The 57671-nt window shown below is 68.5% G+C and carries 44 protein-coding genes (1 of these 44 running past the window's edge); 28 read left to right on the top strand and 16 right to left on the bottom strand.

What is annotated here, in order from left to right; genetic code table 11:
- Nucleotides 1–188, bottom strand: partial view of a hypothetical protein gene (locus tag R5W23_RS20695; protein ID WP_261187233.1) — the beginning only. The gene continues 313 nt to the left of window position 1, outside the view; only the first 188 of its 501 coding nucleotides appear in the window; it begins with the start codon at nucleotides 186–188; its stop codon lies beyond the left edge, outside the window.
- 135 nt (nucleotides 189–323) lie between these two features.
- Nucleotides 324–800: a hypothetical protein gene (locus R5W23_RS20690; RefSeq protein ID WP_320687927.1), complete on the bottom strand. Its 477-nt coding sequence runs from the start codon at nucleotides 798–800 to the stop codon at nucleotides 324–326.
- Nucleotides 801–1494: 694 nt separating this feature from the next.
- On the opposite strand from R5W23_RS20690, the gene R5W23_RS20685 reads away from it, so the two are divergent.
- Nucleotides 1495–2568, top strand: a complete 1074-nt coding sequence (locus R5W23_RS20685) for an AI-2E family transporter (protein WP_320687926.1) — start codon at nucleotides 1495–1497, stop codon at nucleotides 2566–2568.
- Nucleotides 2569–2658: 90 nt separating this feature from the next.
- Nucleotides 2659–3234 carry a hypothetical protein gene (locus R5W23_RS20680; protein WP_261187236.1) on the top strand — a complete coding sequence of 192 codons (576 nt, stop codon included), beginning with the start codon at nucleotides 2659–2661 and terminating at the stop codon, nucleotides 3232–3234.
- Nucleotides 3235–3336: 102 nt separating this feature from the next.
- Here R5W23_RS20680 and R5W23_RS20675 read toward each other — a convergent pair whose 3' ends face one another.
- A complete protein-coding gene (locus tag R5W23_RS20675; RefSeq protein WP_320687925.1) occupies nucleotides 3337–4068 on the bottom strand; it encodes an alpha/beta hydrolase family esterase in 732 nt (243 codons plus the stop codon).
- Nucleotides 4069–4434: 366 nt separating this feature from the next.
- Between R5W23_RS20675 and R5W23_RS20670 the strand changes: the two genes are divergently transcribed.
- From R5W23_RS20670 to R5W23_RS20625, 10 genes are all read left to right on the top strand, one after another.
- Nucleotides 4435–4884 (top strand): hypothetical protein, encoded by a 450-nt coding sequence (locus R5W23_RS20670; RefSeq protein WP_261187238.1) that lies wholly within the window; start codon nucleotides 4435–4437, stop codon nucleotides 4882–4884.
- Between the two features lie 165 nt (nucleotides 4885–5049).
- Complete coding sequence (locus R5W23_RS20665; RefSeq protein WP_261187239.1) at nucleotides 5050–5394, top strand: hypothetical protein; 345 nt, start codon at nucleotides 5050–5052, stop codon at nucleotides 5392–5394.
- A 639-nt stretch (nucleotides 5395–6033) separates the two neighbouring features.
- Entirely contained in the window at nucleotides 6034–6243 is a 210-nt protein-coding gene (locus R5W23_RS20660) for a carbon storage regulator (RefSeq protein ID WP_010044691.1), read from the top strand.
- 321 nt (nucleotides 6244–6564) lie between these two features.
- A complete protein-coding gene (locus R5W23_RS20655; RefSeq protein WP_261187240.1) occupies nucleotides 6565–7731 on the top strand; it encodes an ROK family transcriptional regulator in 1167 nt (388 codons plus the stop codon).
- A 208-nt stretch (nucleotides 7732–7939) separates the two neighbouring features.
- The gene (locus R5W23_RS20650; protein ID WP_320687924.1) at nucleotides 7940–12280 is read left to right on the top strand and encodes a PVC-type heme-binding CxxCH protein; all 4341 of its coding nucleotides are present in this window, start codon (nucleotides 7940–7942) and stop codon (nucleotides 12278–12280) included.
- 191 nt (nucleotides 12281–12471) lie between these two features.
- A complete protein-coding gene (locus R5W23_RS20645; RefSeq protein WP_320687923.1) occupies nucleotides 12472–15021 on the top strand; it encodes a PSD1 and planctomycete cytochrome C domain-containing protein in 2550 nt (849 codons plus the stop codon).
- A gap of 36 nt (nucleotides 15022–15057) precedes the next feature.
- Nucleotides 15058–15339 (top strand): hypothetical protein, encoded by a 282-nt coding sequence (locus R5W23_RS20640; protein WP_320687922.1) that lies wholly within the window; start codon nucleotides 15058–15060, stop codon nucleotides 15337–15339.
- An 89-nt stretch (nucleotides 15340–15428) separates the two neighbouring features.
- Nucleotides 15429–17399, top strand: coding sequence for a TIGR02996 domain-containing protein (locus tag R5W23_RS20635; RefSeq protein WP_320687921.1), 1971 nt, complete (start codon nucleotides 15429–15431; stop codon nucleotides 17397–17399).
- Nucleotides 17400–17442: 43 nt separating this feature from the next.
- Complete coding sequence (locus R5W23_RS20630) at nucleotides 17443–18903, top strand: DUF1501 domain-containing protein (protein ID WP_320687920.1); 1461 nt, start codon at nucleotides 17443–17445, stop codon at nucleotides 18901–18903.
- A gap of 70 nt (nucleotides 18904–18973) precedes the next feature.
- Nucleotides 18974–20080, top strand: coding sequence for a DUF6268 family outer membrane beta-barrel protein (locus tag R5W23_RS20625; protein WP_320687919.1), 1107 nt, complete (start codon nucleotides 18974–18976; stop codon nucleotides 20078–20080).
- Nucleotides 20081–20742: 662 nt separating this feature from the next.
- On the opposite strand, the gene R5W23_RS20620 is transcribed toward R5W23_RS20625, so the two are convergent.
- The gene (locus R5W23_RS20620; protein ID WP_320687918.1) at nucleotides 20743–21552 is read right to left on the bottom strand and encodes an RNA methyltransferase; all 810 of its coding nucleotides are present in this window, start codon (nucleotides 21550–21552) and stop codon (nucleotides 20743–20745) included.
- Nucleotides 21549–22400 carry a hypothetical protein gene (locus R5W23_RS20615; protein WP_320687917.1) on the bottom strand — a complete coding sequence of 284 codons (852 nt, stop codon included), beginning with the start codon at nucleotides 22398–22400 and terminating at the stop codon, nucleotides 21549–21551. The genes R5W23_RS20620 and R5W23_RS20615 overlap by 4 nt, the downstream gene beginning before the upstream one ends.
- 239 nt (nucleotides 22401–22639) lie before the next feature.
- Between R5W23_RS20615 and R5W23_RS20610 the strand changes: the two genes are divergently transcribed.
- The gene (locus tag R5W23_RS20610) at nucleotides 22640–23581 is read left to right on the top strand and encodes a HEAT repeat domain-containing protein (protein ID WP_261187249.1); all 942 of its coding nucleotides are present in this window, start codon (nucleotides 22640–22642) and stop codon (nucleotides 23579–23581) included.
- Between the two features lie 359 nt (nucleotides 23582–23940).
- Nucleotides 23941–28737, top strand: coding sequence for a hypothetical protein (locus R5W23_RS20605; RefSeq protein ID WP_320687916.1), 4797 nt, complete (start codon nucleotides 23941–23943; stop codon nucleotides 28735–28737).
- A gap of 481 nt (nucleotides 28738–29218) precedes the next feature.
- On the opposite strand, the gene gnd is transcribed toward R5W23_RS20605, so the two are convergent.
- A complete protein-coding gene (gnd, locus tag R5W23_RS20600; protein ID WP_010044592.1) occupies nucleotides 29219–30691 on the bottom strand; it encodes a decarboxylating NADP(+)-dependent phosphogluconate dehydrogenase in 1473 nt (490 codons plus the stop codon).
- Nucleotides 30692–30893: 202 nt separating this feature from the next.
- Here gnd and miaB point away from each other — a divergent pair, with 202 nt between their 5' ends.
- From miaB to R5W23_RS20570, 6 genes are all read left to right on the top strand, one after another.
- Nucleotides 30894–32372, top strand: a complete 1479-nt coding sequence (miaB, locus tag R5W23_RS20595; protein WP_320687915.1) for a tRNA (N6-isopentenyl adenosine(37)-C2)-methylthiotransferase MiaB — start codon at nucleotides 30894–30896, stop codon at nucleotides 32370–32372.
- Nucleotides 32373–32423: 51 nt separating this feature from the next.
- Entirely contained in the window at nucleotides 32424–32798 is a 375-nt protein-coding gene (locus R5W23_RS20590; RefSeq protein WP_320687914.1) for a Tse2 family ADP-ribosyltransferase toxin, read from the top strand.
- A gap of 11 nt (nucleotides 32799–32809) precedes the next feature.
- Nucleotides 32810–33862, top strand: a complete 1053-nt coding sequence (locus R5W23_RS20585) for a hypothetical protein (RefSeq protein WP_320687913.1) — start codon at nucleotides 32810–32812, stop codon at nucleotides 33860–33862.
- A gap of 2 nt (nucleotides 33863–33864) precedes the next feature.
- The gene (locus R5W23_RS20580) at nucleotides 33865–34257 is read left to right on the top strand and encodes a hypothetical protein (RefSeq protein WP_320687912.1); all 393 of its coding nucleotides are present in this window, start codon (nucleotides 33865–33867) and stop codon (nucleotides 34255–34257) included.
- Nucleotides 34258–34552: 295 nt separating this feature from the next.
- Nucleotides 34553–37771: a bifunctional [glutamate--ammonia ligase]-adenylyl-L-tyrosine phosphorylase/[glutamate--ammonia-ligase] adenylyltransferase gene (glnE, locus tag R5W23_RS20575; protein WP_320687911.1), complete on the top strand. Its 3219-nt coding sequence runs from the start codon at nucleotides 34553–34555 to the stop codon at nucleotides 37769–37771.
- 159 nt (nucleotides 37772–37930) lie between these two features.
- Nucleotides 37931–38905: a hypothetical protein gene (locus R5W23_RS20570; RefSeq protein ID WP_320687910.1), complete on the top strand. Its 975-nt coding sequence runs from the start codon at nucleotides 37931–37933 to the stop codon at nucleotides 38903–38905.
- 58 nt (nucleotides 38906–38963) lie between these two features.
- Here R5W23_RS20570 and xerD read toward each other — a convergent pair whose 3' ends face one another.
- From xerD to R5W23_RS20530, 8 genes are all read right to left on the bottom strand, one after another.
- The gene (xerD, locus tag R5W23_RS20565; protein WP_320687909.1) at nucleotides 38964–39929 is read right to left on the bottom strand and encodes a site-specific tyrosine recombinase XerD; all 966 of its coding nucleotides are present in this window, start codon (nucleotides 39927–39929) and stop codon (nucleotides 38964–38966) included.
- A 3-nt stretch (nucleotides 39930–39932) separates the two neighbouring features.
- Nucleotides 39933–40700 (bottom strand): hypothetical protein, encoded by a 768-nt coding sequence (locus R5W23_RS20560; RefSeq protein ID WP_320687908.1) that lies wholly within the window; start codon nucleotides 40698–40700, stop codon nucleotides 39933–39935.
- Nucleotides 40701–40727: 27 nt separating this feature from the next.
- The gene (locus R5W23_RS20555) at nucleotides 40728–41465 is read right to left on the bottom strand and encodes a YceH family protein (RefSeq protein ID WP_261187259.1); all 738 of its coding nucleotides are present in this window, start codon (nucleotides 41463–41465) and stop codon (nucleotides 40728–40730) included.
- A 112-nt stretch (nucleotides 41466–41577) separates the two neighbouring features.
- On the bottom strand, nucleotides 41578–43101 hold the full coding sequence (locus R5W23_RS20550) for a cytochrome-c peroxidase (protein ID WP_320687907.1): 1524 nt from the start codon (nucleotides 43099–43101) through the stop codon (nucleotides 41578–41580).
- An 80-nt stretch (nucleotides 43102–43181) separates the two neighbouring features.
- On the bottom strand, nucleotides 43182–43784 hold the full coding sequence (locus R5W23_RS20545; RefSeq protein ID WP_320687906.1) for a SelL-related redox protein: 603 nt from the start codon (nucleotides 43782–43784) through the stop codon (nucleotides 43182–43184).
- Between the two features lie 394 nt (nucleotides 43785–44178).
- Nucleotides 44179–45222, bottom strand: a complete 1044-nt coding sequence (locus R5W23_RS20540; RefSeq protein ID WP_320687905.1) for a DUF1559 family PulG-like putative transporter — start codon at nucleotides 45220–45222, stop codon at nucleotides 44179–44181.
- A gap of 146 nt (nucleotides 45223–45368) precedes the next feature.
- Nucleotides 45369–45800: a hypothetical protein gene (locus tag R5W23_RS20535; protein ID WP_320687904.1), complete on the bottom strand. Its 432-nt coding sequence runs from the start codon at nucleotides 45798–45800 to the stop codon at nucleotides 45369–45371.
- Nucleotides 45801–46050: 250 nt separating this feature from the next.
- Nucleotides 46051–47352 (bottom strand): FHA domain-containing protein, encoded by a 1302-nt coding sequence (locus R5W23_RS20530; protein WP_320687903.1) that lies wholly within the window; start codon nucleotides 47350–47352, stop codon nucleotides 46051–46053.
- Between the two features lie 231 nt (nucleotides 47353–47583).
- On the opposite strand from R5W23_RS20530, the gene R5W23_RS20525 reads away from it, so the two are divergent.
- The 8 genes from R5W23_RS20525 to R5W23_RS20490 are packed head-to-tail and all read left to right on the top strand — an operon-like array spanning nucleotide 47584 to nucleotide 56224.
- Complete coding sequence (locus R5W23_RS20525) at nucleotides 47584–48621, top strand: exosortase/archaeosortase family protein (protein ID WP_320687902.1); 1038 nt, start codon at nucleotides 47584–47586, stop codon at nucleotides 48619–48621.
- Entirely contained in the window at nucleotides 48618–49931 is a 1314-nt protein-coding gene (locus tag R5W23_RS20520) for a VanZ family protein (protein WP_320687901.1), read from the top strand. Before R5W23_RS20525 ends, R5W23_RS20520 begins: the two co-directional genes overlap by 4 nt.
- A 35-nt stretch (nucleotides 49932–49966) precedes the next feature.
- Nucleotides 49967–50869: an ABC transporter permease gene (locus R5W23_RS20515; RefSeq protein WP_320687900.1), complete on the top strand. Its 903-nt coding sequence runs from the start codon at nucleotides 49967–49969 to the stop codon at nucleotides 50867–50869.
- Nucleotides 50870–50876: 7 nt separating this feature from the next.
- A complete protein-coding gene (locus R5W23_RS20510) occupies nucleotides 50877–52121 on the top strand; it encodes an ABC transporter ATP-binding protein (protein WP_320687899.1) in 1245 nt (414 codons plus the stop codon).
- A 7-nt stretch (nucleotides 52122–52128) separates the two neighbouring features.
- Nucleotides 52129–53319: a glycosyltransferase family 4 protein gene (locus tag R5W23_RS20505; protein WP_320687898.1), complete on the top strand. Its 1191-nt coding sequence runs from the start codon at nucleotides 52129–52131 to the stop codon at nucleotides 53317–53319.
- A 12-nt stretch (nucleotides 53320–53331) separates the two neighbouring features.
- A complete protein-coding gene (locus tag R5W23_RS20500; RefSeq protein WP_320687897.1) occupies nucleotides 53332–54267 on the top strand; it encodes a hypothetical protein in 936 nt (311 codons plus the stop codon).
- Nucleotides 54264–55253 carry a glycosyltransferase family 2 protein gene (locus R5W23_RS20495; RefSeq protein WP_320687896.1) on the top strand — a complete coding sequence of 330 codons (990 nt, stop codon included), beginning with the start codon at nucleotides 54264–54266 and terminating at the stop codon, nucleotides 55251–55253. The genes R5W23_RS20500 and R5W23_RS20495 overlap by 4 nt, the downstream gene beginning before the upstream one ends.
- Nucleotides 55250–56224: a glycosyltransferase family 2 protein gene (locus R5W23_RS20490; protein ID WP_320687895.1), complete on the top strand. Its 975-nt coding sequence runs from the start codon at nucleotides 55250–55252 to the stop codon at nucleotides 56222–56224. The genes R5W23_RS20495 and R5W23_RS20490 overlap by 4 nt, the downstream gene beginning before the upstream one ends.
- Before the next feature lie 247 nt (nucleotides 56225–56471).
- On the opposite strand, the gene R5W23_RS20485 is transcribed toward R5W23_RS20490, so the two are convergent.
- Complete coding sequence (locus R5W23_RS20485; RefSeq protein ID WP_320687894.1) at nucleotides 56472–57125, bottom strand: IS630 family transposase; 654 nt, start codon at nucleotides 57123–57125, stop codon at nucleotides 56472–56474.
- Between the two features lie 11 nt (nucleotides 57126–57136).
- A complete protein-coding gene (locus tag R5W23_RS20480; protein ID WP_320687893.1) occupies nucleotides 57137–57541 on the bottom strand; it encodes a helix-turn-helix domain-containing protein in 405 nt (134 codons plus the stop codon).
- Nucleotides 57542–57671: the final 130 nt, after the last annotated feature.

Genomic DNA, 57671 nt, shown 5'->3' with positions numbered 1-57671 from the left:
TTGGCGTCCATGTCGGCGCGTTCGTCGGCGAGTGACTGCTTCTGCGCGTCGAGCGCGGCGTAGTTCCACACGTCCAGCCCGGCCGCGCGTGCCCACTCCGGGGCCAACAGGTGCGCCGCGCCCAGGCTGACGGTCAGTCCGACCAGGACGGCGGCCGAAGCAGCACCGGGACGACGAATCGTGGCCATCACAAGAACCTCCGTAAGGTAACCTCGGTCCGCTCCGCGGGCGCCTCCGGCCGACATCGGCCGGGCGCCGCGCGGAGCGCGGGGGCAGCGGAGAGGGAATGGCCGGGGCGCCGGCCGGGAGCGGGAGAAGCGGGATCAGCCGGCGGCGACCGCCTGCTGGAACTCGGCTTCGAGGCGCGCGGAGAGGGCCGCGCGGGCGGCGGGCGGGGTGCGCCCGAGGGCAAAGGAGATCACGTTGCGAGCCGTTTTCTCGCGGTCCGTGGTGCCCGGGAAGGCGAAGCGGATGGCGTCCATTGCTTGCGGGCGGGCGGCGTTCAGTTGCGTGAACCGGTCGGTCGCTTCGGTCAGGGTCGCGCGGCCCTCGATCAGTTCCCGGACGATCGACTCTTTCACCGCGATCCGGTTCAGAACCGTGTCGTCCTCGGCGCTGAGCCGCGCGCTCTCGTCGGTCGCGGCGCGGACCTGATCGCGGAGGTTCGAGACGTTCCACACGTCCGCGCCGAGCGACTGGGCCAGTGTCGGGTGGCTCACGAGAGCCACGAACGCCACGGCGAAGAGGGCGGCGGTCACGATGCGGGGGCGCGTCTGAAGGTTCGCGAACAACTTGGTCATCTCCGTAAGGTCAGGGGCGAAAACAACGGACCTCCCTACCACCCGCGGCGCGGTTCTACGCGACGGGTGGAGACACGAACTTTGGCCGACGGCGACGCACGGCCTTATGCCCTCCGGTCGGGGGGCGGGCGCGGCGGGTCGGGAGTCACACACTCGGACCGGGGAACAGGGGCGGGTCCAACGGACCCGATCCATCTCCGGCGGTCCACTCGCGGGCAGCTCGGGCCGGCGTGCTTGCGCACGTTACGGCGCGAATCCCCCGCGTCTGGTGAGGACCGTTCGCCTTCTCACGTCGGTGTTCCAAGCCGACGCGGACGCGAGCGGTAGGGGTGGGGAGTTCTGCTCTTCGTACTCGCTCTCAGGATAGTTCCGGCTATCCTGCGGGTAGCTTACATCACTTGGTAGTGCAACCGCTGAGCCGGGTTCCCTGTTCCGAAAGGCATTCTTGCAAGTCGTTAATGGGGAGCAATTTGCGGAGCAAGTTTTTCTTGTGTATTTTTTCACAAGGCTTCCACTGCCTCAAAATCGCGCGCCGGCTGCTACAGTTCACAACACTTATCCCTGGTGATTTTAACAATCGCCTCAATTTCAGTTGCCTGTTCGGGACTTCCGGAAATGGGGTCATGGTTCGGGCGAGAGACAAAAGGTAAGATGCCCGGACCTCGACCCGGCTCCGACCGCCCGAGACGAACTCATGTCCGCGCACGACCCGCACCACGACACCGCACAGTTCCCGCGCTGGCGCGCGCCCGACACGCTCCGCACGGTCGCGTTCGTGCTGATGGGGACTGCCGCGGGCTGGTACCTGATGCTCCAGCTCGCGTCGGTATTGCGGCCGCTGCTGGTGGCGGTGCTCCTCGCGTACGTGCTGATGCCGTACCACTCCCGGTTGCGGAAACAGGTCGGCACGCCGGCGTCGATCGCGATCCTCGCGGGCGGCACCGCCGGCGCGCTGGTCGGGCTGGCGTTCATCACCTCCGCGAGCGTGCTCGCCCTCCGCGACGACGTGCCCCAACTGACGCAGCGCGCCGACGACCTGCTCACCGCCCTCGAGCGCGGCGTGTCGGCCTACGCCCCGTGGGTGTCGCGCAACGACACCCGGCCGATGCGGGTGCAGGCCACCGAGCAGATCGGGCTGGTGGTGCGGCTGATCTTCGGCGTCGCCGCGACCGCGATGATCGAGGCGGGCGTGGTGGGGCTGTACCTGCTGTTCCTGCTGCTCGAGGGCACGCAGCTCCCGGCCCGGGTGCGGCGCGCGTACCCGAAGGAGCGGGCGGAGCAGATCCTCCAGGTCGCCGGGGAGGTCAACGCCGCGGTCATCAGCTATCTGAAGGCGAAGGTGAAGTCGAGCTTCTTTCTGGCGGCCCCGGTCGGCGCGGTGCTGTGGGCCACCGGGGTGAACTTCTCGCTCCTGTGGGCGGTGCTCACGTTCCTGTGCAACTTCATCCCGTACATCGGCACGGTGATCGCGTACGCGCTGCCGGTGGGGTTCGCGTTCCTGTGGTTCGGCCCGTCGTGGGAGCCGTTCGCGGCGGCGGCGCTGCTGCTCGTGTGGCACGGGGCGTCGGCGTCGGTGATCGAGCCGATGATCCTGGGCAACGCGGTCGGCATCAGCCCGCTGGTGATCCTCGGCTCGCTCGCGTTCTGGGGCCTGCTGTGGGGCGTCCCGGGCATGTTCCTGGCGGTCCCGCTGACGGCGGTTCTGACCATTGTGATGGAGCACTTCGAGCAGACGCGGGCGCTGGCGAAGCTCCTCAAAGGCGGGTGAGCGGTTTTCCTAAAGCTCTTGCACCGGCGGTGCGGCTATAATCCCCCCACCCGCGGGGCCGTTCGCTCCCGCACCTTCCTGAGGTATGTTATGCGCTTCCGCCTGCTCGCCGTGTTCGCCCTCGTGCTCGCCCCGCTCGCCGTTCGCGCGGCCGACGAAGAGAACCCGTACAAGAGCGCCAAGGTCGGCGACTTCGCCGAGTACAAGCTGACCACCAAGGTCGGCGACCTGTCGATCCCGGGCACCATGCGCCAGGTCGTGACCGAAAAGACCGACAAGGAGCTGACGCTCAAGATCGTCAGCGCCGTCGAGTTCGGCGGGCAGAAGAAAGAGAACGAGCAAACGCAGAAGATCGACCTGACCAAGCCGTTCGACCCGACCAAGGGCGGCGCCGTGCCGGGCGGCGGCAAGGTGGACATCGAGAAGCTGAAGGACGGCAAAGAGAAGGTCAAGATCGACGGCAAGGAGTACGACACGTCCTGGACCACCTACAAGGCCAAGATGAAGGTGTTCGGGCAGGACATCGAGTCCGAGATGAAGGTGTGGACCTCGAAGGACATGCCGCTGGGCATGTTGAAGATGACCATGACGGGCAAGTTCGCGGGCCAGGACATGGAGAGCGCGGTCGAGCTCACCAAGTTCGGCAACAAGAAAGAGAAAGAGTAATCCGGCAGGTACGTGTGCCGCGCGCCAGAGCCCGGTGTGCCTTCGCACTTTCAAGGTGCAAAGGCGCACCGGGCTCTGGCGCACGATACTGCGTTCGCTGTGCTATTTCTTCGCGTGCTGTTTGAAGAACGTGACGATCCGCGCCGCCCCGTCTGCCGGGAACGTGTGACCGCCCGGATACACCAGTTCCACGAACGGCGTTCCAGCTTTGGAAGCGTAAAGCACACCCGCCGGGGTCTTCTCTTTGTCCCACGGCGTCCCTTCGGATTCGCAGCCGTTCAACTTCCGCACGGCTTCCATCGTCTGTTTCTGCCACGCGAACTTGACCAGTTCGTCCTTCTCCCCTGCGATGTGTAAACACGGCTTCGGCTCGAACGACTTCGTTAAAGCCGTAGCGGTCGTACCCGACGGCGCGACTGCCGCGAATACGTCCCCGCGCTCGGCCCACAAGAGTTGCGTGAACCGGCCGCCGTTCGAGTGTCCGGTCACGTACACGCGCGTCTCGTCCACTTTGTAGTCCGCGCGGAGCGACTTCAGCATTGCGTCGAAGAACTTCAGGTCGCGGTCGTTCTGCTCGCCGGCGGTGATCTGCCACCCGCTCTTCTTGCCTTCGGGATCGGTGAGTTTGACGGGCGTGTTGAGCCCTTGCGGGTACACGCAGATGGCCTCCGGCCAGTGCGTGTGAACCCCGATCGATCGCGACGCGTGTCTCATCGTGCCGCCGTGGCCGTGAAAAACGAACACCAGCGGGCGGGCCGTTGTTGTCGCGTTCGCCGGGGCACAAACGAGCGCCTCACGCAGGCGCTCGCCGACCTTCCACTCGACCCGTTTCATCTCCGGCTCTGCGGCCGATGTCGTCGCACCCGTCACCGCTAAACACAGGCTCAGTAAACACAGGCGCTGCACGATTCGTCCTCCTCAAATTCGGCACCACCCGCACCCACCAGTTTCAACACCTCTATTCCAGGCCGGTTACAAACCAGAAATGTCACTTTTCGTGCAATTCACATGGTTAAAAATGTCTATCAAAATGACGAATCGTGTTCAGGCAAAAAGAAAATCGAAAAATCCGCGCGGGAGTCGGTTGACATGCGTAGTGTACAGGTGTATAAATCGTGTGTCGGATGCAACTGAGGAGTTGGAACTGCAACCGAACGGGTTGAACGCGACCAAGCGAACACGAGTGCGGAGGGCGGAACCATGGAAAGCTGGCGTCTGGTGTGGCGGGACGGGTTCGTGCCGGTGCTCTCGACGGCCGGGTTGGAATCGCTCCGCGACGCGCTCCGTGGCGACGACCCCCGACTGACCCAAGGCAGCACCACAACTCCCCCTCCGCTCATGTGCGTTCAGGACTGGCCGGTCGAAGCGGCCTGTGCCCTCGGGTTCTGCGGCTGGCAGGGCGACGAACTCGAGTCCGTGGGGCAGGTCGAGGAGTTCTTCGCCCGCGCCTGCTTCGAGGCCGACCAGCGTCTCGGCGAGCCCGCCGCGTGCCGCTGGTTCCTCAACTGGTTCGACGACACGCCCCGCGACGAGATGCGCCGCGAGTTGCTCGCCGAGGTCGAACTCGCGATCGCCCAGCGGCTCCCGATCGAGTCCCCGAACCCGGCGAACGAGCCGCTCACGATGCAGCCCGAAATCGCCGCCGCCTGAGCGGCCCTTCCAGACAACACGGCCGCACGCGCCACGCGAGGTCCGCAGTAGTCATCTGAACAGTAAATCGGTGCTGGTGGGAGTGAAAAATCGCTTCTTTCGGCACGGCCCGCATACGAGCCCCTGACCCGAACGCACGCACTTACCCAAACCTCGGATATCGCCATGAACCCGATCTGCCGTCACTGCACGAAGTCGAAGGTGAACCGTCCGCGCGGGCTGTGCTGGAGCTGCTACTACACCCCGGGCGTGAAGGAACTGTACCCCTCGACCTCGAAGTACGCCCGTCGCGGGGTCGGCAACTTCACCGGCAGCGCGCCGCTGCCCGGCGCCCCGACGACCGCCGCCCCCGGCACGCCGGAAAAGCTCGCGGTGCTGGAGCAGCGGGCGAAACTGAAGCAGGCGATTTTCCACCCGGCCGACGCCCGTTACGAAGGCGACCCGCGCCCGCTCGAGTTCCTCAAGAACAAGTCCCGCAGCGCCGTGCCCGAGATGTCGTGCGTGGCGTGACGGGACGCGGGTTGTGGTCGAGGCTGCCGTTCGCCCGCAGGTGCGCCCCACCCAAATGGTGTCTGTCGCCCACGGACCGCTCGTCCGTTCTCAGACACGCCTGACAAGCGCCCGACCTGAACGCGAACGGAACCGTGCCTCCCACAACCCGCCGCACTCCAAGTTGAGATCATGCGGCTGTTAGTGCCAATCGCTTCACATCAGCAGACCGTTTGGGCGGTCTGCTGCTTTTTTTGGTGGCCGTTTCTGCGCATTCTTGGCCGCTTACAGAACTAGGGACACGAGCCGGGTGACAGATTGGCGCCCGACCAAAATAGGTCTTCGGGTACGTGTCTTGTCGCTAGTGCGTCTGCTTGCGGCGTGGTTGGAAGAATTTTGCAGGTGGTACGATACCGTCCATGAGCCTGTAGCATTTTCGCCGACTCGACTGGGTGACGTGACGCGATTCGGCTCGCAATGTGGGTTGCGCCTAGTGTTCACGTGTATCGGTGAGTGCTGCGCCCATTATGACGGCGGTGCGCTCGGCGTCCCCAGGTGTCGAAACACCAATTCGTAGCGCGCCGCAACTCCCGACAGAATCATGACGTAGAATTGGGGAGCGTTTTACGGACGAGTGACGCACAACGGAGGGACGCGACCATGCTCGTTCTCAGTCGCAAACTGGGTGAAAAGATCTTCATCGGCGACAACATCTGCATCACGGTTGTTGACATCGACCGCGGCAAGATTCGGCTCGGAATCGAGGCCCCGCGGGACGTGCCCATCTACCGGCAGGAGCTGCTGCCCTTGGAACAGCAAAAGCAGCGCGCCGACGCGGCCGGACAGCCGAACGTGCCGACCGTCTCCTGACGGATTCGGTTCGCTCGTCCGAACGCTCCCTTGCGGCGGTCGCCCTTCTCCGGAAGGGCGACCGCCGCGGGCGTTTTAACCCTTCCGTTTTGAAGCAGCACAGCGGTCTCGACCAAGGAGCCGAAGTGTGAAGGCTCGCCCGCACCGCGACCCGCTGGCAAATCCTAATAAATAAGCGACTAAATACGATCTGTTTCGCTGCATTTGCAGCGTCCGCGGTCTCACAACTCATTTCTAAGCGTGGTTTACTAAAGCCCCTTTACAAACAGTAGCAGCTCGGGTATCCTGGCTGTCAACAAACACAGACGGGACGCGCGAAGGATGTCCGCGATCACCACGATTCGGCCGGCGCTGGTCGGAAAGCTGAACGAGCGCCAGGTGCTGCGCGTCATCCAGTTGCGGGGGGGGCTCTCGCGGGCGGAGGTGGCTCGCGAAAGCGGGCTCAGCGCGCCGACCGTGTCGAAGGCGGTCGCGTCCCTCATTAAGGCCGGGCTGCTCGAAGAGACCGTCGCGACGGAACTCGCCCGCGGCCGGCCGGCCCCGAAGCTGCGGCTCGCGACCACCTCCGCGCAGGTGCTCGGGGTGACGATCGATGTCGTTCACTGCGAGGTCGTGTCTGCGGGCCTCGACGGGGCGCTCCGCGACGACGCGATCACCGTCCCGACGCCCGCGACCTACCCGGAACTGCTCGACGCCCTTGAAGGTGCGGCGAAGACGCTCATGGCCCGGCCCGGGGTGGCCACGCTCGGGCTCGGCGTGAGCCTCCCGGGGCTGGTCGATTACCGGAAGGGGTGCGGGGTGCTGTCGCCCAACGTGGCGATCACCGACAACCACTGCCCCGCGGCGGACCTGACCGAGCGGCTCGGGATCGAGTGTACGGTGCTCCAGGAGTCGCACGCACTGTGCCTCGCCGAGCGGCACTACGGTCTCGCAAAAGGGCTCGACGATTTTGCACTTTTGGACGTTGGCGCCGGCGTCGGTTTAGGGATCATGAGCGGCGGGCGCCTTTTAAAGGGACGGTCGGGCCTGGCGGGCGAGATCGGGCACTTCACCGCGGTGCCGGTGGGCGGGCGGCGGTGCGGGTGCGGCAACACCGGGTGCCTCGAAACCGTCGCCAGCGACTCCGCGCTGGCGTGGCTCGCGTCGCAAAAGCTCGGCCGCGCGGTGAACGTGGACGAGGTGATCGACCTCGCGAAGTCCGGGGCCGTTGACCTCCGCGCGGAGCTGCGCGAGGTGGCGGGGTTCGTGGCCGTCGGCGTGGCGGCGGTGATCAACCTGTTCAACCCGGCAACGGTGTTCATCCACACGCCCCTCTTTGAAATCGACGAGGCCCTCTTCGACACGGTGGTCGGGCGGGCGCGCGAGCGGGCGCTGCCGCCGTCGTTCGCGGACTGCACCGTTGTGCGTGCGAAAGGGAGCAAGCGGCAGGGGGCCGTCGCGGGGATCATTCAGCACCTGACCGATTCGGTAGCACCGGAACTGGTGTAAAGACGGAAGATCGAGTGGCCACAAGGGCGCACAACGGACACAAAAAGAAACCAGGAACCAAGAGATTGCGGGGCCGACGCGACCGACGCGAGTCGGCCTGTTGTTCGAGCCCGTTAAATCCTGTTAATCTTGTCTGCTTCCGGTTCCCGGCTGTTGGACTCGTTGTGCTTGTTGGTGGCTCTTGCTTTCTCTCTCGCTTGGAGCAACCATGCGTGCCTTGCTCTCCCTGATCGCGCTCGCGCTCGCGGCGCCGGTCCTCACGGCGGCCGACCCGCCGAAGCTGAACGTCCTGTTCCTGGGCGACGCCGCCGGGCACCGGCCCGCGGACCGCTTCAAACAGCTCCAGCCCGTGTTCGCCAAGCGCGGCATCGAGCTGACCTACACCGACAAGCTCGACGACCTGAACGCGAAGACGCTCGGCGGGTACGACGCGCTCATGATCTACGCCAACCACACGAAGATCTCCGAGGAGCAGGAGAAGGCCCTGCTGGAGTACGTGGAGGGCGGCAAGGGGTTCGTGCCGGTCCACTGCGCGAGCTACTGCTTCCTGAACTCGCCGAAGTACGTCGCGCTGGTCGGGGCGCAGTTCCGCAGCCACGGCACCGGGACGTTCCGCACCGAGACCGTTAAGGCCGACCACCCGATCATGCAGGGGTTCAAGAGCTTCAGCAGTTGGGACGAGACCTACGTCCACACGAAGCACAACGAGCAGGGCCGCACGGTGCTGGAGGTGCGCGCCGAGGGCGACCTGAAGGAGCCGTGGACGTGGGTCCGCGAGCAGGGCCGGGGCCGCGTGTTCTACACCGCGTGGGGCCACGACGCCCGCACCTGGAGCCACGAGGGGTTCCACAACCTCCTCGAGCGCGGGTTGCGGTGGGCGGTGAAGCAGGACCCGGCGGCGGTGGGGGCCTACTTCGACGCCCCGGAGATGACGAAACTCCCGAAGGACGTGAAGCCGTTCGAGTACGTGGACGCGAAGGTGCCGTTCTACCCGGCCCGGGGCGAGCGCGGCGGCCCGCTCTCGAAGATGCAGAAGCCGCTCCCCGTCGAGGAGAGCCTGAAGCACATCAGCACCCCGGTGGACTTCCAGGTCAAGGTGTTCATCACCGAGAAGGAGCTGGGCGGGAAGCCGATCGCGACCACCTGGGACGAGCAGGGGCGGCTGTTCGTGTCGGTGACGGTGGACTACCCGAACGAGATGCAGCCCGCCGGGCAGGGCCGCGACAAGATCGTGGTGTGCGAGGACACCGACGGCGACGGCGTCGCGGACAAGGTGACCACGTTCGCGGACAAGCTGAGCATCGCGACCAGCCTGTTGCCCTACGCGGGCGGGCTGATCGTCCACCAGGCGCCGGTCACGCTGTTCCTGAAGGACACCGACGGCGACGGCAAAGCCGACGTGCGCCAGGAGCTGTTCCGCGGGTGGAGCACCGGCGACACCCACGCCGGCCCGAGCAACCTGCGCTACGGGTTCGACAACTGGGTGTACGGGGCGGTCGGGTACGCCGGCTTCAACGGCACGGTCGGCGGCGAGCGGCACAACTTCCGCCAGGGGTTCTACCGGTTCAAGGTGGAGCCCGCCGGCGCCGCGGACGGCCCGCTGAAGGTGACCAAGCTCGAGTTCCTCCGCAGCACGAACAACAACACCTGGGGCCTGTGCTTCGACGAGAGCGGCGAGCTGTTCGGCAGCACCGCGAACGGGTGCCCGCTGGTCCACATGCCGATCCCGAACCGCTACTACGAGAAGGTGAAGGGCCTCGCGCCCACCGTGCTGCAAAACATCGCGGCCGACAACCACATCGAACCGATCACCGAGAAGGTGCGGCAGGTGGACTGGCACGGCGGGTTCACCGCGGCGTCGAACATCGCGGTGTACACCGCCCGCACGTACCCGCGCGAGTACTGGAACCGGACCGCGTTCATCTCGGAACCGACCGGGCACCTGACGGCGACCATGACCCTTCAGCCGGCGGGGATGAGCTTCCGGGGCAAGTACGGCTGGAACCTGGTCGCGAGCGACGACGAGTGGTGCGCCCCGATCGACGCGCAGGTCGGTCCGGACGGGCACGTGTGGGTCGTGGACTGGTACGCGTTCATCGTGCAGCACAACCCGACCCCTGCGGGCTTCCGGAACGGCAAGGGGAACGCCTACGAGACCGAACTGCGCGACAAGGTCCACGGTCGCATCTACCGCGTCGTGTACACCAAGGCGAAGGACGAGAAGCCGTTCACGCTGAAGGGCGCGACGCCCGAAAAGCTGGTCGCGACGCTGAAGCACCCGAACATGACGTGGCGGCTGCACGCCCAGCGGCTCCTGGCGGCGAGCGCGGCGCCCGAAATCGTCGGGGCGCTCATCAAGGCGCTGGGCGACAAGTCCGTTGACGAGACCGGCAACAACCCGGGCGCGGTCCACGCGCTCCACACGCTGGCGGCGCTCGGCGCGCTCGACGGCAAGAACGAGGACGCGGCGAAGGCGGTCCTCGCGGCGCTGGCGCACCCGTCGGCGCCGGTCCGGACGGCCGCGTTCGCGGTGCTCCCGCGCGAGGACAAGTGGTTCGCGCAGATCCCCGCATCGGCCCTCGCCGACGCCGACGCGAAGGTGCGCCGGGCCGGGCTCCTGGCGCTGGCGGAGCTGCCGCAAGGTGGCACGGGTTCGGCGTTCGCGCTGCCCCGGCTGGTGGCGGCCACCGGGGACGCCGACGCCAACTCGCCGGCGCTGCTGGCCGCGGTCGCGCGGCACTCCCGGGCGCTCCTGGCCGGCGCGGCCGACCTGCCCGACCGCGCGGCGCTGCTGCCGCTGGTGGAGACCGCCGCCCGGGCGCTCGCCGACGCCGACGCCGACGGGTTGCCGGCCGTGCTAGCGGCCGCGGCCCGGGCGAAGCCGGCGGTGGCCGAGCGGATCGTGGCCGGGCTCGCCGCCGGGTGGCCCGCGGGCCGCGCCGCCGCGCTCACCGCGGCCGAAGAGGAGGCCGTCGGGAAGCTGCTCGGCACGCTCCCGGGGGCGTCGCGCGGGCGGCTGGTCAAGCTCGCCTCCACGTGGGGCGTGAAGGGCATCGAGGCCCAGCTCGCGGAACTCACGAAGGCCGCGTTCGCCACCCTGGCCGACGCCAGCGCGAAGGACGCCGACCGCGTCGCCGCGGCGCAGCAGGTGATCGAGTTCCGCCCGAACGACGACGAGGCCGCGGCCAAGCTGCTCGCGGCGGTGGCCGCGGACGCCTCCCCGGCGCTGGCCGGCGGAATCTTCGAGGCGCTCGGACAATCTAAAGCCAAGGGCGCGACGGTCGCGGTGGTCGCGAAGCTGAAAGACCTGCCGGTCGGGGTGCGGTCCGCGGCGCTGCAACTGGTGCTCGCGAAGACCGACTCCACGAAGGCGTTCCTCGACGCCGTCGAGAAGGGGCAACTGCGGTTCGACCTGCTGGCGCTCGACCAGCGGCAGGCGCTCGCGTCGCACCCCGACAAGGAGATCGGCGCGCGTGCCCGCAAGATCCTCGAACTGGGCGGCGGCCTCCCGAACGCCGACCGGCAGAAGGTGATCGAGGAGCTGAAGACGGCGCTGGTGCGGACCGGCAACGTCGAGAACGGCAAGAAGATGTTCGTCACGCACTGCGCGAAGTGCCACAAGCACGGCAGCGAGGGGACCGCCATCGGGCCGGAGCTGACCGGGTTCGGCGTCCACCCGCGCGAGGAGCTGATGATCGCGATCCTCGACCCGTCGCGCAGCGTGGAGGGCAACTTCAAGCTGTACCGCCTGACGACGGTCGACGACCGCACCGTGATCGGCATCCTGGGGGCACAAACCGGAACGTCGGTGGAGCTGATCGACGCCGAGGCCAAGCGGCACCAGTTCGCGAAGGCCGATATCGTGAGCATGCGGGAGACCGACAAGTCGCTCATGCCCGAGGGCTTCGAGAAGGTGATGAAGCCCGAGGAGCTGACCGACCTGCTGGAGTTCCTGGGGCAGAAGGGCAAGTACGTCCCGCTGCCGCTGGACAAGGCGGCGACGGTGGTCAGCACGAAGGACATGTTCTTCGATGCCGGCGGCGCCGCGGAGCGGCTCGTGTTCCCGGACTGGAAGCCCAAGACGTTCGACGGCGTGCCGTTCGTGCTGGTGGACCCGCAGGGCGACAAGGTGAAGAACGTCGTCCTGCTGAACGGGCCGAACGGCGTCGTGCCGCCGAAAATGCCCAAGAGCGTGTCGCTGCCGTTCAACGGCAAGGCGAAGGCGGTCCACCTGCTGAGCGGCGTGGGCGGGTGGGCGGCCCAGCAGCCGGCGCGGAACGGCCCGGTGAGCATGACCGTGCGGCTCACCTACGACGACGGCAAGACCGAAGACCACGCGCTCCGCGACGGGGTCCACTTTGCCGATTACATTGGCAAGTTCGACGTGCCGGGGTCGAAGCTCGCGTTCACCCTGCGGGGCGGGCAGCAGGTCCGCTACCTGAGCGTGACCCCGAACCGCCCGGACGCCGTGGTGAAGACGATCGAACTCGTGAAGGGCTCCGACCGCTCGGCGCCCATCGTGGTGGCGGTGACCGTCGAAACGCCGTGAGCCGATTGGGACCGCGGACCGCCCGAGCCCCGGGCTGTCCGTGGTGCCACCACCGAGCGCCCAAGAGCGCGCCGCCCGAATCGCCCTGTGCGGCCCGGGCGGCGCCCCCGAGAATAACCGGGAGAGTGCCCCTCCCCGGCGCGACTGGCCCACCGATTACGCAATCGCCCCCCGCCTGCCGGACCCACGCCATGACCTCACGCATCTCACGCACGCTCGCGCTCACCGGCTTCGCCGCGGCGCTGGTCGCGTTCGCCGGCGGGTTCCGCTCCCGCGCGGCCGACGACAAGGCGGCCGAGCCCGCGCCGAAGTTCACCGCCGCGCAGGTGAACTTCTACGAGAAGGAGGTGCTGCCGGTGCTCACGCAGCACTGCCTCAAGTGCCACGGCGCCGACCCGGCAAAGCTGAAGGGCGAGTTCAACCTCGCCACCCGCAAGGGCGTGCTCGCCGGCGGGGAGAGCGGCCCGGCGGTCGATCTCAAGGCGCCCGCGGACAGCCTGCTGCTCAAGACGATCCACTACAAGGACGACGCGGCCAAGATGCCCCCGAAGGGCAAGATGCCCGACAAGGACATCGCGATCATCGAGAGGTGGGTTAAAGAAGGGCTGCCGGTCCCGGCGGACCGGCTCGGCGGTGCCGAGAAGGCCGCGCACAAGGGCGTCGTCACCGAAGAGGCCAAGAAGTACTGGGCCTACCAGCCCGTCACGCGCCCGGCCGTGCCGGCGGTGAAGGACGCGGGGTGGGTGAAGACGCCGATCGACGCGTTCGTGCTGGCGAAGCTCGAAGCGAAGGGGCTGAAGCCGGTCGCGCCCGCGGAGAAGGCGGCGCTGATCCGCCGCGCCACATACGACCTCACCGGGCTGCCGCCGTCCCCGGAAGAGGTGGACGCGTTCGTCGCGGACCGGTCGCCCGACGCCTACGAGAAGCTGATCGACCGGCTGCTGGCCTCCCCGCACTACGGCGAGAAGTGGGGCCGGCACTGGCTCGACGTGGTGCGGTTCGCGGAGACCAACGGGTACGAGCGCGACGGCCCGAAGCCGTTCGCGTGGCGGTACCGCGATTACGTCATCAAGAGCTTCAACGACGACAAGCCATACGACCAGTTCGTGAAGGAGCAGCTCGCGGGTGACGAGGTGCCGGGCTACAACCCCGACGCGGTGATCGCGACCGGGTTCTACCGGCTCGGCATCTGGGACGACGAGCCGGCCGACCCGCTGCTGGCCGTGTTCGACGGGTACGACGACATTGTGTCCACGGTGGGCCAGGGGTTCCTGGGCACCACCTTCAACTGCGCCCGGTGCCACGACCACAAGGCGGACCCGATCCCGGCCGCGGACTACTACAAGCTGGTCGCGTTCTTCCGGGACATCAAGCCGTACTCCGAGAACCGGGACGTGCGGTCCGCGAACAGCCTTTCGGACATCACCCCGCCGGAGCAGCGCGCGAAGTACGAGGAGGACCTCAAGAAGCGCATGGCCCGGGCGGCCGAGATCAAGAAGCTGATGGAGGAGATCGAGGAGAACGTCATCAAGACGCTGCCCGCGGAGGACCAGCGCGCCTCCGAAGGACCCGACCGGCCGCAGGTGATCGAGCGGAAGGTGGTCCCGGCCCTCAAGGGTGCGGTGAAGGACGGGTACGCGGCGCTCAAGAGCGAGCGCGCGGAGCTGGAAAAGCGGACCCGCCCGGCGGGCCAGCAGCTCGCGCTGTCGGTCAACAACTGCGAACGGACCCCGCCCACCACGCACATCCTGGTGCGCGGCTCGCCGCAGGCGAAGGGCAAGGAAGTGAAGCCCGGGTTCCCGGAGGTGCTGGGGCTGCCGGAGCCCGAGATCGCGCCGCCCAAGCCGGGCCAGAAGTCGAGCGGCCGGCGCACCGTGCTGGCGAACTGGATCGCGTCGAAGGACAACCCGCTCACCGCCCGGGTGATGGCGAACCGGGTGTGGCAGTACCACTTCGGCCGCGGGATCGTGGACAGCGCCAACGACTTCGGCAAGCTCGGCTCGGCCCCCACGCACCCCGAGCTGCTCGACTGGCTCGCTCAGGAGCTGACGGGCGGCGAGTGGAAGCTGAAGCGGCTCCACAAGCTCATCATGATGTCGAGCGTGTACCAACTGTCGGCCCGGGCCGACGCCGGCAACCTGAAGGCGGACCCCGCGAACAACCTCCTGTGGCGGTTCAACATGCGGCGCCTGTCGGGCGAGGAGGTGCGCGACTCGATCCTGGCGGTGAGCGGCGCGCTGAACCTGAAGATGGGCGGCCCGAGCACCTACCCGAAGATCCCGAAGGAGGTGCTGGCGGGCCAGTCGGTGCCGGGCCAGGGCTGGCCTACATCGCCGCCGGACGAAGGGAACCGGCGCAGCGTGTACGCGCACGTCAAGCGGTCGCTGCGGGTGCCGATCCTGGTCGGGTTCGACCAGCCGGACCCAGACTCGAGCTGCCCGGTGCGGTACGTGACCACGGTGCCCACGCAGTCGCTCGGGCTGCTCAACGGCGAGTTCGCCAACGAACAGGCCGAGGCGTTCGCGAAGCGGCTCCAGAAGGAGGCGCCCGACAACGTGGCGGCCCAGATCGCCCGCGCGGTGCGCCTCACCACCGGGCGGGTGCCGTCGGCGGACGAGGTGAAGGCGGACGCCGCGTTCATCGCCCAGTTGAAGGAGAAGCACAAGCTGAGTGACGCCCAGGCGCTCACGCGGTACGCCCTGCTGTGCCTGAACGCCAACGAGTTCGTTTACCTGGACTGAGCCGCACCTGTTACGATGCGAACAGGAGGGCCGCGCATGACGTTCCCGATTTTTGTGACGCAGTCCAACGGCACGTTCACGGCGAGCGTGCTCGGGGCGCCGCAGGTGGCGGCCGAGGGCGCGACGAAGGATCAGGCGGTCGCGGCCGTCACCGCGCAACTTCAGACCCGCGTGACGGCGGGCGAGGTGGTGCTGGTGACGGTCCCGCCGCCCGCGCCGCCACGGTATACGGATGACGAAATCGCGCTGATGCGAGAGATGTGTGACGAGATCTACCGGGAGCGCGACGCCCAGAAGGCTGCGGAGTTTCCGGAATGACGGCGCTCGACACCGACCGTAATACGCGAGCCTGCGATTACGCCCAGGTGACCGGACTGACCCTCGACGTGTGGATTTGATCCGACGCCATGACCACCGACCGCGAATCGCTGCTGGCCGCCATCGTCGCCCATCCGGGCGAGGACACGCCGCGCCTTGCGCTTGGGGACTGGCTCGACGAGCACGGGAGTCCAGCCGATCGGGGGCGGGCCGAGTTTATCCGCCTCCAGTGCGCGTTGGCGGGCGCGCTGAAAGCCCCGCGGCACAAGAACAAGATGCCGTTCCAGTTCGACCGCGACGCCGAGGCTCTTGCGCTCGACGGGCGCGACGATCTGTTGCCCGTGTTGGCCCGGTGCCGCGATCTGTACCAAGAACATTTCGCTGCGTGGCACGAGGAACTGCTCCCGGGGGCTCCTCGTGCGCTCGAAGAAGTGGTATTCCACCGCGGGTTCCCCGTCGTTCTGCCGCTGACGGTGTCCAATTTCGTCGGTCATGGCGAGCGGTTGCTGCGCACGAACCCGGTCGAAACGGTTCACTTACAGGAGTTCTTCGACCCCGCGACTTTGCCCGCCGCACCGGACCGGCGCGATGGCTCGCTGTCCGAGCGGATGATCGCGATCCGTCAGTGGATTGACGACCGGCGGGCGGCGGAACAGAACGCCGACCGGACGCCCGCGGCGGCGGCGGTTGCCGGGTGCGCGCACCTCGCGAGCGTTCGCAGGCTCGATGTGTCGCTCAACGACCTGGGTTCCGCGCCTCTCGCCCTCTTGCTTGGGTCCGAACAACTCGGGAAGGTGGTCGAACTCGACGTCAGCAGCAACCGGGTCGGGCCGGCCGGCGCCGCGAGTGTTGCCGGCTGCGAAAAGTTGCGCGGGCTCGAGAGCCTGTCGTTCTGGTTTGGGGGCATCGGTACGCAAGGCGCTCTCGCGCTCGCGGAGTCCCCGCACCTCAGTTCGCTGCGCGAGCTCCAGCTCTATGCGAACGGCTTGAGCGACGCCGGGCTCATCGCTCTGGCCGGGGCACAATCGTTCGGGCGCCTGGAGGTATTAGGCGTCGGTTACAACCAGTTCGGGGTCCGCGGGCTGCACGCGCTGGCGCACTCGCCGTCCTTGCCGCGCTTGACCGACCTCGACCTGCGGGCCAACGAGTTCGGCGACGCGGGGTGTGAGGTGCTGGCGCGCTCGCCGCTCGCGCCGCGGTTGACGGAACTGCGGATCGCGACCAACCGGCTTACCGCGGCCGGGGTGCGGCACCTCGCGTCGGCGGCACTCGCGGGGCTGGAATCGCTCGACCTTCTGGGGCAAGACGCGCACCCCAATGACATCGGCGCGGGCGGCGCGGACGCGCTTGCGGTTTCGCCGCACACGACCAAGCTTCGCGACCTGGACCTGACCCAAACCGAACTTGGGGATGACGGGGCCGCTGCACTCGCGACCGGCCCGGGGTTGACCGGTCTCAACGTGCTCACTTTGGGCCGCAACCGCATCGGTCCGGCGGGCGCTCGTGCGCTGGTCGCCACCGGCAAGTTCGTCGGCCTTCGCAAGCTGGTGCTGGAAGAGAACCCGCTCGGCCCGACCGGCGCGGCGACGCTCGCGGCAGCTCGTTTCGCCCGGCTCAGGTACCTCGATGTCGAAAAGTGCGAACTCGGTGACGACGGGCTGCTCGCGCTGATTCGGGCGGACTGGTTCAACGGCCTCGTCTCGCTGCGTTTGAATCAGAACGGGATCACTGACCGGGCGGCGGTGGAGTTGGCACGCTCACCCGCGCTCGCGCGGCTGACGAGCTTCGACCTGTCCGGCGGGGTGGGCGACGACACCGCCGCGGTGCTGGCGGCGTCTCCGCACGCGGCCAACCTGCGGTGGCTGAGCATCGGCGAGAACCTGACTGACGACGGGTGTCGGGCGCTGGCCGCGTCGCCGCACCTGGACCGGGTAGAAACGCTGATCCTGACCGAGAACGAGCACACCACCCCGGCCGGGCGCCGGCCCCTCTGGGACCGGTTCGGCTCTCGGCTCGTGTTCGGCGGCGTGAGCCGCGAACGAGACCTTGCGGGCGCATAACGCTCTTGATTTCTGAACTCACCGACAACTGAGGACGAAATAAATGACCCCCAACGCCGACCAGTTCTGCCGCCGGACGCGCCGCGAACTCCTGTGGGAGACCGGGGCCGGGTTCGGCGCGCTCGGCCTCACCGGGCTGTTCCACAACGACCGGCTGCTGGCGAACGAGGCGCCGAAGTCCGCGGGCACCACGTTCACGAACCCGATGGCGCCCAAGGCCCCGATGTACCCGGCCAAGGCGAAGGCCGTCATCTTCCTGTTCATGTACGGCGGGCCGAGCCAGGTCGACACGTTCGACGAGAAGCCCGAACTGGCCCGGCTCGACGGGAAGACCATCCCGGTGAAGACGTTCGGCCGCGGCGGGCACAAGAACACCGGGCGCGTCGTCGGGCCGAAGTACGCGTTCAAGAACTACGGCAAGTGCGGCAAGCGGGTCAGCGACCTGTTCCCCAACGTGGGGCAGTGCGTGGACGACATCGCGTTCATCCACTCCATGTACGCCGAGTCGCCGATCCACGGGTCCGGCCTGCTCATGATGAACAGCGGGCGGCTCCTGTCCGGCAGCCCGTGCCTCGGGAGCTGGGTCACCTACGGCCTGGGGAGCGTGAACGAGAACCTGCCCGGGTTCGTGGTGATGCTCGACCACAGCGGCGGCCCGATCAACGGCCCGAAGAACTGGTCCAGCGGGTACATGCCGGCCGCGTACCAGGGCGTGCAGATCCGCGCCGACAAGACCCCGATCCACGACCTCGCCGTGGCCGAGGGGATGACCCGCGCGCAGCAGCGGGACCTGCTCGACCGGCTCAAGGAGAAGAACCAGGAGCACCTCGCGGCGCGCCAGGACAACAGCGAGCTGGTGGCCCGCATCGCGAGCTACGAGCTGGCGTACAAGATGCAGGAGCACGCCCCCGAGGCCGTGGACTTCGCCAAGGAGACCGAGGAGACGAAGAAGCTGTACGGGATGGACGACAAGAAGACGGAAGACTTCGGCCGGAAGTGCCTGCTGGCCCGGCGGCTGGTGGAGCGCGGCGTGCGGTTCATCCAGATCTACTCCGGCGGCAACCACAACGACCACAACTGGGACGCGCACGGCGACCTGGTGAAGAACCACTCGCTGCACGCCGGCGCAACGGACAAGCCGATCGCCGGGCTGCTCACCGACCTGAAGCGCCGCGGGCTGCTGGACAGCACCGTCGTGATCTGGAGCGGCGAGTTCGGCCGCCAGCCGACCGCGGAGTACGCCCAGGGCACCGGCCGCGACCACAACGCCTACGGGTTCACCTCGTGGCTGGCCGGCGGCGGGATCAAGGGCGGCGTGAGCGTGGGGACGACGGACGAGCTGGGCAACTTCGCGGTGGACGACCGGTTCCACGTCAAGAACCTGCACGCCACCGTGCTGCACCAGATGGGGCTCGACCCGAACAAGCTCACGTACTTCTACGGCGGGCTCGACCAGAAGCTGGTCGGCGTTGAAGGGGCCGAGCCGATCAAGCAGATCATCTGAGCCTTGCGGTTGCACGCCCGCCCCGCCGCCCGTATAGCCCCGCCCGGCGATCCGGTCGCGGGGCTTTTTCATGCGCGGTGCGTGGCTGCTGGTGGGTGTCGTCGCGTGCGGCGGGTTACGCGCGTCGGCTCAACCGCCGCCGGTCATTGGACTGCCGGTCGAGCCGGCCGCGCCAAGTGGTCCGCCGGTCGAGGTGCCGAGCGTCCTGCCGGCCGAGCAGCCCGCCCCGCGCCCCGAAGAGCCGCCCCGCCCGCGCCGCGACGACTTCGGCATCGGGGGATTCGGCGGGTTCGGCGCGGGCGGGGCGACCGGCGCGCCGGGGTACAACGCGGCGTACTACCCCACGCGCCCGACCGGCGGGGGCGGCACCGACCTCGGGCTCGTGCGCCAGAACCTGTCGTTCGGCGCGCCGGTCTGGCGCGACGGCGGCGACGCGCTGATCCTGACGGGCGCCGTGCGCAACACCGTGTTCTTTACCGACGCGGTGCTGCCGGCCAGCCGCCGGCCGTTCCCCGACACCCTCTGGAACGTGAACCTCGGCCTCGCCTACACGCACAAGTTCGAAAACGGGTGGACCGCGGGCGGAACGGTCGGGGTCGGCTCCGCGAGCGACAAGCCGTTCAACAGCATCAACGAGATGACCGCGAACGTGTCCGCGTTCCTGCGCGTCCCGGCCCGCAACGACCGCGACTCCTGGATGTTCGGGGTGTTCTACTCGCCGGTTGGGAACCTCAACTTTCCGGTCCCGATCGTCGCCTACCTGTGGAACCCGTCGGACCGGCTGCGGGTGAACATCGGGCTGCCGTTCTCGGTCACCTGGCGGCCGACCGACGATCTCACTCTCAGCTTCTCCTACGTGCCGGTGGTGAACGTGAACGCCCGGGTGACGTACCGGGTCGCCGAGCGGGTGTCGGTGTTCGGCGGGTTCGAGTGGCTGAACGAGGCGTACCTGCTCGCGAACCGGGCGGACGACCGCGACCGCTTCCTGGTTCTCGAGAAGCGGCTGCTGGGCGGGGTGCGGTGGGACGTGTGGGAGCGGGGGGCGGTGGAGTTCAACGCCGGGTACGCGTTCGACCGCGAGTTCGGCGTCGGGCGGAACGCGACGGGCAACCTGCGCGACCGCGTGGACGTGGACCCGGGCGCGTTTCTGGGTGTGAGTTTGCGGCTGCGGTTCTGACGCCCCGAACCGTCGTCGGCGCGGGGGGCCGTGTCATCTGCCGGGCACCGGCGCCGCGCGTGCCCGGCGGTGTGCTGCCGAACCCGCCGCATGTCGAGTGGCGATGTTACGACTCACGATCCGGTTGTCAGTTGTGCGTCACCCGCCTGCTGACGCGGTGAGGAGCAACCGCCGCCTTACCGAGCGGTCCGTCTTTAACCGGATCTGGTATGCGTGCGGCCCGCGGAGCGAACGGGCCGCATCGTTCAGACGGGGTTCGCTGTCGGCCCGCGCAAGGCCGTCACGCGGAGCCGTGCTCTGGGGGAACTGATTGGGCATCAACGGGACATTCGCTGGCGTCTGAGGGGCGTTTTGCTGGCAATTCGCTGGGTGGATCGCTACCCAGGATTCGCCACCCCCGGACCCCCAATGGGGTTTTCGGAATCAGCCGAGCGCGGCCCCTGTCGCCGCGCGACATTGGGTCGCAACATTTTTCCCGAATGTCACTTGCGGCTGAATCAGGCCGAACGAACGTCGTCACTTCCTTCCCATGAAACCGGGGCGTTGGCCCGCCTGCCATCAGCTCAATGAGGGGCGCCGCTGCGCCGCAGCGGAAAAGCGGGACGAGAAAACATCCCGCGTGCCGACCCGTTCAACGCATTGAACGTGAGCGTAGCATGACTTCACCCGTCGGACTTGTCGCGGCTATCCGCTTCGGGCGCGTCGCCCGCGCCGTCGCGTTTCATCTGGCGCGAGGCCCACAGCAGTTGCCGCGCGAGCCCGTGCAGGATCTTCACTTCCTGCGGGGTTGGCATCGCCCGGCCGACGAGCTGGCGGATGGCGTGCATCAGCGAATCGCCCTTCTCGCCGAACAGGTAGCCCACTTCGGTGAGCGCGTGCCGCAGGTGCTCGAACATCCGGTCCTGGTCGGCGAACGGGGCCACCGCGCGCGCGGGGATCTCGGGCTTGCCGCGGGCGTCGTTGAGCCGCTTCGACCACGCTTTCCGGAACTCGTAGCAGCAGATCGCGACCGCCTGCGCGAGGTTGAGCGAGCCGGACGCGGGGTCGGACGGGACGTTCACCAGCCCGTGGCAGCGGCCGATCTCCTCGTTGCTCAGCCCGTGCGGCTCCGGGCCGAACACGATCGCCACCGGGCCGGACTCGGCCGCCGCGAGCAACTCGGGCATCTGCTCGGCCGCGGTGCCGATCGTTCCGGAGCGGAACACGCCCGCGGTGAGCGAAGAGGTGGCGAGGGAGAACACGCAGTCGGAGAGCGCGGCGCCGAGGTCGGGCACCACGCGGGCGGCGTCGAGCACCGCGAGCCCGTGCGTCGCCATCCGGCGGGCGTCGAGGTCGCCGGTGGACGCGTAGGGCGCGACCAGCACGAGGTCGGACAGGCCGAAGTTGCGCATCACGCGCGCGGTGGCGCCGAGGTTGCCCGCGTAGTGCGGGCGCACCAGAACCACGCGGCACCGGGTCAGGAGGTCGGTCATGAAGCAATTTTAGTCCCGCCCGGAACGACCGGCGCGGAAGTGGCTGCGGGCGCGGGCGCCGGGGCCGGCTTGGGCGCGGCCCGGTTGAACCGGAACAGCAGCGGCATCAGCACCAGCATGGTGACGAGGGTGCCCACCGCGGTCAGCCCGAGCGCGTGCGCGAGCGAGTACCGCAGCACCGGCCACGTCACCACCATCCACAGCACCAGCAGCAGGAAGTTCAGGAGGAGGGCCAGAACCACGGTCTTGTTGCTCGGCACGAACAGGGTGCCCATTTGCACCGCCTCGACGTACCGGCTGCCGTTCTCCTCGTTGAACCGCCGCTCGGGGGTGTAGCTCTTCGACTTGCCGCCCGCGGTCTCCTTGACGAGCGCGTTGTAGCGCACGGGGGCCGGGTCCTCCGGCCCTTTCAGGCGGATCGCCCCGGTCATGAACGACCCCGAGTTGTCGCTCCCGTTCATGATGAACGGCTCGCCGGTGCCCTCGCGGAGGAACTGGGTGCCGCCCGGGGCGCGTTTGAACTTCACGACCTCTTCGACCGTCTTGCCGCTCGCGTCGGTCCGGAGCGCGCCGGCCACCGCCGGCCACCGCACCGCCTCGAACTCGGTGAACTCGGCCGTGCTGTACGGGGCGAAGTTGAAGAACGTGTCGTACCGTCCGGGGTTCGATTTGTCGAGCGCCGCCCATAGGGTAATGAACCCGCCGAGCAGGAGGCCCCCGACCGCGGCCCGCACCGGCAGCCGCGACGCCGCCTCCTGGTACAGGTACCCCTGCGCCACGATGGAGACGCCCAGGAACAGCGCGGTCAGGCCACCGGTCAGCAGCACGAACACCAGGAGCAACGTCACGGCGGCCTCGCCCGGAGGGACTTCGGAACGGTTCGGAACTCCAGAGCCGGGGGCGTTCCCGCAGGCCCTCGGCCGGGTTCTGCGCCCCGACCGACGCCAACACGCTATCCGCGCGGCCCGCGCGGGGCAAGGGGCGGGCGGCCCGAGACCGCGGTTGACCTCCCCCCGGCGGGTCGCTATTCCGGCCGCACGCCAAGCGATCTTCGGTTGCTCACGCCCGTCCGCGGGCCGGGGGAAATGTGTACCGGGCACTGACCATTGCCTCCGCGGCCGTCGCGGCCCTGTTGCCGACCGGCTGCGCCAGCATGTGGGACGCGGTCACCAGCCGCCAGTTCCGCGAGGCCCCGTACAAGACGGTCCGCAACGTGGTCGTGCCCGAAGACCCCGAGACGGTGCTCCGCGGCGGCCCGGACCGCACCGGCGACGACCGCGCCAAGGCGATGCACCGGCTCAAGGAGCCGGCCCGCAACGGCGGCTCGCAGGAGGACCAGGACCAGATGCTGGAGATCCTCACCCGCGCCGCGACCGCCGACCCCAGCCCGGTGCTGCGGTTCGCGGCCATCGAGGCGCTCGGGCGGTTCGAGGACGAGCGCGCGATGAAGGTGCTCATCAGCGCGTACCAAACGGCCGACGGGTTGACCGAAGCGGAGCGGGCGGCGCCGAAGCCCGCGGCGGAGCGGTCCGCGGTGGTGCCGGCCGGGGCCAGCGCCGGCCGGCTGCCGACCCGCACGGGGCTGGAGATCGGTCCGCTCAAGGGGCCGGCCGGGTACGCGCCCGACACCGTCGCGGCCCTGCGGTGCCGGTGCCTGGAGTCGCTCGGGCGGACCCACAAGCCCGAAGCCGCCCGGTTCCTGGCGCTGGTGGTGGGCGCGGGCGGGGCGGACGCGTCGGCGCCCGGCGGCGACGACCCCGAGGTGCGCCAGGCCGCGGTGCGCGGGCTGAGCGAGTGCCGGCAGCCCGAGGCGGTGGTGGCGCTGGCGGAAGTGCTCAAGCAGCAGGCCGGGAAGGACGTGGTGCTGGCCCGGCAGTCGCACGCGGGGCTCGTGAAGCTGACGGGCAAGCGGCTCCCGCCGGACCCGCAGCAGTGGAACGAGGTCGTCCAGGCCGGCGTCACGATCGCCCCCGAGCCGAGCTGGTTCGAGAGCACCATCCAGAACGCGACCTTCTGGCAGAAGAAGTGATCGCACGGACCGAGCCACGACCGTTTCAGGGGCGCGCGAGACGATCCTCGGCGCCCGACCCCCATCTCTTCGACGTTCCGTCGGCTCTCGCTCGCTTGCGCCGACCGTGCGGGTCGCGCCGATCGGCGCGAGTCAATCAATAGCGCAAGATCCGGAAGCGGTGGCGAAACCGGACGAACGGGCAAAGGCCGCGGGTTCCGACGGTTCGGTCGGCCGCAGCGGAAAAGCGGAGAAAAATCCGCCCGCCCGGGCGCGTCACAGCCCGACAACGGTTAACATGTCGAAAATACGCGCTCGCGGCCCGCGGCCGTGGAACCCCAGTCGAACCCGTGGCTCCCCGCACGCACGGAGCAGCACCCATGTCGAACCCCGCCGATCCGAACAACCCGAACCCGAACGACCCGCATTCGCCCGACCACGCGGCGCAAAACGAGGACGCGAACACGGGCACGGGCTCGCGGTTCGAGTTCACACTCCCTGAAGACGCGGACACGTTCAACAAGCTGCCGCCGATCCCGTCCCCGGACTTTGCCAGCGGACTCGGGCTCGCGCCGCCGGCGCCGCCCAACCCGTTCGGGTTCGGCACGCCCGGGAGCCGCGGCTCGTTCGGCGATTTCGGCCTGCCGCCGGTGCCCGAAGTGGCACTCGAACCGGTACCCGCCGAGGACACGTTCGAGCTGCCCGAGTTGTCGGCCGAAGCGGGCGACTCGGCCGCCCTTTTAACGCCCCCGGACGTTCAACCGCTCGAGCCGCCGCTCCACCTCGAGTCGGCCGACCTGCCCGGGGTGGCGGACCTTGAGCAGCCGATCGCCGACTCGTTCGAGCTGCCCGAGCCGCCGGTCGCGCCGGCGCCGGATCACATGGCGCTCGCCGAAATCGATCTGAGCGACGCGACACTGGAAGCGCTTCCGGTCGCGGACGACGCCCACGCGGAGCCGATCCCGGTCGCCGAACTCGAGGAGCTGCCCGACGGTTCGTCCGTTGCCCTTGGGGGAGGGGCGCTTCAAACCGGTTCGGTCGGGAGCGTGCCGGACGTGAACGCCCTGCGCCCCGCCCAGCCGGCGTCGAACGGGTCCACCGCGGAGCTGCCGCGGGCCTCGCTGAACCCAGCGGATGCGCGCGGCAGCTCGTTCGAGTTCGAGCTCCCCTCCAGCGTCAACACTTACAGCGAGCTGCCGCCGGTCCCCGGGCCGGACGAGCTCGGGTCGAAGAGCGATTTCGGCACGCTCCCGCCGCGCCCGCCGGCGGCCCCGCGTGACGCCTCGTTCGACTTCATTAACGTGGGCAGCCGGGGCTCGTTCGCCGACCTCGACGCGGTCGCGAAGGGCCGGGCGGAGTCGGATTCGGCGGTCGGGCTCGGGAACGTGGAACCGGTCGAGCCGGTGGCCCCTGTGTCCGGGTGGCTCGACCCCGAATCGCACCTGTCGGCCGCGCCGCACCCCGACGCGGTGGGCACGTCGGACATTTTCGCCGCGCCCGCTCCCCCCGCCGAGCCGTCCGAAACGTCCGACGTGTTGGCCGCGACCTCCGGGTCTCCTCCGCCGTTCGAGGTGGTAGCGCCGCCGGAGCCGCTCGGCGGTGCGCTCCACGAGGGCGACGACTTCAGTGATCTGCCGCTGGCCGAGGTCGACGACGCCCCCGAGAGCGTGGACCTGCACGCGCTGCGCGGCGACGACGAATCGATCCACGACATGCCGGCGCCGGACGCGGGCGGGCCGCTGTTCGATTCGGGGCAACTCGTCAACGCGCCGGACCTGCCCCCGGGAGCCGACGACGAGCCGGATTACGGCGCGCCGCCGGCGCTCACCCCGGATGCGTCCAGCATCCTCGCCGACCTGAGTGCCCCGGACTTCACACTGGACGATGCGTCGTCCGTGCAGGTCGAAGCTCCCGGGATGGAGCGCACGCTGGGCAGCGGGCCGTCCGAGGCCGCATTCGAGCTGACGGTGCCCGACGAGCCCATTTCGGCCGATCTGTTCGAGGGCGCCGACGAGGGCGACGGGGCCGCCGGTTGGGCCGGGCGCCACGACGCCGAGCCGACCGACCTCGATTTGCTCGACGACGAGCTACCGCTTTCAGCGGCCCCGTCGAGCATCTTCTCCGGATCAGCCGGCGCCCGGGACGCCGGCAACAAGAGCGGGAAGCGCAGTGCCCCCCCGGTGCCGCCGGACGCAACCGTCGCGGCGGAGCCGCTCGGCACCGGCTCGAAGAACCGACCCGCCGTGCCGAACATCGACTCGCGCGATTTCGAGCTCCCGGGAGTGAAGGGCGGACCCGCGGACGACGAGGCCGGGCAGATCGACTTCGAGATGAGCGACGCGGACGACGGCGAGCACACGCGCGCCGCGCCGAAGGATGTCTCCCTGTCCGCGATCATTCGTGACGAACTGCCGGACGACTCCGAAGAGATGAGCACTCGGGTCGCCCCCCGCCGCGGTCCGAACCCGGACGACGAAACCCGGCCGCCCGAGGTGAGCCTGGACTACTTGTCCGAATCGACCGAGGGGTCGGCGCTCGCGCTGCCGCTTCAGGCCGGGGCGCCCGCGAAGGGCAAGGCGAAGGACAAGGGCAAGAAGAGCCGGCCCGTGGTTTCGGACGAGCCGGACACCGTCACCAAGCCGACGAAGGTGGCCCCGGCGCGGCTCGCGAACGCCGACGAGACCGGGACCGAAGAGAGCGTCGTCTCGGGCAAGAAGGGGAGCGGCCTGCTCATCGGCGCGCTGTTCGGCGCGCTGGCCGCCGGCGGGGCGTGGGCCGGGGTGTACTTCGGCGACGTGATCCCGAACGCGCGGCCGGGCTCGGGGACCGCGCCGGTCGCACAGAACGGCACCAAGCCGGCCGGCCCGGCGCCGGCCGCGCCGGCCGGGCCGGTTGCGCTCGACCCGCAGGCCGCGTTCGCCGCGGGCGCTACCGCGAAGGCGGTCGAGCACTATAAGACGACGCCCCCCGCGACGCTCACCGAGAAAACCGACGCGGGCTACGTGCGCGTGTTCGCCAAGGCCCAGGCGCTCGCCGCGGGGGCCACGGTGCCCGCCAACGACGCCGACCTGCTGGCGGCCCGCAAGGACCTTGAAGACGTGATCGCGCGGCCCGACGCGGCGGCCGAGCCGGGTGGCGTGGCCCGCGGGGTGAAGGCCAGCGTCGCGCTCGGCGCGTCCTACGAACTGGCCGGCGACCTCAAGGCGGCCCGCAAGGTGTACACCGAGGCGGCGGAACGGTACCCGGCCCACAAGGCCACGTTCGAGGCGCACCTCGACCGGCTCGACGCGACCGCGCCGGCGGCCCCGGGCGGCACGTCGCGCCGCCCCGCGGCGCCGGAAACGGGGCTCCTGCTGGCGACCGCGTTACTGCTCCAGGACGCGCCGGCGGCCGGCGCCGTGGAGCCCGGCGTGTACTACTGGAAGGCGGTGAAGGCCGCCAGCGCCGGTAAATACAAGGACGCCCTCGAGCTGATCGATAAGGCGAAAGAGTCGCACCAGCAGCTCGCACCCGGCTTCAGCGGTCGCGGGGTTAACGCGCTGTCCGACCCGCGCGAGCAGATCTTCGCTCGGGCCTGCGACGACCTGAAGGCGTACTGGAAGCTGCGCGGGGCGGTGTCCGGCAACCCGGACATGATCGCGGAGATCAAGAAGGACGGCGGGGCGCTGGCGAAGTCGCTCGACGCGTTCGCCAAATCGTCCGAAGCTGCCACAGCGGCCGAGAAGGACGCCGCAGCGGCCCGCGAGGCGGTCAAGAAGCTCCAGGGCGAGGTCACGAAGCTCGGCACGGACGCGAAGGCGTCCGAACAGGCCAAGCGCGAAGTCGAGACGAAGCTCGAAAAGGCCGCAACCGATTTGAGGGCCATTGAGGCGAAGCTCACAACCGCAACGGACGAACTGAAAGCCGCCGCAAAGGATGTCGAAGCGAAGCAAGGCGCCCTCGCGGCCCTGGCAGACGTGCTGAAACCGGCCGCACCGGTTCCGGACAAGTGGGGGCCGTCGGACCTGCTCGCCGCGACCAAGGCCGTCGTGGCGCGGGCGACCGGTCCGGACCTGAAGGCGCTGGTCCCCAGCGCGATGACGGCGGTCGGCGGGGGCGGGCTGACTGCGGGGCAGCTCGTGGAGATCGCCGAGCGGCTGAACAAGGCCGAGACCACCGCGAAAGAGGCGCTTGCGAAACTGACGACCGAGATCAAACGGCTCACCGACGCCCACGCGGCCGAAACGAAGAAGCTCAAGGAGGAGGGCGCGACCGAGGCGAAGACGCTCACCGACAAGTACGCGGCCGACTCGAAGAAGCTGAACGACGCACACGCCGAGGCGGTGAAGAAGATCAAGGACGGCAGCGCCGAGGAGCTGAAGAAGCTCACCGACAAGTACGCGGCCGACTCGAAGAAGCTGGCCGACGACTACGCCGCGGCGGTGGCGAAACTCAAGGACGAGCACGCGACCGCGCTCCGCGCCGAGCAGGGCAAAACGGAGGCCGAGAAGAAGAGGGCCGCGGCGCGCGAGATCGAGTTCCAAAAGCAGCTCGGGAGCGCGGTCACCCCGGGGCAGGTGATGGACCTCTGGATACCGATCCTCACCGACCTGCGCCGGGCGTCGGACGCCGGCCCGGCGCTCGCGGTGGCGCAGAAGACGATCGCGAGTTCGTCCCCGGACTCCGAGGACGCGGCCAAAGGGCAAACGGTTGCGGGCCTGGCGTACCTGATCCGGGGCGAGCTGGCGCGCGCGCGGGAGATGTTCCAGGCGGCGCGGCGCAACCCCGCGTACAAGGCCGCCGCGGGCAAGCCGTGGGCCATCGCCGCGGACACCGGGCTGGACGCGGTCACGGACCCGGCGGCGGCGTTCCGCCGGCCCGTGGTGCTCCCGCCGGTGGACCTTCGCGCCGCCGCCGGGGCGCTCAACTCCGGCATCGCGGCGTACAAAGGGGGCCGGTACGACGAGGCCGTGAGGGCGATGCTAGACGCCGTGAAGCACAACCCGGCGGACCCGGTGGCGTGGTACTTCCTGGGCGCCGCGCGGTGGGCGCGGGGGGACGAAGAGCAGGCGAAAAAGGACTTCGCGCAAGGGGCCGAGCGCGAGAAGGTCTCGACCGCCCCGAACAGCGCCACGAGCGACGCGCTGTCGCCGCTCCAGGGTGCGGCCCGTGACGCCATCGACCGCGTGCGCCCGTAAGCGGTCAACACCGGATCGGTTGGAATGCCGCCCGCTTCTGTAAGGCCGGCTCTCCGTGGAGCGAGTGACAGAAAGCACGAGCCGGCGCCTCACGAAGAGGCGCCGGCTCGTGTCTCGTTACGTTCTTCACCGAGCACGACAGATCCGCCGGTAGCTGACCCTGTTCACCCGCTCCTGGCATATGGAAAGGGTTGATCCAATCCGCCCCGCAGGACGGCCCGACTCACGTTGGCTCTCCGTCACGCGCTCGCCAATCGGAAACTAAGCACGCGGCCGAGGCTGCTTGTAACGTTTGAAAACGAGCCGCGACCGCCCGGGAGCGGGTGACGTATCCCGCTCCCGGGCGGTCGCAGCTCGTCAAAACGCGCAGCGCAACCACGGCCGCCCGCTTAGTGGACCGCGTCGCCAAACTGCGAGTGGCGGCCGGGCTCCCGGCGCCCCACGCGCGCCTGCCGCTCGAACAGGCGCGCCGGTTCGCCGCTCACACGTTGTAGGCCTTGCTGGTGGTGGTGCCGCCGCGGCCGGTCCAGTTGGTGTGGAAGAACTCGCCGCGCGGCTTGTCCAGTCGCTCGTAGGTGTGCGCCCCGAAGTAGTCGCGCTGCGCTTGCAGCAGGTTCGCCGGCAGCCGGGCCGTGCGGTAGCCGTCGTAGTACGCCAGCGCGCTGGAGATCGCCGGCAGCGGGATGCCGCTCGCCGCCGCCGCCCCGACCACCCGCCGCCACCCGGCCTGGGCCTTGCCCAACTCGCCCGCGAAGTACGGGTCCACCAGCAGGTTCACCAGCGACGGGTTCTTGTCGAACGCTTCCTTGATCTTGCCGAGGAAGGCGCTGCGGATGATGCACCCGCCGCGCCACATGAGCGCGATGCCGCCGTTGTTCAGCGTCCACCCGTTGGCCTTCGCCTGGGCGGCCATCAGCGCGTAGCCCTGGGCGTAGCTCACGATCTTCGCGGCGTACAGCGCCATCTCCACGTCCGCGACGAACTGCGCCTTGTCGGCCACCGGCTGGGCGGTCGGGCCGGCCAGCAGCGGCGCCGCGGCCACGCGCTCGGCCTTCTGGGCCGACAGGCACCGGCTGAACACCGCCTCGGCGATCAGCGTCAGCGGGACGCCGTTCTCGGTGGCGCTGTCCACGGTCCACTTCCCGGTGCCCTTCTGGCCGGCGGTGTCGAGGATCACGTCCACCATCGGCTTGCCGGTCTCAGGATCGACGAACGCGAGGATGTCGGTGGTGATCTCGACCAGGTAGCTGTCGAGCACCCCCTTGTTCCACTTGCCGAACACCTGGCTCATCTCGGCGGGGGCCATCCCGCACAGGTCCTTGAGCAGGTTGTACGACTCGCAGATGAGCTGCATGTCGCCGTACTCGATGCCGTTGTGCACCATCTTCACGAAGTGCCCGGCCCCCTCCGGCCCGACCCAGTCGCAGCACGCGGCCTCGCTGCCGTCGGTGTCCTTCACCTTCGCGGCAATGGCCTGGAAGATGGGCTTCACCTCGGGCCACGCGGACTCCTCGCCGCCCGGCATGATGCTCGGCCCCTTGAGCGCGCCCTCCTCGCCGCCGGACACGCCCGAGCCGATGAACCGGATGCCCTTCTCCTTGAGGCTCTTCATCCGGCGCGAGGTGTCCGGGAAGTGGGTGTTCCCGCCGTCGATCAGGATGTCGCCGGCTTCCAGGTACGGCAGCACGCTCTCGATGGTGTCGTCCACGGCCTTGCCGGCCTTCACCATCATCATGATCTTGCGCGGCCGCTTGATGCTGGCGACGAAGTCTTTGAGGGAGTGCGCGCCGACGAACTTCTTGCCCGCCCCGCGGCCGTTGACGAACTCGTCGACCTTGGCGGTGGTGCGGTTGTACACGGCGCACGTGAAGCCGTGCGACTCCATGTTGAGGACCAGGTTCTCGCCCATGACGGCGAGCCCGATGAGCCCGATGTCGGCGGTGGCGTTAGCCATTGCGGAGCCCCGAGTTGGGTGTGTGAGGAGACTGCGGCGGGCACATTTTAGCGACCGGGGGCGGGGACGCTAGGTTCCGCGCAAAGATGGAGGGGCCGCGGCGCCTTTGAACCTTCCCCCCGCGCCCCGTATCCTTCACTGGATAACCAACACCGGGCCGGCCCGTTTCATACCGGTAGCCCCGACCCCTGGCGCGCAACCCATGTCGCAAAAAGTCTACATCGAAACCGTCGGCTGCCAGATGAACGTGCTCGACAGCGAGCTGGTCATCGGTGCCCTCCGCAAGCGCGGGTACGACCTGACCGACGACCCCGCCGCCGCCGACGTGCTGCTCTTCAACACCTGTTCCGTCCGCGAGCACGCCGAGGACAAAACGTACTCCGCGCTCGGCCGCGTGCGGCTGGTGAAGCGCGACAAGCCGGGCGCCGTGATCGGCGTGCTGGGATGCATGGCGCAGAAGGACCAGGACGCGATCCGCAAACGCGCCCCCTATGTGGACATGGTCGTCGGGACCGGGCAGCTCGGGGCCGTCCCCGATCTGGTGGACAAGGTCCGGGCGACCCGCGAGCCGCAACTGGCGGTCAGCCTCGGGCGCGCCGACGGCGGCCGGAACGAGGTGGAAGCGAGCTTCGTGAGCTACGACCCGGCCCGCGACCCGTCGATGCGCCCGACCCCGTTCCAGGCGTACGTCCGCATCCAGATCGGCTGCGACAAGTTCTGCACCTACTGCGTCGTCCCCTCGACGCGCGGCCCGGAGCAGAGCCGCCCGCCGGAGCACATCTGGAACGAGGTCCGCCAACTGGTCGATCAGGGGTGTAAAGAGGTCACGCTCCTCGGGCAAACGGTCAACAGCTACGTCTACGAGAGCGGCGACACGCGCACCCGCCTCTCGGACCTGATCGCGGGGATGCACGACGTCGCCGGGCTGGAGCGGATCAAGTTCGTGACCAACTACCCGAAGGACATGACCGACGACCTGCTCGACGCCGTCCGCGACCTGCCCAAGGTGGTGAAGTACCTGCACGTGCCGGTTCAGTCCGGGTGCGACGAGGTGCTGAAGCGCATGAAGCGCAGCTACACGGCCGCGTACTACATGGAGATGCTGGCGCGGTGCCGGGAGCTGGTCCCGGGGGTGTCGGTCAGTTCGGACTTCATCGTGGGGTTCTGCGGCGAAACGGAGGAGAGCTTCCAGAAGTCGATGGAGCTGGTGCGCGAAGCCAGGTTCAAGAACTCGTTCATCTTCAAATACAGCGAGCGCGGCGGCACGAAGGCGGCGGAGCGCTACCCGGACGACGTGCCGGAAGAGGTGAAGAAGCGCCGTAACAACGACCTGCTCGCGGTGCAGAACGAGAACAGCCGGCTCGATCACCGCGCCCAGGTCGGCCGGGTGGTCGAGGTGCTGGTGGAGGGGCCGAGCCGGCGCGAGCAGTCGAACCGCGAGCGCGGCGCGACGATGCAACTGACCGGGCGCAGCATGGCGGACCACATCGTCGTGTTCGACGGTACGGAACGCCTGATCGGCGAAACGGTGAAGGTGACCGTTACGGACGCCTCGCCGTTCACGCTGTACGGGGACGTGCAACTGGACGAAGTCGTGGGCACGACGGGCGCCGACCCCTCGCGCGCCAGCCGGGGCACGCCGCCGGCGCGGCCGGACCGCTTCTCACTTCCGCTTGTGTGAGAAGGCGACGTACAATAGGGTGCGACCGCGAACCGTCGGAGCGCGTCGCCCGTGAAGTTGTACCGTGCCATGAGAGTTGCCGCCGATGGTAAGCCCGAAGTGGGTACGAGCGGAAGTATGCTCGGCGTCCGCCCGACGGACCCGAGCAACACCAACCCGAAATCCGTGTCCGACGTTCGCGCAGAAGTGGGCACGGATGTGGTGAACCCTGGCGAAGGGCTATCCACATCACCGGACCCCAACTCACGGCAACCGCGACGCCACCAAGCGATTTTCGAGATCGAAACCGATGACCTCGGTCCAGATCTCAAACCGAACCACGACAAGCCGGGGCACTGTCTGCTTGAGCCGGCTCAGCCGATGACATTAGTTGAGTATCAGCAAGCACTGGCCGCCACTCGTGACTTGTGGCAGCAGGTACAATAGTCGAGGGAACTATGCTCACACTCGACACCGTCCGTGCGGCGCTGCTTTCCGAACAGCCCTGGCCCAAGATTGATGCGCTGGTTCGTGCCGAACTATCGAACGGACACACAACGCGACAAATCTACTCGTCGCTGATGGCACTGGCGAACGAAGTTGATGCGACGCCCGGGCTCTCCGAGGACGGTTTCGACGCATTTGGGGACGTTCTCGACGCGCTGACCGGCTACTGCCGGCCCGAGTGCCAGTACAAAGATCCGCCGAACGTAAAACTCCCAACCGAAGAGGAAATCGCAAAGCTCCCTCGCTGGGCGCGGGTCGCATTTGCGGCTCGGTGCGCGCGGCGGGTGCTTCCATTATTTCCAATAAAATGGCCGATCGCACGTGCGGATGAGTTCGCGCGTATCACTTCCGTTGTTGAATTCACAGAGCGAGCGGCGGCGACGGGGCATGCGTTTGTTGAAGCAGCCAAAGCCGCTGGGCACGCGGCAGCAAATATAGCGCTGATAGCTTCCGTAGCTCAATCGCTCCCAGCCCAAGCTATCGCTCGATGTGCGGCGCGCGGAGCACAAACAATTGTTAACGCCGGCGAGTATGCATTACCCGGCAGCGAAAGTGAAGCCGTGTCAGAGGCGGTTCAATTCGCTATTGAAGCCGCCACTGCAATAAGGGTTTCACAGGCTGCAGGGGGGGGCGGCGATCACGAGACGGAAAGCACGGCAGATTCTGACCAAGCAATCCTCATTACTCGCTGCGACTTTGATCACCTCTCCCGATTTGCAGAAGCTCAGCGCTGGGACGACAACACCCCCATTCCGCCTGAGGTGTTCGGACCGTTGTGGCCGGAAGGCGCCCCGAAGGGTTGGCCCGCATCCGACGTTCCACTGCGCCCGGAACTCGTGATCGAGGGGTTTGTGCGTGAGCAGGCGGCCCATCGAGTCATTGTGGATGACGTGGTGAACCTGTTTAACGTGCTGAACCGCTACTACATCGTCCGAAGCGGCTCCCGACTCACGCTCGATCAGTTCAATTCACTCCTACCCGCGCTCGTGCCGGCCGAGGTGTAATCGTGACCGAAGATGCGAAGCAGAAATTCGAACTCCGACTCGTGCCCGCCGAAGGAGCGCCCGATCCGGTCGTGTTCGACGATCTCGTGAAGCTCATCAGACAGGGCATTGCGACCGCGCCGAAGCAGGCGCCGCAAATCAGCACGTCGAGCGAGTTCGACCTTCCGCCCGACAACTCGCAGAACCCGCTCGAAACGCAGGTTCGGCACCGTATCGAGCAGGCCAGTAATGCGAGCGTAGCCGACGTTGCGAAGCGGGCCGAAATTGCCAAACAGCCCGATGGCGAAGCTCAACTTGCGGACGAGGCGCTTGCAGCAGCTCAGGAGGTGGTCGCGGCCGTCCAGCGCATGCTCCTGCGCGGAATTGCAGTTCAAGTGCCCCCAGACACGAAGTGAGCCAGCCGCGACCCGAGTGACCAGCGACCAGCGCGGACCCAGATGGCGCTGTAACCCCCGTTACAGTGCCGCCCGGTCACAACTGACGGGGCACCGACGGGACATTCGCTGGCGGCCGACTGGTCCAGAGCTGGCGGTTCGCTGGTACACTGCTACCACCGCATCGCGCCGTCATGTTCGGCACAACCCTTCAATGCAACCGGAGCCGGGGCCGGTGCCATCTGGGTAGATAGTGGCGATCCGTCGGGAGTTACCCGCTCCCACCGAACTCCGTTCGGCGGCTATCATCTACCTCATGCCGGCACCCGAAGACACCATCCTGAAGGCCGTCCGCGACACCGACCGCGGGCGCCGCAACCTCGCCTCGCTCGCGTCGCACCTCGGCGAGCGGGCCGCGGCCCTGCTTCCCCCGCTCGGGCGGCTCCTGCCCCGCGCGCCCGACCCCGACATGGCGCTCAACAACCTCGAGCGCCTCTTCGCCCGGTCCGAAGCCCAATCGCACCTGCCCGCGCTGCTCGAGAACCGCGCCCGCGAACTCGACGCCACCCTCCTGCTGCTCTCCACCTCGCAGTTCTTCGCGGACGCCCTCGCGGCGTACCCCGAGTTCCTCAGCACCGTGTTTCACGTTCCGCGCCGCAACCCCACCACGGCGGAACTTACCGCGCAGCTCCGGACCGAGATCGAGGCCGCCGGCGACGACCCCGGGGTGCTCCGCGCCTTCCGCCGGTTCCGCGACCGGCACACGCTCCGCATCGGGATCGGGGACGTGATCCGCGACCGCCCGCTGGAGGAGATCACCCGCGAGCTGTCACGCCTCGCCGACGCCTCCATTGAGGTCGCGATGCAGCACGCGGCCCGCACCGTCGGCGCGCGGTTCGGCACCCCGCTCACCCCGGCCGGGCGCCCGGCCAAGCTCACCGCGCTGGCGTTCGGGAAGCTCGGCGGGGACGAGCTGAACTACTCCAGCGACATCGACCTGATGTTCGTGTACGACCTCGACGGCGAAACCAACCGCCGCTCCGGGGTCACCAACGCCGAGTTCTTCGACCGCGTCATTAAAGACGTGGTGCGGCTGCTCTCCAGCCACACCGACCGCGGGCAGGCGTACCGCATCGACCTGCGGCTGCGCCCCGAGGGCAACCGCGGCCCGCTCGCCCGGTCGATCGCCAGCACGCTGAGCTATTACGACACGATGGGCCGCACCTGGGAGCGGCAGGCGCTCATCAAGCTGCGGCACGTCGGCGGCGACGCGGGGCTGGCGCGCGACTTCCTGTCCGCCATCGAGCCGTTCGTGTACCGCAAGTATTTCAGCTTCGCCGAGATCAACGAGGTGAAGGCGCTCAAGCGCCAGATGGAGCAGAAGGCCCAGCGCGCCCAGCTCCAGGACGCGGACTTCCCGCGCGACGTGAAGACCGGGCGCGGCGGCATCCGCGACATCGAGTACACGGTGCAGTTCCTCCAGTTGCTCAACGGCGGCGACCTGCCGGCGGTGCGCCAGCGGAACACCCTGCTCGGCCTCGAAGCGCTCGAAATCGCCGGGTGCCTGAACCCCCAGGAGACGTACATCCTCGCGGACGCCTACCGCTTCCTGCGCAAGACCGAGCACCGGTTGCAACTGCTGTTCGACCTGCAAACGCACAAGCTCCCGGCCGGGGGGGACGAGCTGCGCAAGCTCGCCCGCCGGATGGGCTACGCCGAACCCGCGCGAGCCCCCGGGGCCGGCGCCCGGGGCGAAAGCAAGAAGCCCGAGGAGCCGCCCGCGCCGGAGTCTGAACTCCGGGCGCCGGGCTCCACGCTCGCCGCACAGCGGCGCTCGCCGCTCGACGAGGCCGAGTTGCCGCCGCTCGACACCCGCGACCTGCTGGTCGACCCGCTCGACCAGTTCCTGAAGGACCTCCAGGACAAGACCGCGCTCGACCGCGCCATCCTGAACCACCTGCTGCACCAGTCGTTCCCCGGCGAGAACGGGCACACCGAGCCCGAAGCCGACTTGATCCTTCACCCCGACCCGGACCCCGACACGGTGCGCGCGGTGCTCGGCCGCTACCCGTTCCGCGACGTGCCGAAGGCGTTCGCGAACCTCTCCGGTCTGGCGCGGGAGAGCGTGCCCTTCCTGTCCGCGCGGCGGTGCCGGCACTTCCTCGCGAGCATCGCCCCGGCCCTGTTGCGCGCGGTGGCGAGCCGCCCGGACCCGGACGAGGCGCTCACCAACCTGGAGCGGGTCAGCGCCTCGCTGGGCGCCAAGGCGGTGCTGTGGGAGCTGTTCAGCATCAGCCCGCCGAGCCTGAAACTGTACGTCGAGCTGTGCGCCGGCAGCCCGTTCCTCTCGGGGCTGCTGATCAACAACCCCGGGATGGTGGACGAGCTGCTCGACTCGCTCGTGCTGAACCAGCCGCGGACCGCCGACGACCTGCGCGCCGAGCTGACGGAGCTGCTCCGCGGCGCCACCGACCCGGACCCGATCCTGCACAGCTTCCAGGACAAGGAGTTCCTCCGCATCGGCGTCGCCGATTTGCTCCACAAAACCGACGTCCGGGCGAACACGGCCGCCCTCTCCGACATCGCCGAGACGCTGCTCAACCAGGTGGTGGAACTGGTCGAGCCGGCCGTGACTGCCAAGCTCGGCGCGCCGGGGAAGCCCTCCGGCACCAGGGCGGACGAAGCCTGCCCATACGTCCTGCTCGGCCTGGGCAAGCTCGGGGGGCGCGAGATCAGCTACCACAGCGACCTCGACCTGCTCCTCATCTACGAAACGGACGGCACCACCTCGCGCGGCGAGTCGAACCGGCTGCACTTCACCGAACTCGCCCAGCGCGTCATCAAGCTGATGAGCCACATCGGGCCGCGGGGGCGGCTGTACGAGGTGGACATGCGGCTCCGCCCGACCGGCAAGTCCGGGAGCCTCGTTCTGCCGCTGGCGGAGTTCCGCCGGTACTTCGCCGGGACCGCGTGCCAGTTGTGGGAGCGCCAGGCGCTGGGCCGCGCGCGGGTGGTGCGCGGGGGCGCCGCGTTCGCCGCGGAGGTGACCGCCGTCGTGCGGGACGCGATGCTCGGCCCGGCGTGGCGGCCGGAGGTGGCCGAGGACGTGCGGGCGATGCGCCAGAAGCTCGAATCGACCGCCGGTCCGCGGAGCTTGAAGCGCGGCCCCGGCGGGCTGACCGACGTCGAGTTCGTGGTGCAACTCCTCCAGCTCAAGCACGGGCGCGAGCACCCGGAGCTGCTCGCGCCCAACGTCTGGGACGCCCTCGACGCGCTGTCCGCAGCCGGGCTCTTGCCCGAACCCGACGCGACCGCGCTCCGCGACGGGTACACCTTCCTCCGCCTCGTCGAGGCCCGGCTGCGGATCGTGACCGACCGACCGCTGACCGAGCTTCCCGAAGCCGAGAGCGAGCGGGCGAAGCTCGCCCACCGGCTCGGGTTCGAGGCGCCGGGCGATTTTCTGGCCGCGTTCACCCGGGTTACAGCCGGCGTGCGCGCGGCGTACTCCGCGGTGCTGGGCCGCGCCCGCGCGTAATCGGTCTTGCCGTCCCAACTTCTCAGCCGATAGAGTGGCACGCCCTGTGCCGGATGGGGTTTGTGAAATCGCTCGAAACCGGCCCCGGTCGGGTCGGGTAGAATACGCCGTGACCGGCCCGCCCGGCACGCACCACCTCGAAAAGGATCGGAGCTCATAATGCGTCTGTCCCGCCTGGGCCTCGCCGTGACCCTCTGCGCCGCGCTCACCGGACCGGTCCGCGCCGCCGAGCCGGACAAGCTGCTCCCCGCCGACGCCGACACCGTCGCGTACGTCAACTTCAAGCAGATCCTCGAAGCCGACGTCATCAAGAAGTACGCGCTCGAACAGATCAAGCAGGCGCTCGCCGGCCAGGACGCGAAGAAGATCCTGGAGGAAATGGGCCTGGACCCGATGAAGGACATTGAGAAGGTCTGGGTCGGCATGTCCGGCTCCGGCCGCGACGACACCAAGGCGCTCGCCGTCATCCACGGCAAGTTCGACCCCGAGAAGCTGCTCAAGGCGGCCGAAGCGGCGTCCAAGAAGGACGGCGACAAGTTCAGCGTGGTGAAGGACGGCGGGAACACGCTGTTCAAGTTCCAGCCGGAGAACGGGAACCCGGCTTACGGCACCGTGGTCAACGACAGCACCGTGGTCGTGGGCACCGACAAGAAGATCATCGCCACGGCGCTGAAGCAGAACGAAGACGCCAAGAAGGCGCCGATCGCGGCCGAGCTGACCACCCTGATCAAGGGCCTGGACGAGAAGGCGTCGCTGTTCGCCGTGTCGCAGGTGAAGGGCAAGCTGGACTCGATTAAGCTGCCGGCCGACCCGATCGACCTGACCGGGCTGGCGAAGGCGCTGCCGAAGACGAACACGATGAGCCTCGTGCTGCGGGTGACCGCGGACGTGAACATCGAGGTCACGTTCGGGATGAAGGACGAGGACGCCGCCGAGGACATGGGCGCGGCTCTGGCCAAGGCGATCAAGGACGTGGGCGGGTTCGTGCCGGCTCTGGTCGCGTTCGAGCCGAAGGCCAAGCCGCTCGGCGAGATCCTCAAGACCATCACGTCAGACGTCAAGAAGAACAGCGTGGTTGTGAAAGGCAAGGTGACCGGCGACACCATCGGCAAGATGATCACGCCCGAAGGCTGATTACGGGCAATGAGTGGCCGAAGGCCGAGCCGGAGCGTCTCGCTCCGGCTCGGCCCTTTTATGCTGCGGGTGGGGTTCCGCTGCCCGGTGGCGCCGGCGGCGGGGGGCTGGGTTGTGCGCCGCCGCGCGGGTGAAATTGCCGGTGCATTGCCTTGAGCCGGTCGCGATCGACGTGGGTGTAGATCTGCGTGGTGGCGATCGACGCGTGCCCCAGAAGTTCCTGCACCGTGCGCAGGTCTGCGCCGCCGGACAGAAGGTGGGTCGCGAAACTGTGCCGCAGCGTGTGGGGGCTCACGGTCTTGGGCAGCCCGGCGCGCTTGCAGTACTTCTTCACCAGCGCCCACAGGTGGATTCGCGTCAGCGGGCGCCCCGTTTTGCTCGTGAACACCACCTCCGGACCGGCAGCGGGGCGACCGCCGTCATCAACCCCGCCACCTAAATAAGCCCGCAACGATGCAACCGCGTGCCGGTTCAGCGGCACGACCCGTTGTTTGCTCCCCTTCCCGACGCACTTACAGAACCCGGAATCCAGGTACACGTCGTTGAGTTTCAGGTTCACCACCTCCGACGCGCGGCACCCGGTTGCGTAAAGCACCTCCAGCATCGCCCGGTCGCGCAAGTGGAACCGGTCGCCCGGTTGCGGCGCCGTGATCAGCGCCTCGACCGCCGGGGGCGGGAGCACCTGCGGCACCCGCTCCCACAGTTTCGGCGAGCTGAGCAGGTTCACCGTGGTCGCGGACGCGCGCTCCTCGAGTTGGAGGAACCGGTAAAACATTTTGAGCGCGACGAGGTGCCGCGCGATGCTCGGCGCTGCGAGTTGCTCTTCATGCAAGAACGCGACGTAAGCGGCGAGGTGTTTGAGCGTCGGGCGGGTGTAATCGGAGAGTTGGATCTGCTCCACCCAGTGGGCGTACCGGGCGAGGTCACGCCCGTAAGCGAGAAGGGTGTTCTCCGCCAGCCCGCGTTCGGACTGGATGTAGTCGCGGAACGCGACGATGTCGGCCAGCAACTGAGAGTAGCCCATCCGTCAGCCCCGGTTCCGCCCCCGCTGAAGGATTCGGTCGAGCACCCAGCACCCGCGGGCGTGAGACTCGGCCGGCGCGTGGCGGCAGTGGTTCAGAATTTCGGCGCTGTCGCACCCGGCGTCCTCAAGGGCGTCGCCGAGCACGGGCATCTGGCCGAAGTCGTTTGAATCGTACACCGCCCGGGCTACACCGAGAACGTCGGAGGTGCGCCAGGCCGCCGGAAACGGGACGAACCGGTAGGGGTTGTAGTACACCTCGCGGAGCAGAGCCGTTGAGTGCAGCTCCCGAGGCACCCACCGGAACGGCGGGGTCTGCAACATAAACGGCAGGTACACCAGCGCCGCCAGCCCGCGCCACTCGTCGTCCCCCACCGACGGCTCGAGTTCCCGTCCGCCGGCATGATCGGCCGAGAGTTTCAGATGATCGGGGCCGAGTAAGGTGCGTTTGGCCGCCCCCAGCGCGGCCCCGGCGATGCCCAGATCTTCTTCCGCACCGTCGGAGCCCATGAGCCCTTCGGCGATCGGCTCCAGCGCGGCCCGCAACGGCTCGCGCTCGCGCGGCCGGTCGGCGTAGTACTCCGCCAGTTCGACCAACCCGCGGCAAACGCCCGGGAGCCGTTGCCACTGGCGGCGCGCACAGGCGACCAGATACAGCCGGCACTGGCGCACTTGGTGCTGGCCGCTGCCCAGCGTGCTCGGCGGGTACAGGTCTTCGAGGAGTGCGAGGGGGTCATCACCCTCACGCCAGAGCGTGTCGCTGTCAGGGTTCATGGTCGCCGCGAGTCCGGAGGACCGGCGTTACGGGGTCGGCGCGGGCGGCTTCTGGGCCGGTGCGAGTTGGGTTTCGAGAGCCGTCACCCGGGCTTTGAGCGCTTCGATCTCCGCCAAGGCCGCGGTCAGCCGCGCGTCGAACCCCGGCGGCGCCGACCGCACTGCCGGTACTGTAGCATCGGAAATCGGCACCGGGCCGCCGGCGTGAAGGGCCTTGAGGGCGATCAATTCGTCGCCCGTATGAAACCCGTGGGTGACCACCGCCCCGCGTCGGTCGGGACCGGTGAGGTACACCACCAGCCGACGCTCGACCAGCGGCTGGAGCACCTCTTCGAGCGCGTCGAGCGTGTCAATCGGGGCCATCCGCGCCGCCCGGGTGCGCAAGTCACCTTTGGTCTGCGCTCCGCGGAGCAACAGCTCGGCAAGGACCGCAATCCCGGGACCGGACTGTGTCCACAGGTTGTACATCTCGTGCCGGTAGCGGTCCGTGCGGCCGCCCTCGATCCGTGTCACGAACCCGCGCTCCTGGAGCGACTCGAGCCCGTCCTCGACCTCGATCTCGTTGAGTTCGACTACCGGGTCGCGGTTCGATTTCTGGTTGCAGCCGGTGACCAGCGCGTTCAGCGTAAGCGGGTAAGAGTCGGAGTTCTTGGAAGTCTTTTGCTTCTCGATCAAGACCCCGAGTATACGGCGGTCGAGTGGGGAGAGCGGCACCCAGGCCGGCGCAGGCGGTTGTTCGGGCGCGGGGGGCGCGTCGGAAGACATACCGGCCGACTCCGTTGAAAGTGAAAGCAGCCCGCGGAACATGTCCGTGGGCTACCGTTGTAGCGATTCCGCAACCACCGGGAAAGACCGGACGGTCGCCCCGAGCGGCCCGCTACCGCCCCGGGAACGTGTCCGGGTTCGCGACGATCGGGTCCAGCGGCTCACCATTCAGCGCCTTGAGGAACAGGACCAAATCGGCCTTCTCCTGCGCGCTGAGGTTCAGCTTCAGCGGGATAATCGGCTTCTTGGAGGGGCCGAACGTCTTCACCGCCGGATCGACCGGCTTGCCCTCGGCCCGGGCCTTGACGTACGCCGCTTCCGCCGCGGTGTCGCGCATCTTCTCGCTCAGCCACGGGTTCACGTTCCCGCCGCGGTCGTAGAACTCGACCACCTCTTCGAGGGTCTTTTCTTCACCCGAGTGCATGTACGGCGCGGTCCACAGCAGCCCGCGGGTGCCGGGCGTCTTAAAGGCGCCCACGAACGCTTGGTCCTTGTGCCCCGTGGGCAGCCGGACGAACCGGCCGAACTCGTCCAGCGGCAGCGAGCCGTCCTTCGCCCCGACGCCGAGGTTGTGGAACCCATGATCGGTGTAGGTGTCGCCGGTGTGGCAGTTCGTGCAGCGGGCCTTATCGAAAAACAGGGTGCGGCCGTTCAGAATGCGCTTGCCGACCTCGTCCGCCTTGGCCGCGTCCTTCTCAGGATCGAGGCCCAGGTCTTTGAGAGCCGAGCCTTTGGCGGCCAGTTCGGCCTTCAGCACGGTCGCGTAGTCCTCGGGCTTCAGCACGAACTTGCCGCTCTCCTCTTCGGTCACGCGCGCCCGCATCTGGGCGTAGGCGCGGTCGTCGAGGCTGTTGCCCAGCAGCACCGTGCGCTCGTAGGTGGCGACGGCCTTCGCGGCGGCGTCGCGGGTCGGGGCGTGGCCGAACACGCGGTTGAACGCCTTGACGTACTCCGCGTCGGCGCGAAGCCGGACGACCGCCTCTTCCCACGGGTCACCCTTCCCGCCGAACATTTCCTTGTTGTTACCGACCGGCCCTTGGGCCTGGTCCTCGAGCGACGACCCGCGCCCGTCCCAGAACTGGAACCGGTTGTACGCGGTGTTGAACACCGTCGGGGAGTTGATCGGCCCGAGCGCGCTGTTGATCCCCGTGGACGTGCGCCGCCCGTCCGCGAACCCCTTCGTCGGGCTGTGGCAGCTCGCACACGCCACGGTGCCGTCGGTCGAAAGGATCTTGTCGTAGTACAGCTTCTTGCCCAGCACCCACTTCTCGAGCGTCATCGGGTTTTCGGCCGGCACCGCCGGCGCCTGCGTGAGGCCCAGCGGCACCTTGATCTTGACGACCTTCTGCGCGAACGTGGCCCCGGACGTGGGGTCGGCGGCGTTTTGCGTACCCTCGCTCCAGAAGCCCTTGAGCCCCTTCCACTCGGGCTGGTTGCTGGTCACGAAGACGATCGGCGTGCGTTCCCGGAACGGCGTCATCTTGGACTCGTCGGGGAGCAAGAAATCGGCCGCCTCGACGGGTGGGGTACCGGGCGGCGGGGCGGTCTTGGTGCCCGGCTGCGCGGCCGACCGCGGTAGCGCGAGCGCGGCGGCCGCGAGCAACGCGACGACGGGTAACAAGGTGCGAAAGGTCATTGGCAATCCTTTTCCTGAGCGGCCGGGCGGGCTGGAAAGGGGCGAGGCCATCGGACGAGACGTTAGCGGTTACCGTATCGTTATTCTCCCCGCGCGGGTCCGTCAACGCGGGTCGCATCGGGCGGCCGATCATGAGGGATCGGCGGAACCGATGGCAGGGCCGCTATCAAATCGGCAACCGCCGGTCGATCGGTCGGGTCGGCTGAGCGGTGTGCGAAGATCACGTGACGGTCGCGCGAGAGGATGAAGTCGCCGCCGAGTTGGAGCACGTCCTCGCCCACGTAGGGCTTCTTCACTCCGTACCCGCGCAGCATGCCGCGGAAGTACCCCCACAGCACCACCGGCTTGAAGAACGTGAGCCAAGTCGTCCGCGCGAGCCCGAACGCGGCGTACGCACCGCGAGTGGGATCGCACACGACCGGCACGGACCGCGCGGATCGCGACAGATAGCGTTTCAGCACCTGGGGTTCGGCTTGGGCAACGACGAGTACGGAACAGCCACGCGCCGCGAACCGGTCACGGGCGGCTTCCACCTCACCGAGGTGGGCGTTACAAGGGATTCAGGCCAAATGCCGCAGGAACACGAGCAGCAAGGCATCCGACGTGAAGAATTGCGTCAGCCGAACGGGGGTGCTGTCTGGCCGAAGGAACGTTACATCGGGTGCGGTGCTTTCGGGGGGCATTTTTGACACACTCCAGCACTGCCGGTCCGCTCTCACAGGCCCGTCCGACCTCTGCCGGTTCGACCCAAGAGACCCGAACGCCCCCCCGACTGACCGCGTGATCAATGGCATCGGGTGGAGCTACGGCACCGCGAGTGTACCACGATTCTCCCGTGCCGAGAACCCTATGCCGGAGCGCCCCGGCTCTTCGGCTCTTCGCCCGCCAGTGACGGCGGCGGTCCGTTTCGCTCGGATTCGTTGAAGGTACCGAAAACTTCGCGCGTCGAACCGCGGGTTGGCCAACCCCGTAGCGCCCTCGGAAAGGGCTTGCGGGCGGTGTGCCGTTCGTGTCGCGATCAAGCGCGACACGAACGGCACACCGCCCGCAAGTCCGGTCAACCGACCGCCGGCCGACTCACCAGTCGTTGCCGGGCAGGTCACCACCCATTGAGGTGCTCAAAGCCCGCCAAGTGCCGATACTGATCGAGTTTGGAACGAACCGCACGCTCCCGTCGCACATCGAGGTAACGACCCCGCCGGTGTGCCGGCTGCGGGCGACGATCATGCGCGGCCGAGTCGTGGTCGAGGTGGTCGTGCAGGGCGGGTTCGGCGACGGCCCGCACCCGGCACCGGTAATCACGTCCTGGTCGGTGCTGTTCGGCTGGCTGTAGGCCGTGAACCCGGCGGTCCCGCCCCACCAACTGAACCCGCGGTAGTCGCTCCCGCCCTGGCCCTGGATGATCTCCGAAGCCATCAACGTGTTGCTGGTTCCGTCGGAAATCTCGGCGATTTTGCGCTGGCGACCGCACCGGCCTTGTTCCGGGCTGCCGCCCGTGTAGTCGGCCGGAGACGAATCACCGCCCGCGGCCAGGGCGGCCGGGTCCTCATACCACCCGAACGGCGCGCCCCCGAATGCGGTGCAGGTGGTGCTTGTGACCGACGGGTTCGAGCAGCCGATCGGGATCGACACCTGATAGAAGCTGGTGTTCCCGGCGTTCAGCACGTAGTTGTGCTGGGTGATCGAGCCCAGCGTTTGCGGCGTATCGCTCGGGCAGGTGAAGGTCGAGAGGCGGGTTTGTGCGACGGTCGAGTTCGGGGCCGAGCCGTACCGCGGGGCGGCTCCCAGCGTGGCGTACCCCTGCCCGCCGAACCCGACGTAGATCCTGAACAGGCTGTCCTGCTCGATGTACGGCAGGATCGGCACCTGCCAGGTGCCCCAGCAGCACCCGGAGCGGCTGATCCCGGGCAGGAAGGTGCCGATCGCGCTCTCGTAGCTCATGTTCGCCAGAGCGATCTGCTTGAGGTTGTTCGTGCACTTCATGCGTGCGGCGGCCTCACGCACCTTCTGGACGGCGGGCAGTAGCAACCCGATCAGGATCGCGATAATCGCGATCACCACCAACAACTCGATCAGCGTGAACCCGGCGCGTGGCGCGCGTACCGACGTGCGAGCGGTCATAAGCCCTCCACCAGAACGAAAGAAATGGAATGGAGAGAACCGGAGAATAGTCCCCACCGTGCGAGCGGCGGGGGGGGGTGGGCGATTCGATCCCGGTCGCTCCGCGCCTGTCCGTTGTGCGCGGAGCGATCGGGCCAGAGATTAACTTAAGGAATGTTGAAATCGAAGTTGTTCGGATCATCCTGCTTAACGACGCTGCGCTCTTCCTTGGAGTTGACGTTCCAAGAAGCCGGTACCAACTCTTTGGAAATGACGTTGGTGCCTCCCCCGGGACCGGGCGGCTGGTCGGCGTTCACCGGGTTTATCGCCGTCTTGCCGTCGCCGGCAGAAACGCGAATCAGGTACTTCCCGGGAACCAAGCCGGACGCTTTCGGGATCTTGAACGCGCCTGCGGTTACAGGCGCACTGGCACGAGTCGCTTGTCCTTCGAGCGGTTCGAACGAAACCGTACCGTCCTTGATCGGCTGCCCTTTGAGCTTGGCCGTGCCGGTAATCTCCTGGCGCCCCCCGTGCGGGTCGGAGCAACCAGCGAACAGGAACAGTAACGCGAGCGCGAAAAGAGAGCGGGCAATGATCATAAAATGCCCCCGGAATTGGGAGAGGGCTTTGTTGCGAGTCACATACTTCTCTCACAAGCGCAAAGAGGAGTCAAGAACTATGTGGCGAAAATCTGTGCGCCACAAGAGATAGTGCGTATGCATAGCCAGTGACCCGGAAACGCAATCGCACGCACCTGCCGATCCTTGTGCCGAAACATTCGACGTAACGACCACCGCGAGAGACCGCGCGGATGCCGTTACGAGTTGCAGGCGGGCCGTAAAAGTGTGATCAGCCGGTCGTAAAGAGGGAAGCGAGCGCCTCCCAACGTGCGGCCCGTTCTTGGTGAAGTGCGCGCAGCCGGTCGAGAGCCGGGTCGGAATCGTGCGTAGGCGCAGCGGCGCCTTCCAGTGCCCGCCGCGAGGCCTCACCTTGAAGCGCCGCGATCTCGGTCGTGAGCCCCTGGATCCGATTCAGTTCGTGCAGCACGACAGGCCGGTGCCCGTGCTCGACCTGTTCCAGCAACCGCGGGAGCAGGGCTAGCCACTGGGCGAACGCATCGGCCCCGCGGTCGTGCAGATCGGCCATCTGGCGGAGCGTCGCCCCGAGCCCGACCGTAGCGCCCCCGGCGGGATCGAGTGCCCCGATGGCCGACCCGTTCGAGCCGCCCACCGGGTGCGTCCCCGTCCCGCCGGTCACCAGAATCGGGTTCGACGCCGGCCCGCCCAGCGCGGCACCGCGGAACGCGTCCGCCATGATGTGAGACGCGGGCAGGTCCGCGGTCAGGTCCGGTGCGGCGCCCAGTTCGACTTCGTCCTCGGCGCCCGCGCGCCCGTGCGGCGGGACGCCCCTCCCCACCGGACGGGTGCCGGGGGGCGGCGTTGGCTGGGGGCCGGGTTGTGTCTGGCACCCGATCAGGAACCGGCCGACCCACAGTTCGGCCCCGTGTGGCAGCGGCGCGACGCGCATCCGCTCGCCGTTCACCACCACCCCACGGCCCGACAGGTCCACCACCCACAACCCGTCGACCGTCAGCACCAGACCGCAATGGTACGGAGAGATGTCGTCGGCGGTGAGATGGATCTTGCACTCCGGCGAGCGCCCCACGAGGGTCAGCAGCCGGTTCACGGTCCACCGGTCGCGCGCCCGCTTGCCGTTGCGGAACTCGAGCGTCGTGAGCGGGCGGTTGAGAGTGTTCGGGTCGGCGGCCAGCGGGTTGTAACCGGAGGGCGGGGCAGCCGGGGCCGGGGCGGTGATGGCGCCGAGCCGCAGGGAGAACGGGCCGAGCTTCGCCCCGGGGCCGTGATCGAGCCACCCGGACCCCCGTGCCCCGCCGGGCCACACCACCCCGCTACGGCTCCCTAGATCCACGACGTACACGCGCCCGGCCAGCACCTGGAGCCACGCGTGCCGGGGGTTGATGTCCGAATCCGAAAGGGTGACGTCACAGGCGTCGTCACGGCCGACAAGAGTGAACGGCTGGTCCACCGCCCCTTCGGCCAAAACGCCCCCGCCAACGAGGTCGACCCGCAGCTTGAGCGGGCCGAGCGCGCCGCAGGCGTCGGCGAAGCGGGCGATAAGTGGGTCGCTCACGGACCGGTGTCCAGGCAGGAGGTCGGGCAAGCGCCGCGGGGTTAGCCCCGGCCCAACCAATAATGCTAGTATGCACGAGAGCGGCGGGAGCGGCGGGCGGAAAGTTTTGCTCGAAAACGTAACTACGTAGCGTGTCCTAGGCTACACATGTAACCCAACCAGGGTGACCATGAGCCGCCGGTTCTGGTATAAGTTGAATGCGCCCCCTGCACACCGCGGAGATGTGACCTCGTGAGTTCCGCAAGCCCCTCTTCCCACTCGTCGCGGTCGGCGCCGGCGGCCGAAGTGGTTCGCACGCCCGCCTGGATCGCGACCATGCTCTCCTTGGTCGGGGTGCTGACCTTTCTGTACGCCGCCCTGTTCCGGTACTGCTTCACGCAGTGGCTCAAGCCCGACTACTCGCACGGGTTCCTGGTGCCGTTCTTCGCCGCGTACTTGGCGTGGTACTGGCGCGCGTGGGCGCCGGAGCGGATCCGGTGGCCCGAACCGTGGGGGCTGGCGTTCATCGCCGTCGGCGGCTCGCTGTTCGTCCTCGCCGGCGCGCTGAACATCGCGAAGGAGTGGCTCCAGGGCCTGTCGCTGGTGATCAACGTCTGCGGCGCGGTGCTGCTGCTGGGCGGGTGGAAGGCGCTCAAGTGGCTGTGGCCGGCGGCCGCGTTTCTCCTGTTTATGTTCCCGCTGCCGTACAAGGTCGAGCACCGGTTCGGGTGGGAGCTCCAGAAGGCCGCGTCCGTCGCGTCCGAGTACGTCCTCCAGACGATCGGGTACGCGACTTACCGCGAGGGCATCGTCCTGACCGTCCGGGACCACACCCTCCGCGTCGAGGAGGCGTGCAGCGGGCTGAGCATGCTGCTCACGTTCGCGGCGCTCGCGACCGGGATGGCGATCCTCGTGAAGCGCCCGGTGCTCGACCGGGTGCTGATCCTGGCCTCGGCGGTGCCGGTCGCGGTGCTCTCGAACGTGATCCGCATCGCGCTGACGGGGGTGCTGTACAACGAGGCGGGTAAGGAGCTCGGCGACCGCGTGTTTCACGACTTCGCCGGGTGGATGATGATGCCCCTGGCGCTGCTCGTCCTGTGGGGCGAGTTGAAGCTCCTGGACTGGGTGCTCGTGGACGAGGGCGGCCGGGCCAGCCGCGAGGACATGGTGAAGACGAACGCGGCCCTGGGGCCGGCGTACCTGATCATGACCGCGCTGCCGCCCGAGAAGGGCGGGACCGCCGCGCCGCCGAAGCCCGCCGCCCAGCCCACGTCGAAAGGTGCCCGTTGACCTCGAACCGCCGGGCGCTCGCGTGGGTCGCGGCCGGGATGGCTGCGTTCGTCGTGTATGGCAGCCTCGTGCCGTTCCACTTCGGCCCGCGCACCGACAGTTTCGTCCGCGTCATGTCGGCGGGCGTGCGAATCGCGTCGCGGTCGGACGCGATCGCGAACGTGCTCCTGACCGTACCGCTCGGGTTCGCGCTGCTCGGCGCCGCAGCGGCCGACCGGTGCTGGTCGCGGGCGAAGGCGACCGCGGCCGGGGTGCTGGCGGTGGTGCCCGCCTGCGCGCTGCTCGCCGCGGCTGTCGAGTGCGCCCAGCTTTACACGCCCGGGCGCAACTGCTCCGCGTCTGACGTCGTGGCGCAGACCCTGGGGGCGCTGCTCGGGGTGGGGTGCTGGGTGCTGTTCGGCCAGGCACTCGCCGACCGCGCCCGCGCGATCTGGGACCGGTCCGCGGTGAACGCCGTGGGGCAACTGCTGCTCGCGTACCTGGGGCTGGTGCTACTGGTCCAGGTGCTGCCACTGGACCTCAGCCCCAGCCCTGCGGACTTCTACCGCAAGGCCCGCGCCGCGGCCCGGTTCGGGCTGTTCGGCGAGCTCAAGGGGATATCGGACGCAGAAAAATGGAAGCGGTACGGCGACCTGGCTAAGCTCGCCGCGCTGTACTTCCCGGCGGGGCTGCTCGCGGCCCGGCTGAAAGGACGGACCGAGCGGTGGAGTACTGTCCACGTCTTGAGCGCGGCGCTGGCGCTCGGGGTTTGCTTTGAAGCGGCGCAACTGGTCGTCCAGTCGCGCACGCCGAGTTTCAGTGACGTACTCGTCGGCGCGATTGCGGTCGTTGCGGGCTGGTACGCCGGGCGCGTTCACGACGAAGGGTTGGCGGTGCCGTTCGCCCTGAGCTGGTTCGTGGTGTGGTTCGCGGCGCTGACGCCCATAACGCAACCGCCGCCCGGAGTGCCGCCGCTGGACGCGCCGCGCCCGTTCGACTGGGTGCCGGGGCTCCCGCTCGAGAGCGGCGACCCGCTGTTCACGCTCGGCGAGTTGCTGACGAAGCTCGTGTTGTTCGGGCTGCTGGGGGTGATCGTGGCCGCGTGGCGGCTCCCCCCGCGGTGGCGCGGCGGGCCGACCGGGTCCGTCCGGGTCTCGGCGGTTGCAGCGGGCGGGCTGGGGCTGTTCGTGTCCGCGCTGATCGAGAGCGGGCAGCGGTGGACCGACACGCACACGCCGTGCGTCACGGACGTGCTGCTGGGCGGGGCCGGGGCCGCGCTGGGCGTGCTCGCGGCCAGCCGGCTCATCGCCGCACGAGCGGTACGCCGCTGACGTTTACATCCGGCCGCGTGTGCTAAGTAGAGGACATGGTGGTTTCCGACGCAGAACCCAAAGCCGCCCCCGCGCACGGCGACGCGCCCGTGACGCCGGCTCCGACCGCCCCGGGGGCCGAACCGCCGCTGTCCGTGATCGAGCCCGGCACGCGCGCGCTGCCCGACCTGCGCGAGCTGTGGCGGTACCGCGAGCTGCTGTTCTTCCTGGCCCTGCGCGACGTCAAGATCCGGTACAAGCAGACGGTGTTCGGGGTCGGCTGGGCGGTGGCCCAGCCGCTCGCCACGATGGGCGTGTTCGCGCTGTTCCTGGGCCGCATCGCGGGCGTGGGCGCCGGCGTGGAGCACTACCCGCTGTTCGTGTTCGCCGGCATGGTCGCGTGGGCGTTCTTCTCGAACACCGTGACCTCCGCGGCCAACAGCGTGGTGGCGAACGAGCGGCTCATCACCAAGGTCTACTTCCCCCGGCTCGCGATCCCGCTCAGCACGGTCGGGGTGGGGCTGTTCGACCTCGTGATCGCGTCCCTGTTGCTCGCGGCGATGGCCGCGTGGTTCGGGGCCGCGCCCGCGTGGTCGGTGCTGGTGCTGCCGCTCGTCGTGCTGGCGCTCGCCGTCAGCGCCGCGGGCGTGGGCGTGCTGCTGTCGGCCTTGATTGTGGCTCAGCGAGACTTTCGGTTCGTGCTGGGGTTCGGCGTGCAGTTGTGGATGTTCGCCACCCCGAGCCTGTACGTGCCGGCGGAGGCTCTTGGGCCGCGGGCGCAGGCGCTGCTCCCGCTGAACCCGGCGCACGGACTGGTAGCGGCGTTCCGGCAGGCGGCCCTGGGCGGCCCGTTCGACTGGTACGCGTTCGCGGTGTCGGCGGCGGTCGGCACCGCGGTCGCGGTCGCGGGGCTGGCGTACTTCCGGCGCACCGAGCGCTCGTTCGCGGACACCATCTGAGGCGACCATGCGACCGGCGATCCGGGTCGAACACATCTCGAAGCGGTACCGGCTGGGGGCGGCCCGCGCCGACAACAACCTGACCGAGAGCCTGCGCGCGGCGGCCGGGCGGCTGTTCGGCCGGTTCCGCGGCGGCCCGGCCGCAAGCGCGAACGAGTTCTGGGCGCTCAAGGACGTCTCGTTCGAGGTGCTGCCCGGCGAGGTGGTCGGCGTCATCGGCCGCAACGGGGCGGGCAAGAGCACGCTGCTGAAGGTGCTGTCGCGGATCGTCGAGCCGACCGGCGGGCGCGCGGAGATCCGCGGGCGGGTCGGGAGCCTGCTGGAGGTCGGCACCGGGTTCCACCCGGAACTGACCGGCCGCGAGAACGTGTACCTGAACGGCAGCGTGCTCGGGATGGCCCGCGCCGAGGTGAAGAAGAAGTTCGACGAGATCGTGGCGTTCGCCGGCGTGGACCGGTTCCTCGACACGCCCGTGAAGCGGTACTCGTCGGGCATGTACGTGCGGCTCGCGTTCGCCGTCGCGGCGCACCTGGAGCCCGAGATCCTGATCGTGGACGAGGTGCTGGCGGTCGGGGACGCGGAGTTCCAGAAGAAGTGCATCGAGAAGATGCGGGCCGTGAGCCGGAGCGGGCGCACGGTGCTGCTCGTGAGCCACAACCTGGCCCAAGTCGAGGGGCTGTGCAGCCGCGCGTTGACGCTCCAACAGGGAGAATCGCTCGGATTCGGTCCGGCCCCCGAACAGGTGCGCAATTACTTGGCCCAGGCCCGCGCGGACGCGGTTGCGGCCGTCGACCTCCGGGGGCACCCGCGGCGCGGCGACGCGACCCCGATTCTGACCGGGCTGACGCTGTTCGTGGACGGCCAACCCGCTACGGTCGCCCGGATGGGCGGCGCGCTCGGGCTGGAACTGTCTTACGCCCTCCCGCGCCGGCCCCGCGACTTGCGAATCGGCGTCACCTTGGAAAGCGCGTTCGGGGTCAAGGCCGCGACCTTCTCGCCCACCTACCAGGCGCCGCACCTGCTGGACGACCCGCCCGCTGAAGGCGTGATTCGGGCGGAGTTGCCGGCGTTTAACCTGATGGCGGGCACCTATTACTTGAACCTGTACGCGCAGGCCGAAGGGCTGTCGGACGCAGTCGAGCCGGCCGGGGCGCTGGAAATCGAGACCGCAGACGTGTTCGGATCAGGTCGCGTCCCGAGCGCGCAGGAAGCTGTTTGTTACTTACCTTGCGCGTGGTCGCGGTCGTGGTGACGAATTGATGCGCGTGAGCATTTATCAGGAACCGGCCGGGGCCGGAATCGGCGGCTCCGAGTTGGTAGTCGCGGCGATGGCCGCGGCGCTGCGCGAGCGTCACACCGTGCGCGTGCTGCACCACCATCAGGCCCTCACCCGCGCGCGCCTGGAAGCGTTCTCCGGGTGCGAACTGGACGGGGTCGAGCTGCGGCAGTTGCCGCCCGTAACCGAAGGCTGGTTCCCGGCAGGCGCGTCCGTTCGGGGGCTGCGGGCCGGCTACCGCGCGTGGAAGGCCGAGGCGGTCCGCGGGTGCGACCTGTTCGTCACCTCGACGCACAACCTGCCGCCGTTCTGCCCGGACGTGCCCGGTGTCTTGTACGTGCTATTTCCGGGGCCGGACCGCGCGAAGTTCTGGCCGTGGAACGCGCCACCGGCCCGCGGGCTGGGCGCCGTCAAGCAGCGGGTTGTTCGGTTGCTTCACGACCGGATGTGGCGCGAGCGGTTCGCCGGATACCCGGTGCGGCTCGCCGACTCACAGTTCTCCGCGGACTGGACGCAGCATTATTGGGGCGTCGCGGCGGACGTGCTCTACCCGCCGGTCGTGCTGCCCGAGCGGGCCGCGGCGGCGAAGCAAAACCGGATCGTGGTCCTGGGCCGGTTCGCGCCCAACAAGCGTCAGGCGGACCTCGTGCGGCTCTTCCGGGAACGGGTCGTCCTCCGGTTGCCCGAGTGGGAGCTGGTGTGCGTCGGGTCCGTTGGTACGTCCGAGCCGGACCGCGCGTACTTTGAGCACGCGCGGGCGGAAGCCGGCGGCGCACCGGTGCGGTTCGTGACCGACGCGACGCGCGAACAACTGGCCGCGGAACTGGCCGCGGCGAAGCTGTTCTGGCACGCGACGGGGCTGGGTGTCGACGCCCGGGCCGACCCGTTCGCGGTGGAACACTTCGGCATCGCCACGGTCGAGGCGATGGCGGCCGGTTGCGTACCGCTGGTGCCCGACCGCGGCGGACAGCCTGAGATCGTGCGCCACGGCACGGACGGCTTCCTGTGTGGTGGGGTAAGCGAGTTGGGCGACCGCGCCATCGAACTGGCGGGCGATGAGCTGCTCCGGGAGCGGCTCGCGCGGTCCGCTCGGGCGCGGGCGGAAGAGTTCGGGCGCGAGCGGTTCGTGAGCCGGTTTCGGGCGCTGCTGCGCCCGCTCACCGGCGATTCGTGAGGAGCAACAGCGGTGGCGTTCACGGCGGTGTATGTTCTGGTGGACCACGGCCGCGGGGCGTACGCCTCGATGGCCGAGGTGTCGGTGCGGGCGCTCCGCCGCGTGCAGCCCGGCGTGCCGGCGGTGCTGATCGGCGACGAGGACAGCCGCGCGTACCTGACCCGCGACCGCGGCCGGCTGCTGGGGCAATTCGATCGTGTGATCTGGGCGGCGACCGACCTGCCCAACTTGGTCGCGCGGAGCTTCGAGCTGAAGACGCGCGTGCGGAGCCTAGTCGCTGGCGACCTCGCCTACCTGGACGGCGACACGCTGCCGGTGCGCCCGTTCGCGGACCTGTTCGAGCGAACGGATTGGGACGTAGCCCTGGTCCAGGACCGGAACCATCACCGCCCGGTACACCCGACGGCGCCGAACTGGATCGAGCCGAAGCTGCAAAAGCACCGCTGGAGCGGTCCGCTCCAGCGGTATTTCAACGCGGGCATTCAGTACCTGCGAGACGTTCCGGCGGTACACCAGTTGGTCGCGGAATGGCGGGAGCGGTTGTGGGAGTCGCACGCGGTGGGCGAGCACGACGACCAGTTGCCGCTCAACTACACGCTGCACACGACCGCCGTCCCGGTGCGGCTCCTCGAACTGCCGGCCGCGTACAACGCGATGGTCGCGGCGCACCCGGTTCATGCGCGCGGGGCGAAGGTGCTGCACTTCTTCGCCGGGCCGGCCGCTTTGGCGGGGAACACGCTGCTCGGGCACTTGGTGCGGCACCTCGACGCCACGGGCGAGATCGACTGGCCGAGCTTCGACCGCGCGGTCGCGCGGGGCCACCCGTGGGTGCCCCCGTACTGGCCGCGGCGCCTGTGGCAGACCGGGAGCCCGGTGCGAGCCGTGGCCACCGCTCTCGGGCAGCGGCTGAAGTTACTACCGAAAGCAGCGAACGAGGAGGCCCGATGAGCGCCCCGGCCCTCACCGTCATCGTCCCGACGTACAACCGCTCGGGGTACGTCCGCGACTGCCTCACAGCGCTCAAGCAGAGCGGCGTTCCGGACCTCGAAGTCATCGTCGCCGACGACGGCTCCACCGACGACACGCGCGAGGTTGTGGCGGCAACCGACCCGCGCGCGAAGTACCTGTGGCAGCAGAACAGCGGCACCCCCGCGACCGCGCGCAACGCGGCGTTCAAGATCAGCACCGGCCGGTACGTCGGGTTCCTCGACTGCGACGACGAGTGGCTCCCCGGCGCCGCGGCCCGGGCGGTCGAATTTCTCGACAGGAACCCCGAGACGGACGCGCTGTTCGCCGAAGCGCGGATGGGTAACCCGCAAGAGGGGTACGTCTCGTGGATCGAGTCCGCAGGTCAGGAAGCGTTCTTCAAGCTCCCGCACAATGAGCCCGAACCCGGGTTCCGTGTTCTGGAGCGCGAGCCGTTTTTTCGGCGCATGGCCGTTCGCAACCCGGTGTTTATCGGGGCCACGATCTTTCGGCGCGAGGCGTTCGAGTCGGTCGGCCGGTTCGAGCCGACGTTGTGCGGCGCCGCCGACTGGGAGCTGTGGCTGCGGATGGCGCACCGGTTCACCTGGGCGTACATGGCGGAGCCGCTGGCGAAGTACACCCGGCACCTCGACAACATGTCGAGCAACCACGACAAGATGGTCGCGGAGTTCGTTCAGGCGCTGCGCAACGTGCTGGTGAAGTGCGACCTCGCCCCTCCAGACCGCGCGTTCATCCAGCGGCAACTCCGAACGCACCTGTTCGGGCACGCGTACCTGGCCTACGACCGCGGCGACACGGCGACCGCGCGGAAGCGGTTCTGGCGGTCGCTCCGGGCTGGCGACTGGCGCCCGTATACGCTCGCGCTGGCGGGGCTGTGCCTGCTACCGGGGCCGCTGGCGCGCCGTGCGCGCGGGGCGAAGCAAACCGTCGGAGGGACACGCGCGTGACGCCGAACGTGTGGATCGTGCCAGTCAACTACAACGGCCTCGACGACACCCGCAAGTGTCTGAAGTCGCTGGCCCACCTCGCACCGGCCGCGAACGTGGTCCTGGTCGACAACGCGTCCGAGCCGGACCCGACGCCCGCCCTGCGGGCGGAGTTCCCGTCGGTCCACGTCGTCCGGAACGGCGCGAACCTCGGCTGGTCCGGCGGGAACAACACCGGCATCCGTTACGCCCTCGCGCACGGCGCGGATTACGTTCTCCTGCTCAACAACGACACGACGGTCGCTCCCAACATCGTCGGCCGGTTGTTGGAAGCGTTCCGGGCGTACCCGTCGTTCGGCGTGATCGGCCCGGTGATCCGCTACATGGACGAGCCCGAAGTGGTGATGACCGACGGGGTGACGTTCAACCCGCCGGGCTTCCCGGGGTTCTTCCAGCGCAAAGAGGTTCCCGAGCGTACCGTCGAGCCGCCCGCGGCCGACGGCACCGACATCGTGAACGGCTGCTGCATGATGGTCCGCCGCGACGTGTTCGAGCGCGTCGGGCTGATCGACAACCACTTCTTCCTGATCCACGAAGAAGCCGACTTCTGCCTGCGGGCGAAGGAGGCGGGCTTCGACTGCGGCGTGCTGGCCGAGGCGCTCGTGTGGCACAAGGGCTCGACCGCGTTCAAGCGGGCCGGGAAGAAGTGGCAGCGGTACTACGACACGCGAAACCTCGCGCGACTGATCCGCAAGCATCGGAAGCTGAGCGGGCGCGGGCTGCTCTCGGCCTACGGCGCGTACCTGCGGTACGCGTACCACCGGTACTGTCACGAACGGGAGGACGCCCAGCCGGCGGCGGCCGACGCCGTTCTGGAAGGTTTGATCGACGCCGCGACCCGGCGCACGGGGCCTTACCGTGAACAGAAGCGCTGGGCGGTGCCGGTGCTGCGCGGCGTGTTCGAGCTGGGACGCCGGCTCAAGAGCGTATGAGTTCGGCCCCAGAACGCGGGCCTTTGCGTCGCTTAAAGTAACCACCCGTTGTCGCCCGGCGCGACGCCGGTAGACGCCGCGTTGCCACGTCGCGACGTTCTGGCGGTGCCGGTCCAGTTGCGCCGCGGGCGGCCACCCACCGGACCGGCGAGGCGGTACCTCGCCCCGGAGCTAAGTCTGCAACCCTGCGCCAACCCAGGACCGAATCACCCGGCTGCGAAATCAACAACGTAGATGCTTTTATACTCTACGCGGCCAGGAATGAGGTTTTGTCGAAGGTCTGGAACCGGAGCGTCATGAGGGTCTTGATCTCTTCTTGATATTCGGTCGCGGTCTTGTCCAGGCCGTCGTCAATGGCCGCCTGGAACGCAGCGAAATCCGGGTACGTGTGCCCCCTCAGCACCTTCTTCTTGGTGAATCTCCACAGCCGCTCGATCAGGTTCAGATTGGGTGAGTACGAGGTCAAGAACAACAGCGCGATGCCGAGCCGTTGGGCCTCCGCTTCGACCTTGGCGCACCGCTGGTAGCGGGCGTTGTCGAGCACCCGTGTGGTGGCCCGAGTCTTGGCGGCGGCGATCCTCACCAGCAACTCGATCATCGTGTCCGACGACACCCGGGTGGCATTGGTGACCCAGATCAACTGCCGGGTGACGGGGTTCCACGCCCCCAGCACGTTGTACCGCTGGCGCCCCGACGCACCTCGGATCATCATCCGAACCAGGGACCAGACCGCGCAAAGGTAGCACCCGCGCACGAAATGGGCGGCGTCCACGAACCACACGTCCCGTTGTCCCGCCTGAGCTTGGGCTAACACCGGGTCCAGCTTGGCGGCCTTGAATTCGGCCTGTGTGGCCATGTGCGGTTCGATCGTGCGGTTCGGCGGCAGCGGAATCGCGCCCATGCGGCGCCAGCTCAGCCGCAGGCTCTTTTTAAAAACGACCGCACCTGCGAGTCCCCGCGCCGGAGGCCCGTCAGTGCCTGGATGCGGTCACGCGCCTCGGCCACCGTGTGAGGCGGGTTCTTCTGAAACGACTCTTCCAGCGAGGTGCAATGGGCCTCCAGCGCGCTCACCGGTTTGACCCAGTGGAACTCCCGCAACCCGGCCACGCCCCGCGCCCGATAGATCGCCACGTACCGCTCGACGGTGGCTTTCGAGACCCCGGCCAAGATCCCCGCCCGCGCCTGGGTTTCGCCCGGACTGATGAGCCACAGCACTTCCATCCGGCACTGCACCCGTGGGTCCGGATGCGTGTACCGATCGCGCGACAGGGCGTCCCGATCTTCTGCACGGAACGTCAATGGAGTTCGCGCGCCCATCGGCCGCTCCTGGGGGTTGCAAGGTCAAATACATCAGACCACAAGACCCCAGCACTGCCTACCCTCATTCCGGACCGCGCGAAGTATAAGCTGCAGGCCCGCACGGCTTCACGTTTCGGTGTCGCGGGGC

The sequence above is a fragment of the Gemmata algarum genome, from assembly GCF_034097035.1.
Classification (GTDB): domain Bacteria; phylum Planctomycetota; class Planctomycetia; order Gemmatales; family Gemmataceae; genus Gemmata; species Gemmata algarum.
The sequence above is the reverse complement of the archived record's forward strand: the minus strand, read 5'-3'. Positions and strand labels throughout refer to the sequence as shown.

Bases quoted from the DNA above. Each gene is read 5' to 3' on its own strand.
- R5W23_RS20690 (WP_320687927.1), bottom strand. From the start codon at position 800: ATGACCAAGTTGTTCGCGAACCTTCAGACGCGCCCCCGCATCGTGACC.
- R5W23_RS20685 (WP_320687926.1), top strand. From the start codon at position 1,495: ATGTCCGCGCACGACCCGCACCACGACACCGCACAGTTCCCGCGCTGG.
- R5W23_RS20680 (WP_261187236.1), top strand. From the start codon at position 2,659: ATGCGCTTCCGCCTGCTCGCCGTGTTCGCCCTCGTGCTCGCCCCGCTC.
- R5W23_RS20675 (WP_320687925.1), bottom strand. From the start codon at position 4,068: ATGAAACGGGTCGAGTGGAAGGTCGGCGAGCGCCTGCGTGAGGCGCTC.
- R5W23_RS20670 (WP_261187238.1), top strand. From the start codon at position 4,435: ATGGAAAGCTGGCGTCTGGTGTGGCGGGACGGGTTCGTGCCGGTGCTC.
- R5W23_RS20665 (WP_261187239.1), top strand. From the start codon at position 5,050: ATGAACCCGATCTGCCGTCACTGCACGAAGTCGAAGGTGAACCGTCCG.
- R5W23_RS20660 (WP_010044691.1), top strand. From the start codon at position 6,034: ATGCTCGTTCTCAGTCGCAAACTGGGTGAAAAGATCTTCATCGGCGAC.
- R5W23_RS20655 (WP_261187240.1), top strand. From the start codon at position 6,565: ATGTCCGCGATCACCACGATTCGGCCGGCGCTGGTCGGAAAGCTGAAC.
- R5W23_RS20650 (WP_320687924.1), top strand. From the start codon at position 7,940: ATGCGTGCCTTGCTCTCCCTGATCGCGCTCGCGCTCGCGGCGCCGGTC.
- R5W23_RS20645 (WP_320687923.1), top strand. From the start codon at position 12,472: ATGACCTCACGCATCTCACGCACGCTCGCGCTCACCGGCTTCGCCGCG.
- R5W23_RS20640 (WP_320687922.1), top strand. From the start codon at position 15,058: ATGACGTTCCCGATTTTTGTGACGCAGTCCAACGGCACGTTCACGGCG.
- R5W23_RS20635 (WP_320687921.1), top strand. From the start codon at position 15,429: ATGACCACCGACCGCGAATCGCTGCTGGCCGCCATCGTCGCCCATCCG.
- R5W23_RS20630 (WP_320687920.1), top strand. From the start codon at position 17,443: ATGACCCCCAACGCCGACCAGTTCTGCCGCCGGACGCGCCGCGAACTC.
- R5W23_RS20625 (WP_320687919.1), top strand. From the start codon at position 18,974: ATGCGCGGTGCGTGGCTGCTGGTGGGTGTCGTCGCGTGCGGCGGGTTA.
- R5W23_RS20620 (WP_320687918.1), bottom strand. From the start codon at position 21,552: ATGACCGACCTCCTGACCCGGTGCCGCGTGGTTCTGGTGCGCCCGCAC.
- R5W23_RS20605 (WP_320687916.1), top strand. From the start codon at position 23,941: ATGTCGAACCCCGCCGATCCGAACAACCCGAACCCGAACGACCCGCAT.
- gnd (WP_010044592.1), bottom strand. From the start codon at position 30,691: ATGGCTAACGCCACCGCCGACATCGGGCTCATCGGGCTCGCCGTCATG.
- miaB (WP_320687915.1), top strand. From the start codon at position 30,894: ATGTCGCAAAAAGTCTACATCGAAACCGTCGGCTGCCAGATGAACGTG.
- R5W23_RS20585 (WP_320687913.1), top strand. From the start codon at position 32,810: ATGCTCACACTCGACACCGTCCGTGCGGCGCTGCTTTCCGAACAGCCC.
- glnE (WP_320687911.1), top strand. From the start codon at position 34,553: ATGCCGGCACCCGAAGACACCATCCTGAAGGCCGTCCGCGACACCGAC.
- R5W23_RS20570 (WP_320687910.1), top strand. From the start codon at position 37,931: ATGCGTCTGTCCCGCCTGGGCCTCGCCGTGACCCTCTGCGCCGCGCTC.
- xerD (WP_320687909.1), bottom strand. From the start codon at position 39,929: ATGGGCTACTCTCAGTTGCTGGCCGACATCGTCGCGTTCCGCGACTAC.
- R5W23_RS20560 (WP_320687908.1), bottom strand. From the start codon at position 40,700: ATGAACCCTGACAGCGACACGCTCTGGCGTGAGGGTGATGACCCCCTC.
- R5W23_RS20555 (WP_261187259.1), bottom strand. From the start codon at position 41,465: ATGTCTTCCGACGCGCCCCCCGCGCCCGAACAACCGCCTGCGCCGGCC.
- R5W23_RS20550 (WP_320687907.1), bottom strand. From the start codon at position 43,101: ATGACCTTTCGCACCTTGTTACCCGTCGTCGCGTTGCTCGCGGCCGCC.
- R5W23_RS20540 (WP_320687905.1), bottom strand. From the start codon at position 45,222: ATGACCGCTCGCACGTCGGTACGCGCGCCACGCGCCGGGTTCACGCTG.
- R5W23_RS20535 (WP_320687904.1), bottom strand. From the start codon at position 45,800: ATGATCATTGCCCGCTCTCTTTTCGCGCTCGCGTTACTGTTCCTGTTC.
- R5W23_RS20515 (WP_320687900.1), top strand. From the start codon at position 49,967: ATGGTGGTTTCCGACGCAGAACCCAAAGCCGCCCCCGCGCACGGCGAC.
- R5W23_RS20510 (WP_320687899.1), top strand. From the start codon at position 50,877: ATGCGACCGGCGATCCGGGTCGAACACATCTCGAAGCGGTACCGGCTG.
- R5W23_RS20505 (WP_320687898.1), top strand. From the start codon at position 52,129: ATGCGCGTGAGCATTTATCAGGAACCGGCCGGGGCCGGAATCGGCGGC.
- R5W23_RS20495 (WP_320687896.1), top strand. From the start codon at position 54,264: ATGAGCGCCCCGGCCCTCACCGTCATCGTCCCGACGTACAACCGCTCG.
- R5W23_RS20485 (WP_320687894.1), bottom strand. From the start codon at position 57,125: ATGGGCGCGATTCCGCTGCCGCCGAACCGCACGATCGAACCGCACATG.
- R5W23_RS20480 (WP_320687893.1), bottom strand. From the start codon at position 57,541: ATGGGCGCGCGAACTCCATTGACGTTCCGTGCAGAAGATCGGGACGCC.